Source organism: Rahnella woolbedingensis, assembly GCF_003602095.1.
GTDB classification, from domain to species: domain Bacteria; phylum Pseudomonadota; class Gammaproteobacteria; order Enterobacterales; family Enterobacteriaceae; genus Rahnella; species Rahnella woolbedingensis.
On record NZ_RAHH01000035.1, the window covers coordinates 1 to 47,577 of the forward strand.

Consider the following 47,577-nt stretch of genomic DNA (forward strand, 5'->3'; position numbering starts at 1 on the left):
CGCTTCACTGAACAACCGGGAAGTGGCAGCCTGATCACTCAGGCAAAATACTCTCCAGGAAAACCGGAGCGGTTCAGTCACGGAGGTTATTTAGCGCTAAATTTAATGGACTGAACTATTGCATTGATAACATCAAAATCTTGGTAAAAACCTACCGTATCAAATAATAATTGTGTTTGAGAATTATAAACAATTGCCATGAAACATATTCCTCCCGCAGCATGGAAACCCGTTTCTTCATCACTGATACCGCACGTCTGAGTCGTTTGCATTCCTTTCCAACCGGCCCCCTGAATAATATCAACAGGGCTAGGAGGGTCCATCCCGGCCTCCCGCGTCCAGACTCCATTCTCTTTATAAAAAATCATGCTATCGGTCGCCTGCTCCAGAGAGTCATGCTCAGCACAAATATTTAATGTATATTCTTCATTTTTCAGTCGACTAGGTTTATTAATATTGAGACATTGTTTTTCTTTTTTTATTGTCCAGCCTTTCGGATAATCAAAACTGAATCCACGGCCCTGATACCTGACCATCTGTTGTAACTCAGCCAGTGGGTTCTGTGGTTCTTTCAACGTTTTGTCTGTACGGCAGGCACGGAGAGAACGAGCCGTTGCGTTAGTGAGATTACTCATACGATGAGTGGGCTGATCCGTATCAGCCGTCACGCATGCGCAACCGTAACCGTAATTCCCATTCCCGGTACGCACCCACTGAGTGTCGCCAAATCTGGGCCACTCACCTTCTGCCTGATAACCCCCCTGAGTCGCAATCTCCCAAGTACCATCACGATCTGTGAGTGTGGCATTGGCTGGAGTCGGATTTTCAAACCAACCGCAGCGGCGTTCTGCACTATTGGCTGAGGAGCACCAGATCACAAAACTGATGCAAAGCATGCCTGTCAGATAAAATAATCGCATTTAATATCCTTAATTTTTTGGAGCAACCGGTTTACAGACTGCCGGGTTTAATCCTAAACTTGTCAACACTTGGTTTTATAATTCGCCATGTCAACCACCCGCACGTTATCAGAACCCAGCTTGTGCTTATTGCTACACGTAGCCGGTGCTCGGCACAGGTGACAACCGCTACGGCTCAGATAACGGTGAATTAGCTGCCCGGACACCCTGCTGTTTTTTCTGCACCAGCTGCGTTATCAGTGTATTAAGATGCTGTTCTACCTGCTGCACCTGCGCCGGTTGCAGCGGCTTAGTTGGGGAAGCATCTGTCAGCAATCGCAATTGTTCTTCGACCGGCACCGTTTGCCGGAAACTGTTTGTCATGCTAAATACGGCAGATTTCAGTTCACTGACGGTGATGTATTTGTCTTTCTGCCCATCCAGTGCGTTCAGTTTATCCGTCAGGATCTGGAGTTGCTGCATTCCCTCGTGCCAGCCAGTGAGCACATTTTCAGGCAAAGCATTGATGCTGACCTGCTGCTGCCAGCGAGTTTTCAATGGGATCACCGCCGGATTTTCCGGCCACAGGCTCTGCGCCTGCGCAAACAGCTGATTGCCATGCGCCTGCGCCCAGTCAGGGGGTAACGCAGCAAGGATATCCAACTGAGCAGAAGCCTGCTTTATCCATCCCGCGGCCTGCTGATTGATCCCTGCGGACTGACGCAGCGCCCCTGCCTGCTCAGCCGTTAGCAAAGTAGGCAATGACGTAACAGAGGCCGCCAGGGCCTGTGCCGCATGATCCTCCCGGTGTGTATATTGCCAACCCCAAAGTGTGATACCGCCAATCACTAGCGCGGAGAACGCACCCGCCATAAACGTCGGCCATTTTTTTTGTGGCAACCGCGGCGGGAGAGTTTCATGTACCACATCAACATTGATCTCTGGCTCCGGGCGGATCACATACACCAGTTGGCTGACCGGGTCAGCTGAGGCCGGCGCTGCCAGCGCTTGCGGCGGTAACGCCACTGCGGATATTGCTTGTTCCTGCGGCGAACTATTTTCCAGACGCGTCAGTGCCAGATGAATCTGACGGCTCAACGCATCCAGCTGACAGGCCTGTTTCAGCTCCTGCCGACTGAGTGTGTCATTGAGCGTATTCAGCAGCTTTTCGCTCTGGTATAAATCCGCCAAATCAGCATAATGCAAAGAAAAAGTACGGAATACCTTCTGCAAACGCAGACTCAAGCCACTTAATATTTCCGCCCGTGCATGATTCTGCTGTGGCCACATCAGCGCCCACTGGTGACTGGCCAGCGCATTCAAAATCGCCAAGCCTTCGTTCATCCCAGCGACACTAGCCAGATGGCTGCGAGCCAGGGTGTACCAGGCGGTAGTTTGCAACTCCACGCCGTTGTGTTCGAACAAAGATAAAGCAAGTGATTCAACCTGGCTCCAGCTCATATCCGGGCGTGCCGGGTGTGTCAGCTTCCCCATCTCATCGCGCAGAGCCGCAAAATCGGGAAGTGCCCGTGGGTCGCTACCGGTTCTTATTGGGCGGGGTTTCGCATCGTACATAAAGATTTCATCCCTAAAAAATATAAGAGGATTATCCATCGTGACAGGTTGTTAGCTAGGGCAGTAAATCCACTATCATGTCGAAAAAAACGTCCTCGCAGAACCCTCTGCGCCCCGTGGGTGATCGTGCCGAACTCCAGGTCCAGTTGACGTCCTCACCTGAACGCATAAACAGTCGATACAGTGGGGTCACACTTCCATCAACATAAAGGCTAACTTCCACGCACCCAGTCACGCCCTGTCCGTACATAAACACCGGCGTAAATTTTACTTTTCGGTTTTCATAGCCAAGTACGATCCCCTGGACATTGAATGCTGTTCCGCCTGCCAGCAGCTCAACGACTGAAACCGGTATGCTTTCAATGCTAACTCCTGTGTCCGTGAGCCACGTTGCCATGTCGTCCTGAAGTTGAACTGTCCGACGCTGAAACTCAGCTATATCCGCTGCATATTTCGTGTCGTAGGAGCCACGGTGAGAGGGTTGTTCCTGAAGTTTTTTAAGAAATCGCGCTTTTGCTGACATTATTTTCCTGTTGCTGAACACAGTAACGCTGCGCTTGCAGCGCATTGATACGTTTTACACAAGGTCGCGTGGTTCAAGGAAGTTCTGCTGCCTGAGGTGGCGGATCAATACCCGCCCTTCCGGCATAAAATCGGTGCCATAACGCACCAGTCCGATACCCTTGAGCTCGGCATCGATGGCATAGCGCAACTCCCCGGGAATAGCCTGTTCCTGCATCACCACTTCAATGCTTTTCAGGCGGGGTTCGTATTTGAGTAATACGTCAGACAACGTGCTCATCAACTGGTGTGCGGTGCCGGGTAACCCCTGCAAAATATTGCTCATATCAGGCAGGCCGTAATCGGGTAAATGGCTGAGCGTACCAGCCCGGCAGTTGAGGATGCGCTGCATATTATCCAGAACCGACAGGATGATCTGATTCTGTTCGCTGACCTGATGCAGCTCGAGGCCACCGGTAAAGTGACCGGTGAGCATTTCATAAAGAGAGGGGGTTTTATGCGGCATTACGAGTCCTGTCCCTGGGGGTAATAAAAGCATCTTTCTGAAAGGATCTGGTTTGGGATAATTAATAGAAAACTTAATTAAATACACCCTCTTGGTAATGGCAGATGACAAAAAAAGCTCACTCGAGACCATTACTCAGCTAATGTAAATACACTTCCCTTATCATCCCGCTCTAGCAAAGACCAACACGCACGGTGTTTTTTGCCGTATTTATCCTCAAACTCTGGCAACTTCTGCCCTTCACGCGTCTGGATATATTGGGTCGTGCCTTCGACAATAGAAGCCCAACGTCCGCTGTAGGGCGCAATTTCATCAGTCCAGAGGGTGATACGCACAGGTTCGTAGGATTTACCGATATCGTCCTTATCCAGCAAAGCGCTGGCTTCATCGAAACGGGCAAACCATGCCATTGAAGATTCTTTATCAAATTGCAGGTTTTCGTATTCGGAGTAGAAGTGCAGGCTGTTATGCCCATCTTGTCGAACAGGCTGAATAAGCTGATTGACCTTCACCAACAATGGCGGCAGACCTTCGGTTTTCATCTCCCCCAACGGGGGCGGAAGTTCACCCGCTTTGAGGATCACGCCGTTGTTATAGGCAAGCAGTTTTATTTCAGGGGTGTTGGCTAAACAGTGTTTTACTCTTTCCGTTCCCCCCAGTTTTTCCAGCCACTGAGCACCCAAAATAGTGTACCAGCAGGCACTTTTTAGACCTTCAGTCGAATTGACGCCATCGAGAAAACCTAATGAATCCACTATCACACCGGAAAAGCGTTGAGCCAGTGTAAATTCATAGGGGAACATACGTTCAAATGCATAAGGCAATACGAGCGACAGCCCCGCATGACCGCTGTCCACTGTGAAGCTGTCACACAACCACATAATCCAAGCTTCATAGCGTGTTTTGCCGTCGGGTTCTTTCAGTAGCGACAGTGGGAGTGTTAATTTAATTACTGACCGATTGTTGTCATTGTGGAAGACTCTTTTACCCATAACCGCAATACTGTAATCAGGAGCAAGAAAATCCTTCTCTGCGCTTCCCAGATACCATGAAAAAATCTCTTCGGGTGTTGAGTCGAGGATCTCCTGCCGCTTTTTGGTGTAATTCTTCTCAGTAATACCCACCCAATTTTTGGTGATCGTTTTTTTCAGATGTGGCTTAAATTCTGCATAAAAGCGATCCACACACTCTACCATCTTGCGACGAACTTCCTGCGTATGTCCGTCTTTAAAAAAGACGGTAATAATCAGACCGAGATTGACCGCGGGGTTTCCGTCTTTGTACTTTACTGTGGCTTCCGGTAACCATTTCTCAATATAATTCAGCTCAAAATCCTGTAATTCCATACCTGCTCCTTAATACGCCATGGACTCTACCGCTGCACCGGCACCGAGAATAAGTGCCAGTGTTTCCCAGGCCGTTATCGCCAGACGGACAATAATCAAAAACGCTTCAATAATAGCCGCCGGGATACCCAGATAAACCACCGCCGCTGCAATCACCACCACCACCAGAACGATACCTACTGCTTTCCCGATATTGGTCAGCACCTGTACCCAGTCCACCTGTTTCAGCATGTCGAGCGTCATATCCGTGGCGCGCTGTATTTCTGCCCACGCGGCTTTAATCTGAGCATTGGTCCAGGATTGTACAACTTTCCCTGTTTGACTGACCCACACCCAGGCCTGGCTACCTTGCTGATAAACCCATTCACCGCTGTCATTTAACCAACTTGCCGCCGAACTCAACTTTTGCTGCATTTCTTTGGATAGTGCATTCCAACCTTCAGCAACGCCGTTTATCGCGCCTTCACTCAAGTCTGCGACGGTTTTGCGGGCATAAGTCCAGGGTTCGATCTTCGCTGCAACCGGTGTGGAAGGCGGACGGGGCATAAAAATCGGCGGGTAGAGAAACAGTGGCCAGTATTTCGCCCCGCTGGTCTTCCAGGCTTTCATCGTGACATTCACCACCTGATCAACCCACTGCTGCTCTTCCGGTCGGCAGTCGTGGATCTCCAAAATAGTCATGCGCGACCTATTACTTCCTACGATAAGCAGGTACTCCTCATACTGATCAAGGCCAAGCGTATCCCTCGGAAACTTAACCTCTACTAGTCTGGCCAGATTGTCGCCGTGCATTTGGCCTTCGGTGTCCAGCCCTGCCAGTCCTGGCCAACGATCCTCTTTGTTCTTAACAATAATGATATCCGGGCGGCGATATATACCCTTTCCCGGCACCGGGAACGGATTCAGCGTATGACGGCGGCCTGCACCATTACCCAGCAGTGAACTGCTGAGAAAAGGTCGAGGTGGGGTAGTCCGCATATCAAACGCGACTTCAGCTTTGTAGTACCAATAGTAATCACGGGCAATTTCATCGGCGCGGATAAGCCCACTCATGATCAGCTGCTTTAGGCTCATCTGGTAGGTTTTACCTTTACTGCTAACCGTTGCTGACAATTGCGGAAAACGCATGGCGTATTCCGCCTTGAGATGCATGTACTGGCGGTTTTCGGTGGTGGGCAGACGTGACGGCTTTTCGACCATCTCCACACCCGTCGTGGTGCAGTCCCAGGCTTTATTATTTGCCCCGGTGGGGATATCGGGTGTACCTGTCGGCGTATCGGGCAGTTCCATTATGATTTCACCTCCCTGAGTTCAGTTTCCAGTTGTTGGGTATCGGTTTCACCAATAAACCACATCGTCTCTTCCGGCTGAGGTATTTTGTTCAAAATATGCAGTTCAGCGTCCTCTGCCTGGCGAGTGTAAATAGGTACAGAGTAACCTTTATCGTCGGTAAATCCTGTGGCTGTCTGTCCTGATGGCGTGGTGATTTTGTAGGGCGTATCAACCAGTATCTTGCCGTTTTTATCTTGTAACTGATAAATAGCGGAGTAGATATTTGCTGTGCCCATTTTTGGCATTGTGACCGCCATCGTCGCCTTGCCGGTCGTCGTCGTCCGCTTTATCTTGCGTGTATACGTCCCCGCCGTGCCGTACTCCACTTTTCCGGCGTCGATAATCACGTAGCTGCCGCCGCCTGTCAGGGTAACCTTCTTCTTGCCCGCAAACAGCATATCCGCCGCCGAGACCAGGCTCAGCTTTTGCTCCGCCGATAAGTGCATCGCACCGTTCTGTGCCTGCATGACCACAGGACCTTCACCGGATATCACGCTCAGTTTGCCCGTGCGCGCAAACAGACCCACCTGCTTACCTGCCAGACCGGCAATGTTGCCCATCGCCCCGGCGCTGATATCACCACCGGCGTTTATGGCGACGTTTTCTTTAGCAGACAGTTGCAGGTGTTCGCCGCTGGCCAACGCCACGCCCTGCGGGGCGCAGAGGTGGAGTATCACGTTCAGCGGTTTTAACCGCTGACTGAACATCGCTCTCTGACTGGCGATGTCCGCTTCCAGCGCCTGCGCCTGCTGCGCTGCTGCGGCCAGCTGCTGGAGCTGGTTCTGACAGGCGTCGATTTCTTGTAAGGCGGTGGTCATATCCAGCACCTCGCCCGTGCCTTTGCTCTGACCGTCAGCGGTGATAAACAGCCCTTTGGCGACGCGGATAACGCCATACTCGTCGGTGCGCAGTTCAAAGCCCGTGCCGCGCTGCTTATTCTGGCCGTCAACAATATGCCCCTGACTGAGCTGAGTTTTACCAAACTCGGTATTCAGGACAATATGTTCCTCACCGCGCTTATCCTCCAGCCTGATTTCATTACCCGCCGCCGTGCGCAAAATGTTCTGGCTGCGGTTGTCGCGGTTAACCACGTCAGAATGTTCGGCGTCATGAAATGCATGGCCGATGTAAGGCCTGTCCGGGTCTCCGCCGTCAAACAAGATGCCCACTTCGGTGCCGTCAATCAGCGGCGTGTGCCAGCCGTGTGTTTCTCCGGCATAAGATTTTGCCATCCGCACCCACAGGTAGGCGTAGCCCGGCTCTGCGTCTTCACGGCTGAAATCCAGCTTCACCCGGTAACGGCCCAGCCGGTCCAGATGGGCATACGTGTCGTGCGGCTCGCAGCTTTCAATACGGGCCGGCAGTGAACCGTACATGACGGGACGAGAAATCTCGGGCGGCCTGAAACAGAACTGTTCGCTATACGGCATGCCCCACGCCGACACCTGCAGGCGCGAATCACGTGATGCCCGGTAAGTGGTCAGCGTAATGAGCATCCCCTCTTTGAGCGCCGTCAGTGGGCTGCCCGGCGTTTCCAACACCTGACCGGGGGAAAGGTGTGACGCATTACTGAACAGGTGCAGGCGGACGGACTTATTCAGTTCGCGCTCATGGTGAAGCCGGGCATAGAATGCCCCGCTTTCGGTTTCAGGCTCTGAGGTGGTGTCATCCCCCGCCTCAAGGTACGGGCCGATATAACGGTAATGCTCACCCGTAGTGACGGCGTTATTGCGCGCCGTCACGCGGGAGTCCATCGGCGTGGTGGCGGTGCGGTAGTTATAGTCGCGGGTGCTGACCTGCCCGGTCACCGCGTCGTACCAGGCGCGCACGCTCCAGACCAACTCCGCTGCGCCGTCGAACAATCCGGCGGGCTCCCGGCACGGTAGCGTAACGCCAAACTGATACGCCTGCTGGCTGTCGGCCAACACCACCGCGTCCAGTCCGGTGACGTCATTCATCTCACTGCAATACCAGATACCCACTTCGGCCAACAGGCGTTGCACAAATTCGAGGTCGGTTTCCCGCCACTGGGTGATAAGCTCACGCGGCAGATAGGTCCGCGCCAGTTTAAATTCAAAATCCGACCCTTCCAGCCCGTGTGAGCGCAGTATCTGCTCCACCACTTCCGGCACCGATTTATCCAGATACACCGCGCAGCGACGGGTCAGGGACAGCAGGTGTAGCCGCGAACACAGCGTCACGCTGTAGTGCGACTGGTCAACGGTGGTGGAGAGCCATTCAAAATCAGTGATAATACCGTGCACCACCTTGCCGCTGCGCATCCGCAGGCTGGCGTATTTAAGCAGCAGGTCTGTCGCCGGGATATTCGACAGCGGGCTGGTGAATTCGATACGCCAGAAGAATGGCGTATTAAGCGCATCGCGTCCGCGAAAATTGAGCACGTCCGGCACAACCGGACTGTCGTTTATCTCCAACTGATACCGCGATTGCCCGTCAAACAGGGCTGACCAGTCTTCCATGTGATTACTCCTTTACGGGCACCAGGGTCAGAGAGCCATCACCCAGCTCAATGATTCGGGCCTTATCCGGGTCAAGATCATCGCGGGTCAGCACCAGACGCCAGGTGTTGTTCTTCATGTCCGGGCGATTGAACAGCGCCACCACTGCTACAAATTGGGCATTCTCGTCCATCGGCATATTGAGCGTGACGCTGCCCTTGGGCATTACCAGCAGCGATTTTGAGACCAACACATCGTCTTTGAGCACCGTGTCCGCGTCACGCAACAGTTTTGAATAGTCCGACGCCTCAACGTTTTTACGGTCTTTAAGCTGATAGACCCGCACCATGGTGGCCAACGGTGTCTGAGCCCCATCCGCATTGATGGCTGCCCGCGGCTCGAAATCCAGGTGCAGGGTTTTCACTTTTTTGTAAAAAATGGATTTGGTGACGTTGACCGTCCCGTCGGTCACGGTCTGCGTCAGACCACAGCCTGTCAGCAGACAGCAAAAGGCAAGCATGGCGGTCTGTCGTAAATTAGCGAATGTCATTCAGAGGTTCCTTTCAGAATAAACGCGGTGATCATTCAAAGCGGTAACCGCCATCCTTTGCAGGAGGCAGCGAGGTACAGGTGAGGCCTTCATAGCAACCGAGATTCACCGTCAGGTGACTGCGGTGATTACTGAGTTGTCCATTTCTCAACCCCAACAGGCCGGTGCGCCCAAGCTGAATTCGACGTTTTTGCCCGAGCCGGGGTTCCGGCAAGACGCTGACCGGCACCGTGAGCCGCAGACGCACGTCCGAGCGATAGCCGAGATACACCCGCAGCAACACCATCAGATCGGTGTGCAACTGACCACCCGGCAACCAGCCCTCCGCCTCGGCCCGGTTATCCGTCGCCAGCGTCAGCAGCACCCGGCTACAGGCTTCTTTACCGGTCTTACCCAGCGTTGCCCGCTGTGACAGGGCGACCCGATTATGTTTACCCAGGCCGCTGCGCTGGTCGATGTGGACTTTTACCGGGTCATACGGGGTCACCGTCGCCCGGGTTTCCGGTGCCAACAGGTTGACCAGCGCCTGAATACCCTCGGCATTGCGGGTGGGCAACCGCATGGTCCCCAGGAGCGCCAGAAAACGGGATACCGGCGTGGCCACCTGCTCTGCCGTGCCGGGGATCCCCAATCCGACCAGCCCTAAAAGACACTGCGAGGTGTCGTCCACGCCTCCGGCCTCAAAGGTCACCGGATAGGCGTATTTGCGCCAGATGCGGTAATACTGCGTCGTGATACGGTGGCTGAAGATATCGAGAAAAGACGTGGTCGCTTCGTAACCGTCCCTCCGCTGGGCAATATCATCCAGATACGCCGTGGGCAAGGGGGAATCCACCCCATACATGCCGAGAAACGTGGTACGCACCGTCGGCGGCAACTGCGGACTCTCCTCGTCGGTCTCCACGGCCCGCAGTTCGCTGACGGGAAAGCCCATTCCCGGCCACGGACGAAAGCGAACCGGATCGGTGGAAGGACGGTCAGTGGTGCCGAGTAACGGTGCCTGCGGGTTCTCCTGCTCGAGTAACTGACAGAAGCGGTAAAAATTGACCCGCCAGATGTCCGGCCCCAGCGCCTCGGTTAGCCCGGAACGTGCTGGCTGTGAATTTCTTTCCATTGCAGTCGTTTTCCTGTGGGTTGCAGAACCAGCGTGAGTTGGTTGAAAAGGTGGATATCGGCATACAGGGCGAAGAAACGGTGCAACATCTCACCAAACAGGTTCACATCGCCCTCTCCGGCAAAATTGTCAGCATTGAGCGTGACTTCAATGTTCACCCCGCGCAGCATGAAACCCTTCTCGAAACGGCGGATCAGGGTGTGTTTCACCGCCACAATGGCTTCAAGGCGACGGCGGTTCATCTCATCATCCGTCCAGTCATACAACGCCAGCGTCCCGCGCAACACTTCCGGGTTATCCATCATACTGAGGAAGTTTGACCCCAGGTGACTCATGACCCGCCAATGGAAACGGTCATGGGCGGGCGGATACAGCGGCAGGCTCGGGGCAGTCAGGTTTAGCACTTTCACCGGTACCTTACCGGCCTTCACCACGCGGTCGAGCAAGGTACTCTCCAGCGATTTTCGCGGCAGCTGACCATTGGTGCCGGTAATGCGCATTGAAAGCGATTCCGGCTTTTTGGCCAGTTGTTCTATTTCAAAGGAGCGGCCCCCGAGGATGAGCCAGGTATCATGCATGCCTGACGGACCGCGTTTCACACGGGTGTGAAAGTAACGCTCCGGGGCATCGTGCCGCATCATGCCGCCACGGTGACGAAAGCTGGTAAAAGGCACATACGGGTGTTTGCCGTTTTTTACCGCGCCGTGAAGTGTGTCCACGCTGTAAATCTCGGTATGCCCGTCCTGCACGCGCAATGGCCGCAGCATGTATTCATTTTCCAGCGGATTGAGCGTCAGCGGGTCAGCTTCGAGCGTGAACAGATTGATAACAGGTGCGCAGTGCAGGCGGAAGTTTTCGCTGTCAAACGGCATGTCCGACGGCCAGCCCTCGTCCAGCACCATGTCAATTTCAAACCAGGCAGAACCCAGGGTTAGCCCGATACGCTCCAGGCCACGGAGCTCAACAAACATAAACTTCTGACGGAAACTGAAATATTCCAGCAGGAGCTGGTAACCACTGAAGGACGACTCGCCTTTTGGCCACAGCCGGTCAACGTCATCAAAACCCATGGGCTTACACCAGCCATCAAAATGCACGCGTTCACCTCGTGTGCTGGCATGGCGGGCATACATGGCCTGCACGCGGCGGGTCAGCGCCAGATGCAGCGCACAGGCCACCGGGCTGTCGCCGTTGAGATAAAGGGATACTTTATCAATCCCCGTTTTGCTCCAGTCCACGTTCTCGTTGCAATCAAAGCGCAAGCGTATCGCGGCCCGACCATCGGGTTCAATTTGCAAGCGCGCATCCGCCAGATGCAGTGGATGAAGGGCGATTTCCCGCGTAGTCCTGTACTGGCAGGTGGTTTTCCCGGGTCCTACCGGACGCGACAATATAGAGAAGTTTTCGGGCAGCACTTCCGATTGGCGCAACTGACGCCAGTCCGGCGCAAACTCAACAATGGAAAGCGACGGAATAGTGCGCATGTAATGCGGCCACAACAAACTCACCAGCCCTTCGGTCAGCTCCGGCAAATCGTCATCAAGTTTTTCACGCAGTCGCCCCATCAGGAAGGCAAATCCTTCAAACATGCGTTCGACGTACGGGTCGCGCGCACCGGCTTTATCCAGATTCAGCATGGCTGCCCGGTCCGGGTGAGCGCGGGAGAATTCTTTACCAGCCTCGCGCAAATAGCGCATTTCTGCTTCGTAATAGCGTAGGGTTAAATCATCCATGGGCGAAGGCACTCAAAAAGTAAAGATTCATTGGGTTCCCATTCTTGCTTCAACAGCCTTACGGCGTTCCCATACGGGAGGAATGGTATTCATGTTATTGACAGAAACACGGAGTAACGGTACTCCAGCCATGTCAAACAACTGTTCCAGACGTTTATCGCGGGCAATGCGATCTTCCTGTTCATGACTTTTATCATCAAGCTCGATGATACAAATGATCTTATTGTTCTTACGGGAGACCAGCACATAATCGACGGACATCGCGTTAAACTGAGTGAAAAAGCGGGCCCGCTCTTCATCGCTGAAATTATCCTGCTCAGGAAATTTAAGGAAACGGCCGGGGCTGACCTGACAGGAGATAGCGCAGTAGTGACCAAACCACTCTTCGAGCTTTTTAAGATAATCCCTTTCAGTTGGCGTGGTCAGATATTGTCTGTTTTCCAAAATGACGCCCATATCCATCATTCCCCAGAACAAATCATTTTTATCTTCCCAGCGGGAATGTCGGTATCTCCCTGAAGGTGGTGCTGGAGTTTGGGCAACTGCGGGTATCCGCGCCTGCTTGACCTTGTCATTCGAGGCTTTTCGAACCGGCCCACGCTTCCGACTTGTCTGCTGGGCGCCAACCCAAATACCCGCTCCAAAGCTAACAACCACCCAGAATAAAACATCCATACCGTCGTCCTTCTGGTTAGTTACAAAGTACCACTGCACGTGCAGGGTCAATTGAAATGAGCGCCGCCAGTAAGGACTCCATTTCGGGGATCAGCCGGGTTTTCTCTGATTCGCTGCGGCTGGCTTTCATCCGCAGCAGCTTGAGGCGGCGCGCCTGCACCTCAAACAACAGGGCGGGCTCCCAGTCAGTGAGGGTGAGACGTGGCGCGCTGGCGGTCAGCTCACCCAACAGATGTAACGCCATATCGTTGCGCCCATACTGCTCGGCGACGCGTGCCATCAGTAAACGCAATAACCATCGGCTGCGCCGCGACGCCATGCCGGGGCGGTTTTGCAACCAGGCCAGCGCGGCCTCCGGGCCGTCACTGTCGCCCTTTTCCATCGCTTCAGTTTCCAGGGCCAGTATCTCCTCACCCTGGCTTTCTGCGGCGGCGACCGCCTCTCCCCCAAAGCCTGACATGTCATCATTCACTTTTTCCGCTATCCAGCTCAGCGTCACTTCATCGGCGAAAGGCGAGCCGTCACTCCAGGCCAGCGTTTCCAGCCCCGGCATGCGTTTGAGGAACAGTCGCAAATCGTAAACAATATAATCAGCCCAGGCGTCCCACGGTTGCCCCGCACGGGTCAGCCCTTGCCAAAGGTACCACTGCAAATCAAGCCAGAAGTGGCTTACACCCCGGCAGTACATCTCGCTGGCCTGCTCAACCAACTCTGTCCAGCTCTGGTGCCGGTACAGGCGTTTTAACAGGGCGTGATGGTCAGGCTTGGGGGGCGTTAAACGCGTACGCCCGCTGGCATCGAGCGGAGGGATTTCGCTGACCGTGTCCCAGCGAACGCTCTTCATTAGACGGTGTGAGGCGAGCCACCCCTGCGGCTGTTCCCCTAACCATTGTGCGAGCAGTTTCGACTGATCCAACAGGTCGCGGCCCGACTGGATGGTGGTCAGCTGCGGGGAAAATGGCGCACCGGTGCGTTCCGCCGTTCCCTGTTCGCTGCTGTTTTGCGGCACCATGGCGTCGGTTCCGCCTGACCGCGCCAATCGCGTATCCAGCGCCTGACACAGTCCGGCAAAAGACGGCCTCTCATTGTCCGGCCATCCCGCCACAGCATCTTCCAGCAGACACAGCGCACCGGCCGTCAGTCCGGCATCCTTTTGGGTGACCTCGGGCCACAACGCCAGGCTGTCCAGCACTTTCGCGCCGTTTAACCATTCCAGTGCGGCTTTCCGGGCATTGGGCCGTACGGGATACACTGACTCCCCGTAGCGGGTGATCGCGGCGGCCAATAATAAAATGCCTTCCGCCAGTCCCTTTTCACCCTCAAGGCTAAGGCGGGCTTGCAGATACCAGGTGATCACCCGCAAATCTTTTGCCGTGTGGCAAAGGATTTTCTCCGCCAGCTGGCACAGCGTGTCGGCGTTGGTGCCAGAGAGTTTGTTGATCTCGTCGCGCATCGACTGGAAGTCGTCATCATACGAGGGGTCATCGCCCACGCCGCTGCCTGCGCCTATCGGCCGTAACCAGCTATCCCAGAGGGACGCAGCACTACGTGCCTGCTCGGTCAGCTGCGAGTGCTGCTGCGCACCGCGGGCACACTGGCTTAATAGTTCTCGGGGTGATGTCATTTTTCCTGTCCCTGGTTTGACAACATAGCGTCACCCGAACTCGCCGGGTCGACAGTAAAAATGCTTTCCGGCAGCTGGAAGCCTTGTAGTTTCAACAATGCAAGCGGGCCATCGCCCAGTTCACTGCGCAGAATAAATTTTAACGGGTTGCCATCTGGAGTTATCCACACCAGTTGCGTACGGCTGCTGTCCAGTGGAGTGACCAGCGCTTTATCCAGCAGGCGGATCAGACCCCAGTTACCCTGAGCATTCTCATACAGACGCGTTTCAGTGTTGACGGTGCGCCAGCTCAAATCGACGCCCGGATAATAGGTATTCCCCGGCCAGGTAAAGCTCTGCCAGCTTTCCATCTGGTTGAAATAATCCAGTTGCTGACCATCGACCGTCAGCTGCACACGGGCGACATCGCGCGACGGGCGCGCCATCAGCTCGAAATGCACGCCCGCGTCGCCCTGAGCAAACACCACATCCGAGATATCGGCAAGCTGGTTGATGGCGGCAAGGAATGCCGGGTTAATGGTCATGCCCTGACTTGCGGCGGGATCGACCACCCAGTGGCTGCCTTCCTGATGCAAGATGCCTCCAAGGTTAGTTTTCAGGAACGTGGTAATACGCCCGGAGTCACTGCGTAGGAACTGTGCCAGCAGAGGCAACGAGGCATCACTGCCTGTCGCTTTAAACGGATAACGCCCGGCAAACGCTGTGTTCCACTGTGAGACAATAGTGCTTTGCCAGCGGGCGTTCAGGCTGCCTGCCGCCGGTGCTAACACCTGACGCCACGCAAGATCCAGCGGCTGAACAAACAGTGCCTGGCCAAACCCATTCCACTCCTGACCTAAGCTCGCGGCCACCAGACTGCCGTAGTCGCGGGTGTCGGTCAGGTCAATGGCCTTGCCCTGAAACACGGTTTGCGCCAGCATCTGTGCCATCGCCTGGGGATCCGGCGCGCTGGTGACCTGTTGCAGCTTGAGACGCACTTGTGTCACACGGGCCAGCCACGACTGGAAGCTCAGGTTGCCGTTGTTGCCGGTACCGTCTTTTCCCGTCATCAGGCCGGTCAGTGGTCCAAAGACCCCGTCCAGCGGCCCACGCGGCCCCTGCGCCTGGTCAATAAACTGCTGCGCATTCTTTTTACGGCCGATCAGTTTTTTCGCCGAATCCACCAGCGTATCAGCCAGCGCTTCCTCTTTCGCACCGGTTTTACCCTGCCAGGCCAGGGTGTTCATCAAGGCCACCAACGGTGACTGACGCACATCCGCCAGCAGGTTAAGTTGCGCAATGGCCTCAGAGAGCGAACCCGCTTTCTGCCAGTGAATGCTGTTCACCATATTGAGCCAGGCATTACCGAAATCGGTGAAGTAACGCTCTGTCAGCCGTTGTTTCAGCGCTTCTGGTGAGATATCGCTCTCTGCCTGATGGGTTTTATCGGTCAGCACCCAGTCAATTTCATCGCGACGGGTTTTCACCACGTCATCAATCGCCCCCTGAACCTGCTCTTCCCACGCCTGACGGGAGAACATCCCCGGCACCACTTCTTCAGAACTGAACAGGGTGGACGCATCGGTATCACCAATCATGTCAGTGAGGGTTAAATCCGGCCAGTTGTGGGCAATGTGGTTAAGCATTTCCTGATAGAGCCCGGATTCCGCATTCCGCTGACCAATTTGTTTGAGCAAAATCTGGCGTACCGTGCTGACCAGCTCAGCATCCGGCTTAATCTTCCACTCAGGATGTGACGGCAGGCTCTGCGCGTAAAAGCCCAGCAGTTTAGGTGCCTGAGTTTGCCACGCGGCATCCGGTACGCCGGCGCGTTTCGGCCATGCCTTGAGCATATTGGCCGCCAGCCAGTTAGGGTCAGCTTTATCAGGGCGGGCCAGCATCAGATAACCTTTGAGCAGGCTGTAGGTTGGTTGTGTTTGTTGTATCCGCGTCTCACTGGCCGGCGGCAACTGCACAAAAGCATTCAGCTGCTGGTGAAGCTGCCCTGCCAATGCATCACGCATCAGTAACTGGTTATTGCGGGCATACAGTGGCCAGAGGGCGTTCAGCGTGTCGGTGTCCTGATTGAGCCCAAAGCGGGTGTACCACGGAGCCCCCGTCGCTTCACGGTTTTGCAACCGCGCGATAGCCTGCTGAAGAATAAGCTGGTTGCGCAGGCGCTCCGTTAACGATTGTTGGGTATCGGCCGCCACGCGGGCGGTTTCCTGCGCCCGGTAAATCTGCGCGCGGTTCACCACCAGAGAAAGCAACGTACCCGCGCCCCACAGCAGGACCACCGCGAGCAGCATCAGACGCACGACTTTTTGCCAATGGAAGCCAATCTTGCGGGGATGGGCAAACAGGCTGTCCGCTTCCAGTTCCTGCCAGGCTGGCGGCACCAGACGGGCGTGAGGTACGGTAGCCGCACCCTGCAATACCGGGCTGAACATCATGCCGCGCAGGCGGTACGGTGCCGGACCCTGCATCAGGTTTTTCACGAGCGGCACCAGCTGTTGCCTGAGCTTGCCGCGCAGACTTTCCGACAAACGCAGCAGCCAGTTGTGACGCGTATTGTTTAACAGCTCAGCCGTGCCGCGCTGCCGCAAACGGGCGGAAAGTGCCTTCAGTGACACCATGGCATCATCAGCCACCGCGCCTGACCCAAACAACGCACCTGTGGCCGGAACGCCCTCGCCTTCGAGGGGCCACGCTTCTTCACAGACCCACCACAGCCAGACAGGTGCCTGCCAGCCCAGCAGCGCATCGGACTTCTGACGGCTGCGGATAAGCCTGTCCTGCATGGCCGCATCCGGCAGTGATGCCATATTCATCACCTGTACGATACCGTCCAGCGGACGTTGACTGCGCACCTGATGAAGGGCGCCGATAAATTCACCGTCCAGCACCTCTTCCGGCGCGCCACCGTGGATAAGCACAATGCCGTCGCTTTCCTGCCAGTGGTCACGTCCCAGTCCTGGCACAACGCTTTCGATATTGTCATCCGAGCCCTGCACCAGCAGATGGCGCACTTTTGACTTCCAGCGGCGGCCATAGCGCAGGCGGAGGTGATCGACCAACTCCGCAATACCTGCTTTAGGATCTGCGCTCTGACTATCCAGTTTAAGAGGCTCTTCGCTGGCAGAGTCTGATTGTTGCTTATTCTGAGCAAAAGTGACTCTGACGCCTGATTTTCCTGCACGGTGGAATAACTTTTCCAGCAGCCAACCGGTCAGCGTGACAAGGACAACAATTGCCAAGCTACTCGTCAGTATCTGGGCACGTTCGAGCGGACCAATACCTGTCCACCCGGCCATTTTTTCAGGCAATGCCATAAAGAAATAAGCGAAAATGGCGATCAGAAAGATCAGCGTAAGGATAATACTTCCGATGAGTGTTTTTACTTTCACAATGAGTCCTGAGTTATCCCTGCATTATTTCCGGGCGTCACGCCGGCGATCCAGATTCCATTTGTCGCGGTTTCTACTGCCATAACCTGTGGCTTTCCTGAACGGGCAAATATTGCTGCCAGAGCCACAGCGATCCACGGTGCACAAGAGCCGGTATAACCAATGAAATCATCAATATTCTTATGATCTTGCGTCATGTTTATTGTCAGCCCATTTTCTTCACACGCGGTATTCCACTTTCCGCCCTGAGCCAGTTCCGGCCCTGTTATCCAGCTTCCTGTCACATCTTCCGGTGGCAATGGCCCCCATAGCAAAGCCCGTGAAAGCGTTTTTGTCAGGGAAGCACTTTTATTCTTCTCCGGACGATGCAGCCGCACGGCATCCGGGTACTCCGGGTGTTCCCGGTTCAGCATCAGCGTGAGCGTGAGTGCTTCACCCCCACCTTCATGAGGTTTATCCCGGATCACCGCGCTGATATTCAGCAGTAAGGCTGGTTTTCGCCAGACGTTATCAAGCCAACGGTCCAGCGCGATAAACCCCTTGCCCTGAAGCGGCATAAAGGTGCGGTCCGTATACGATGAGATGATTTCGGCGATTCGACGATCGGCATCTGGCAGGTTTTTTACATTGCAATCCGTCATTAGCCAGCAAGGCATATCCACCGGCATTTTTCCGAGCGGGAGGGTTATCTGGTTAAGCAGTGCTTTAATGGCGCCTTCAAACTCTGCTGGCTCCTGTTGGTCCTGAAACCCCGGCATTCTGGAATGCCGCACGGGTACACCACCCGCTCTCGGCTTCTGCATTTGCAACACTGGTGAGGAAGATGCAATGGCGGACGACAATTTCTCCGCGCTGTTTCCGGCCTGAGTCATCACACCGGAAACAATCACCCAGGCTTTGCGCTGCCCACGTGTAATTTCTTCTTTTAACAGGCGCGCCCGCTCTTCATTCCATGACTCAGCCCAGACTTGATCGGCCTTATAGCTACAACGGCGAAGTCCTGCGCACAACCCCCAAAGACAAAACGGCAACCCTAACGCTGTCAGCCAGAAAACCAGCCCTTCTCTCGAAGAAGTCCATAACCAGAAAGACAATACACAGCCGATCACGATAAAAAACGCCAGGCACCCAAGCCATTTTTTTGTGCCGGGCCGTTTTATTCTGGGCGCTTCATCAGGGACCTCATCCAGATACACCGGCATGATTAACCTACCTTCCCGGCCGTGAATGAACTGATTAACGTGCAACCACAGCCGCATTTATGACCCTGAAAAGCCACAGGGACTCCCTGGTCTAGGTAATTCGGGTTTCCTTCGACAATGGTCGTCGGTCCATGACCGTCTTTAGGGCAGGAGACATTATCTCCTTTCCGGGCAACGCCAACGCCACCAAACTTCATGGTGCCAGATCCCGTTAATACAGAACCGCCATGTGTTGTTTTATCGCCAATGCGGATTATAGGTAACATTTAGGTTCCTTTTAATGTTTGATGAGGAGATTTTCATTAAAAAAATTGACGTTTTGCTTTTAATGAAATTAAATTAATGTAACTTTAATTGAGTTTTAAATAATAATTCTCAGTAGAGGAAACATGACATCTGCAAAAAAAACATACATTTACTGCTGTGATATTCCATTAAAAGTTATGCTTCATGATTTTAAATCACTGTTCTTTATCCAAGTAATGAGTGGAACCCCTTTCTGGTTCACATAACCAACATTGACCCACTGTTTATCGACTGATTTTTGGATCACTTTCACTATATCGCCAGAAATAAGATAAGACTTGGTCTTACTACGCTCGCTTGAATCAGAATATAAGTATGTCTTGTTGTTCAATGAGATCGTCGTTTCTAATCCATTTAAATAATCAACAAGGCCCACTGATATTGAACTTTTCGCTAAAGGGTTTTCTTTCAATAAAGACTGATAACGATTGATGTTCGTTTTGTTGGGTACATCACAACGTAGGAGGTTATTTATTTCATACGCACTCAGAGATGATAAAGAGTCTGTCACTTTATTAATCAATGGCTTCATTGATAAAAAATCAAAGCTGTCAGCAGCTTTATCCTCTGATGCCGACAGCACATCCTGATCTACTTTCCATGAGTAACCACAGGCCTCACCATCCCAGTCGCTCACAACACACCCATTTTTCATATCAACGACACTACAATAAGCTCTGTCTGAATATTTTTTTGTTCCATCAGGCTGTTCAATATAACCTCCTGACACACTATTCATGACTAAATAATTCCCCGATGGGGATGTCTTAGATGTTCCATCTTCAGTATAGTAGCGATCTTTTTGGCTAATGATTGATGGTTTATTATTCTGTAGAAATGTGACTCTCCCCCAAGAATTAGGTTCATGATTCTCACTTTTTATTTCTTGAGAAAATATAACCGAATTGCCATTAGATGACTTGATTATTTCATCAGCATAACTTACTCCAACGTAAGATAAAGTTAAAATTGCAATAATTATTTTATTTAACGAGATCATAGTTTATCCTTTAATGAATTGAATCTTAGAACGGAATTCGTCATTCTTCTGGTTAGTTTATATTCTTCGAGAAGTTTAGTCTCGTAAGTGTCATGATCTGTGCCCCATGCATTAGGGTCTAAACTTACTGTGGGGTTGTGAGTGTGAAAATTATCTATAGCCTTTTTAAAATCCGCACCTACATAACCAGGCCTATTGACAGAATGATCTAAAACAACAGCTCGCCCAAAATTACTTTTAACATAATCACTAATTTTATTCCCATTGGTAGTTACTACTATACTTTCAGCGCTATGAAGCCTTTTGATGAAATCAATAACCTGCAGATCTAAATATTCCGGCAAAGATAGAACTTTAACTAGTGCGGCCAACGGTTTATTATGAACAGAGTGCCCGAAGGTTTGAGCATTACAACCCTGTCTAACTAAAGTTTTCAACGCTGTAGATGTTATTTTTTGTCCATTTGTTAAAGTTACATCACTATAATAAATAACAGCGTTTGAACCACTCCCAGTAACACTCCACCCACAACCTACGGCATATTGTTGGTACAAATCTTGGTGTTTATCACGGAATGTTGCGAACTGTGTTGAAAACTCTCCCTTGCCCTCAAGCCCCACCCCATCTTTTACAGTTTTTTGCATTGCCCCTGCTGTAATGACTTCACTATCATAAGACTGAACTGAATCCATTTTCCCTTCATTTTCAGACATCGCAATCAGGATCGCTTTTTCATTTGTAGATATTTCCCTCGCAGTAATTGAATTATCCCAGCGAGAGTATGAGCTAAGGGAAATGTTCCCCCAATAGACAGGGCCATATTGGGAACCATATCTAGTTGCTTTAAATTTATCAGCATAGAGTTTCTCACAATCACATTTTGGGAAGTCTAAGCTTGATAAAAACACCACTGGATGTATATGCCACGGCTCAGGCCCCATGCCCTCTACCTGTTTCATCCACGCCATTTTCTCAATAAACGACTCGGTATAGGCTTTCCACAACGGTGCATCGGTGGTAAGTGTATCCAGATACCCTTTCCAGAAAGGATCATCCTTGCCGTAATACCACTCACTCGGGTGTTTTACGATTAGGCGATACAGATGAGAACGGTAGGAGGGGTTGTGTATCGCCTGCAAATATTCGTCTTCGGAGTAATGACCGTCTTCATTTTTATCTATCAGTTCCAGTAAACGCTTGTAGTTATACTTGTTCATTGCATGACTGCTGCGCGTTTCGTCCTGTGCTGCTTTATATAGCTGCTCCAGTATGCCCTTCACCACGTTATCCGGATGGTGAATGCCGTCTATCAGGTCAAAACTCTCGGGCTTCTTGTCCAGCGTCACAAATCCCAGCGCAGCCAGGTCATACTGGGAAAGTTGCTTCACGTCACCTTTCGCCAGCCAGCCGCCTTCCGGGCGGACCTGATACTGCTCCGCGCCTTTATTATCCGTCAGCACGTGCCCTTCGGCGTCCACGCCGGGCACTTTCGACCGCGTCAGAATCCCCGGTGCCCGGGTTTTGCGATCTGTGACCGCCATTTTCCCCTGCGCATCCGGCATCATCAGAACGACACCTTCCGGGTAACTGAGGTAAGCAGGGTCATCTCTGCCCACATTGCCCGGATTCGTCAGAAACGTCGGCAGCGTAGTGTCCATGCTCAGGCACTCAATATGCACCTGGTAGCGGGAGAGCTTGCCGTTATCTTGTGGTAATTCATAAAAGCCCAGATGGCCGATGCTGTCACCCGCTGCAATTTTAATCGGGGTCGTCAGGTTGACGACCTGGCCATACGCAGCCTGACCCGCAGAGGAACCAGCACTGTCGGCCACCAGATTGTCATTATCTGACACTACCCACACGCGGTCGCCTTTCTTCTGCGGTGCAACAACTTTTCCCAACGTCACCAGGCTGAAAATTCGTCCATCACTTCTGGTGAACTGAAGGGCTGTATTATTTGCGTCATAAAAGACCGGGAACCCGTTTTTCAGACTGCCAGCCTTCGTATCAGCATGAATCCCCGCCTCCGCATCAGCACTGCTCAGATAATATTTTAGCCCTGCACTGGTTTTGTAAAGGGGGGCGTTAACGTTTCCCGGATGCAAGGCCGGTGAACATTTATTCCACCAGGATGGCACGGCAGCGCCCTGTTCAGAAGGAGGCTTCAGCCATCCCTGGTCGGAGACTGTCCAGACCTTATCTCCGCCCTTTAGCGCACCGGTATCGGTCATTACCGTGACTTCGCTGTACTGGCGATGTTTGCTCTCGCTGTTCACCACCTGCTCACCCAGTCTGACCTGCGTATTTACCGGCAGGGTGCCTGCCGAATGGTTCGACTGAACATCTGCCGACGTCGCGTAATAGTTTTGCCTCTTCGCTGTTTTTCTGAGGTCTCCGTCCGTCTGAACGTATGCAGAGACAGGGGCGAGATTCATATACAGCGTGTAGAAAGTGAGGCCGTGCTCTGCATTTTCATCGGGCTGGATAGCATGCTTCACCAGCAGGAATGACGAAGAGAAGTACAGCTTGTCGTTACCCCATTCAATATAGTCATAGTCCTGACAGGCCCGGTACGCGACTATCTCACCGTCGGCCATGCAACGCACAGCCTGCTCGCCTTTGTAAGGGGTATGCACATACGCCAGTTCTGAGGCGTTTTTTCCCGTCAGCGCACACCAGGGAACCGTCGCGTTGGTGATATGTATGCCGCCATGCCACATCCCCTGGCTGCCCGCCAGATACAGACCCGAACTTTCACCGTTAAGCACATCCAATAACGCATCGCTGCTGCCAAATTCTGTGCCTGTTGCATTGGCCGGAACGGGAAAACTGATTTTAGGTACCGTTGCCATCTCGACTCTCCCTGTTATTCGCTGAGCCATTTGGCGATATTTTTGCTGGTAAGACTGATGTCTGTCTTTTTAAAGTCAGGCGTTTGTACGGGAAGGCTATTCCCTGCGCCGGGCACAAGGTAATTAGGCGTTTTAATAATAAAGTCCCCGTTCGTCCCGTGCTCTATACCGTTTTCACTCAGCCTCAGGTACGAGCCACCGCCGTTCAGGGTCAGCGTCTTCGGCGTGCTGATCACCACCTCATCCTGGCTGCTGGTCACCGTAAACTGCTGCTCGGCGCTCATTTCCAAGGTGTTGTGTTGTGCCCGAATTTCCACATCGCCGTTATTGGCAATCAGTTTTGCACCCGCCTTGTGGGCAAACAGCCCCAGCGCCTGTTCGGCACTGAGGGAGATATTTTTCATCGCCCCAATGTCCAGGTGCTTTCCGGCGTTGATCATCGTGTTCTGCTGGCTGGTGAGCTGGATATGTTCGCCGGAGGTCAGGGCGACGCCCTGCGGTGCGCTGGCCAGCAAAACAGCGGATTGCAGCGCCGACAGCCGGTCTTTCACCAGGTTGTTCTGGCTTTGGATATCACAGGTTAGCGCCTGAGCCTGCTCTGCTGCCCCGTTTAGTGCCTGCATTTCACTGTTGGACTGGTTTATCCGGTTAACCGCCGGCGCCATCTCCAGTACGTCGCCCTCGCCTTTTGGCTGGGCATCGGCGGTCAGGTAAATCCCTTTCGCCGCGCGCACGGCACCGTACTCATCAGTGCGCAGCTCAAAACCGGTACCACGCTTCTCTCTTTGATTGTTAACAATGTGCCCGGCGTTCAGCTGGGTTTTACCAAACTCCGTGGCCACCTTGATGTGCTCTTCCTGACGCTTATCCTCAAGTCTAATTTTGTTATTGGCCGGCGTGCGCCACACGTTGCGCGTGTGGTTGTTGTCGGTGACGTGGTCAGGATGCTCGGAGTCATGCTGGGCGAAAGCAATAAACGGCCTGTCCGGGTCGCCGCCGTCAAACATCACGGACACTTCCGTGCCGTCAAGCAGCGGCGAGTGAAATCCGTAGGTATCTCCCGCATACGGCTTGGCCAGGCGCAGCCACAGGTAGGCGTAGCCCTGCTCACGACTGTTGCGGTCAACGTCGAGCTTCACCCGGTAACGCCCCTTGTTATCAAGCCAGGCATAGGTATCATTTTTTTCGGTACTTTCTACTCGTGCAGGCAATGTGCCAGCGATCACCGGGCGATTTTTCAATGGCGGTCGGTAGCAGACCGTTTCGCTGTAAGGAATACCGGTGAACGTCATCGCAAAACTGCTGCTACGTGAGCCACTGCTGCGCACGCCGGTGATCACAATGCCGTCTTTGAGGTTGTCCGGCAGTGCGCCCTGAGGCTCCAAAACCTCTCCCGGTGCAAGCGTAGGGCTCGAAGAACGCCCTCTGACCGGCTGCTGCGCATTGAGGATCCGCTCATGCCGCAGTTGTGCATAGTGCGCCCCCGTTTCCGGCGTATCAGTAGTGCCTTCACTCAGGAACGGCTCGGCGTAGTGATACACCTCACCGGTGGTCACCCCGTCGGTGCTGCTGACTGAAACGTTGCTGTCCTGCGGCGTTAGGGCCTCACGGTAGTTGTAGTCACGGGTGGCAACGCTGCCGCTGACGACGTTATGCTGTGTGCGGATATCCCAGACGCTGAGTTCCCCGTTATCCAGGGTTTGAGAGGGGGGAACGATCGGCAACGTGACGCCAAACTGGTACTGCTGCGGGCTGTCCTGGAAAATCACCACATCCTGCTCGAGTCGCCCGTCCATCTCAAAGCGCCAGAAAATGCCGACTTCGGCCAGCAGGCGTTGCACAAACTCCAGATCGGTTTCACGCCACTGCGTGATGAGCTCTCGGGCGGGGTATTCCTGCGACAGACGAAACTCAAAGTCAGCGCCTTCCAGCCCGTGCGAGCGCAGCACGTTTTCCACTACCTCCAAAACGGACTGGTTCAGGTAAATCTCACTGCGCCTTGTGTGCTGCATCAGCGCGATACGTGGCACGATAGTCAGCGCGTAGCGAGTTTCATCTGCCGAGGTGGACTGACGCTGAAACGACTGCACCACCCCAAATACGGTGCGCACCGGCGTGGCCGGTGCGCCGGTAAACATCGGCACCTGCAGCGTAAAAGATGCCGGTTTCAATAACAGAGTGTCGCAGGCGATATCATCGGCGGTGCACGTTACCGTGATGTCGTAACGCCAGGGTTTGCTGAGTTCCTCTTCAGCTTTGAATTTAAAAACGTCAAGAAAATGCGGACAATCATGAACATCGACGCGGTAGCGCGACTGCCCGAGAAGCTGCTGCATTTTTTGTCCGACCAGGCTGATAACCGAATCACTCATTATTCATTCCCTTTTTCAGAAGTCTGGCTGAACGCATCAAACGTCAATTCAATCCCTGCCTCATCATCCCAGCCGAGCGTCAGTGAGGTAGGCTTTTGTTTTGCCGCCATGTGTTGAAGCAGTTGCTGACTCAGCACCGGCAGGATTTGCTGATTGAGCAGGCTGTCCACGTTGCGCGCGCCGGTGTCCGGCAGCAGGCAGGCAGAGGTCAGCGCGTCATACAGGCCCTCATTGATATGGGTAGACAGGCCGTAGTGACGCTTGAGGCGATAGCTCACCTGACTCAGTTTCATCTCAACGATGGTGCGCATGGCGGACTCGCTCAGCGGACGGTAAATTACCGTCTGGAAGCGTGCCAGCAGCGCAGGCTGGAAGTGGTCGCGCAGGATGGGACGCAGCAGTTCCTGCAAATCGCCGTCCGTTGTCTCTGGCTGCTCTTCCAGCAGTTGCATGATGTGGTCACTGCCCAGATTGGCGGTCATCAGAATAACGGTGTTACGAAAATCGATTTCACGCCCTTCGCCGTCGCGCATAAAGCCGCGGTCAAACACCTGATAGAACAGGTTCATGACGTCTCGGTGGGCTTTTTCCACTTCATCGAGCAGCACCACGCTGTACGGGCGCTTGCGCACCGCTTCGGTGAGAATACCGCCCTGACCGTAACCGACGTAGCCCGGCGGAGAACCTTTCAACTGGCTGACGGTGTGGGCTTCCTGATACTCGCTGAGGTTAATGGTGATCAGGGATTTTTCACCGCCGTACAGCACGTCGCTCAGTGCCAGCGCGGTTTCTGTTTTCCCCACCCCGCTCGAGCCGACCAGCAGGAACACGCCCTGCGGGCCGTGCTCCGAGGTGAGGCCGGTTTTAGCGGCGCGCAGGCGCTGGGCAATGGCATTCAGAGACGCGCTTTGCCCGACCACACGTTTTTCAAGCTGGTTTTCAAGCGTCAGCAGATCGGTCTGCTCGTCTTTCATCAACGAGGACAGCGGCACGCCGGTCCAGTCAGCAATGACGTTGGCGACGGTACGGGTATCGACATCAATCTGAATTAACGCGGAGTTCTGTTGCAGTTGGCTCAGTTTCTGTTGCAAGGCGTGGATGTCGGCCTGACGGCTAATGTCCTGACGGCAGGCCATCAGCTGATCTGCCACGGCTTTTTCTTCGCTAAAACGCTGCTGCTGTGTCTCGATATCCGCCGCCAGCGCGAGGCGCAGTTTTTCAATCGCAGACAGTCGTTCACCGTGGGTATGGCCGCCGACGGCGATATCTTCCAGCAGGGCCTGCTTTTCCAGTGCCAGCGCGGTCTGCTGCGCGGTAAGGTGGGTAATAATTTCAGGCACAGTATCGAGGCTCATGCGCACGCGGGCAGCAGCGGTATCGAGCAGGTCAACCGCTTTGTCCGGCAGTTGACGGCCGGTAAGGTAACGACGGGACAACGTTATCGCGGCGCGTACCGCGTCGTCGGTAATGTGTACGCCGTGGTGCTCGGCGTAACGTGATTTCAGGCCGCGCAGCATCAGGCAGGCGGTCTCGTCGTCTGGCTCATCCACCTTGACCATCTGGAACCGGCGTTCGAGTGCGGCATCACGTTCAAAATACTGTTTGTACTCGGACCAGGTAGTGGCCGCGATGGTGCGCAGTTCGCCACGCGCCAACGCCGGTTTCAGCAGATTGGCCGCATCTGCGCCACCGGCCTGATTGCCTGTACCAATTATGGTGTGGGCTTCGTCGATAAACAGCAAAATCGGCGTCGGCGACTGCTGTACCGCCTCAATGACGTTTTTCAGACGCTGTTCAAACTCGCCCTTCACCCCAGCCCCGGCCTGGAGCAGACCGAGGTCCAGGGTGCGCAGGCTGACGGTTTTCAGGCTTTCCGGTACGTTGCCCTCAGAAATGCGCAGTGCCAACCCCTCCACCAGCGCGGTTTTACCGACCCCCGGTTCACCGACTAAAATAGGGTTGTTTTTACGGCGGCGGGAGAGAATATCCACCATCTGACGGATTTCATTGTCACGGCCGAACACCGGGTCGATATTGCCGGCTTTGGCTTTGGCGGTCACGTCGAGGGTGAATTTATCCAGCGCATTTTGCAGCGCTGGGGAAAGTTCGCCGTTTGGCGTGGCAGCGAGGCCGTTTTCTGGCTGCACGGTGGTATTGATGGCGTCACTTGCGGTGCGCGCCAGCTCTGCTTCCTGTTGCAGTTCAGGGCGTTCATCAGACTGTGCATCCAGCAGCGGACGCAGGCGTTCAAGCTGGCTTTGTCCCAGCGTCAGCAAAGGCCACAGACCGTCACACCCCAGCAGCCTGGGCGCGTCAATCATCGCCGACAGCAGGTGCGCGCTGCGGATAGTGTCCGCGCCCTCAAGTGAGGCCACCATCCACGCCTGTTTCAGCAGGGCTTGCAGATTATCGGCCAGCTGTGGACGGTTGCGCACCGAGCGCGGTCGATTATCCAGCCAGCCGAGTAAATCCTGCCACATGCCGTCCATGTCCCATTCGTAGCGACGGGCCAGTACCGTCAGGTCACCTTCCCCCTGTTCCAGCAGTTTGAGCAACCAGTGTTCCGGCAAAATTTCGGCATGAGCACGGGTCTGGCACAGGGAAGCCGCGCCTTCTAACGCACGGGCACAATAAGGATTAAGACGACGCAGCAGAATGGCGGGGTTTTCCATGATTTCTCTCTTTAGCTGTTCCTGGGCACGCTACCGCCCCTCGCTGTTCCTTTCGATAAGGAGCCAAAGCGCATAAGGTCAGGCAGATGAAGGGGGTGTTTTCTTTGCTCAATGTCCGGGTTCACACAGGACAGGCACTCAGCAAAAAAAAGCAGACAGGTTGCCCTGTCCGCTGCGGTGTTACGCCGTGGCGCGTTCGTTCCAGGAATCGGAATGAATGATGTTGCCGTCTTTGTAGGTCCAGGTAATTTTTTCGTAACGCAGTTCAATCTGTTCCAGGTGGTTGTGTTTCTCGTAAGCCGGGTCTTTGATGTCGTGCATGACCGGATTCACTTTCACCACTTTCACGTTTTCCAGTTTGGTGTTGAAGTACTCCACTTCCTGGCCTGCGTCGTTGATTTTGTACCACTTAAACTCAGCAGATTTCAGGGTCTGGCCGCTGGTCACAGCCTTGTACAGATACGGGCTGGATGAATCGATTTCCTTGGTGAACAGGAACGGCGTGTGAATACGCGTGCCAGTCAGCTTGCCCGTGTTGTTATCGGTCGGGATGTACAGGTTGTGTTCCTGCTTGACCACTTCAATGCTGCCTTCACGGTCTTTTACGTCCACAGAACCTTTAATGTTCGCGCCGCCGTCGTCTTTCAGCCACAGATATACTGGAATTGCCATGTTAATTACTCTCCATTAATTGTCGGTAACGCCATCATCCTGCGATGACGCTTTTGTCTCGCCCGGTACATGGCAGGCGTCGGCCTGCGGCACCAGACTGATTTCGACACGGCGGTTGAGCGCACGGCCTGCCGCGGTGTCATTCGTGGCCACAGGGCGGCTTGCGCCATAACCCTGCACCGCAAAACAGCTTTCCGGCACATCGCCGGTATCTCTCATCCAGTCACGTACCGCTTCAGCACGTTTGAGGGACAGTGTCTGATTAAGTGAGTCGCTTCCGGTGTTATCGGTATGGCCGCTGACCACAATCAGCCAGCCTGGTTTGGCCTTAATGCCTACCAGAGAATTCACCAGCACCTTAGTCGAGCCGATTTTCAGTTCAGATTTTCCGGAGTCGAACAGCGACATGCTGTCGAGACGGATAATGGTCGGCGCCGGTTTGGGCGCCGGTGGTGGCGGTGGGGGGACGTAGGTGTCAATTGCCTGCTGTACGTTCAGCCACAGCCGCTCGCCCGGGTATAACCCCAGACTATAGCGGTGAGGTTCCCCCTGCCTCTGCCAACGCTCAAGAAGCAACGCATCCTTCTTGAGCGCATTCAGTGCCTGCGCTTTCGGAATAAAATTCCCCATGGGTATCGCAGACCAGCGTTGCAAATCTGCACCCACACGGCGTATCAGGTCACGGTTATTGGCAACCGACAGCAGCAGCGCGGTTATCGCGCACACAAGCAGTATCAGGATCACCCGACGCCCCGTTTTGCCACCCTGTAACGGGGTGCTATACGGACTCAGAAGCGGGATCACCGGATCGGGGAAATACCAGCGGGCTTCACGGGCGTTAAACGACGACGCAGCGTGCAGATAAGAATGGCGGTACAGCCATTGAGGCCAAAGCGCATCCACGTCTTGTAACGCACTCCCGCAGCGCAGCGTCACGGCAAACGGGTGGACAGCGGCACAAAGTCTGTCTGGTCTGGCAAACTCGTCTATGATGACCTGATGCACAAAGCGGAATGCCGCCTTCAGCAGCGGTGTTGTGGTCGTGACATTTGATTGTTGTTGCCACTGTGCCAGTGACAGGGCCGGTTCATTATCCGGACACACCACCGGCGTGGTGCCCCGGATAATGATCCACGGCGTATCCGTGCCCGAAAACGCACAACTCAACACCACCGGTACGACGTATCCGGTCAGCGCCGTGAGCTGCTTAACCTGATGGCGAAGTACTTTGAGTGCAGCACGCAACAACGCCTCATCACGATAAAGGTCAGGCAGACAGTTGAACATCACCACCAGTTGCCCGGCCATGAGCGGGTTATAAGCCAGCAGGGCGTCGGCCATCGGTGTTAACTGACTGGCGTCACCGACCTGCAGATAACACCCTTGTGACGTAACCCGGCGACGGCCGGTAACAAACATCTCATCACAGCCATCGCCGCACACCAGCAACACCGGCCCGGTGTGTTCCGGTGCAGGAAAATAGCTGTCGTCGCCCTTTTGCATCGCGGGACGCTGCCGGCGATATCGGCGAATACTCACCCACACGCCCACCACGACCGCCACCAGCGTCAGCGCCGCTTTCAACAGCGGCTGCAGGGTAAGAAAAACCCATAACAGCCACAGCAGAGCGACCATGGTCACCAGAACCGGAAATACCGCGTTGGCGGCTGCCGATTTACGCATCAGCGCAGCTCCGGCAGTTGTTGCTTAAGCAGATCCTGCAACCACAGGTGTCCGCCTAACCAGACGACCGTCGTAACAACGGCCGATAAGGCTATCCAGAACCAGACCGACCGCAGCAGGTTATAACGTCGATGTCCGGTTTTACGGATCACCAGAGAGATCCCGGTGTCCAGCGGAGCAACACGTTCATTCAACGCGTTCAGGACGCTTTCACGCTGTACCAGTCCGCCGTGCTTGCCGCTGTACTGTCCCTGGAACCCCAGCGCCAGTACGCGCTGGTAGCAGGTCAGCACAGCCGGTATCGGAGAAGGCTGACGCAGCACCTCCGCAATACGGTCATACAGCACTTCACCGGCCTGCAGCGAGCCAAAGTAGCGGGCTTGCAGCGGTGCGGTTTTCCAGGCTTTTATCCCTTCGTCAACGCGCGGTACGGTGCTGTCGCTTTCGCCATCGACGACCAGGGCGGGTTTACGATTCATCACCGACTCATCAAGCAACGCACACTGGGCGTAAGTGATATGCGTAATACTTTCGGCATCAAAACCCGCCCGCTCCAGTGCTTCACGCACGCTGTCCACCTGCTGGCAACAGTGTTTATAAAGAGCGCCGCCGTCCGGTGCCGTCGCCCCATGCTGCAACTGTGCGACCGTCAGCCAGGTATCGGCCATCAGTTCATCAATATCGATATCCTGTCTCATGAGCGCATCACCGCATACAGTTCGAGTTCAAGCTCCCCGAGCAGCGACGGAACATAGAATTCGCAAACACCCTGCTCCAGCATGTCACGCGCCGCCTCACTCTCCATATCCAGTACAAAGTACTGATTTTCCAGACGCACCGGCAATGCCGCCGGGACACGACTCAGGGCAATCAGTGGGATACCCGTTAGCGCTACGCTGGAGATCTCGCTGACATCGCCGGGTGAACCGGCTTTACACAGCGCAGGGAAGCGCTCGGCGATTTGCCAGGCTGGATTGTTCGAACGCACAGACAGGTAGAAGTCGGCCTCTTCCCGCAGGCGAATGTCATGCAGTGAGGCCTTCCAGGTCTGTTCGTCGCTGCGGCTCATGGCCACGGCTATCACGCGCGACGGCAGGCTGGTTTCCAGCAACTCGGTAATGAGATCAAACAGCGGCGGAAAGGTGTTCTCCGGGTTTTGATGGTCATAACCTGGGATAATATCCAGGTCGTGCTCCAGGGAGAACGTCAGCATACTGCCCGCCAGTCGGGCCAGTTCCGCCCATACCTGTTCAGGATGGCGGGCCGGGAACCGCTCAAACTCACTCAACACGCGGGCATGTGAGTTAAGGGCGTTGAGCAACCAGAACAGAGAGACGTCAGCCACGGCAAAATCTGCCATCCGCTCGTTGCTCTCCCGGCGCATCGCCATCAACCGCTGTCGGCGGGAACGTAACTGGCGATTGAGCAGCGTCAGGCGCTCACGCAATGTTTGACTGGCAGAAAACAGCGCCATCGGGGGCACAAAATTCAGGTCCTGACGCCAGCCGCCCTGTCCGTTACGCACTAACCGGGCAACGGCGCAGGTTTGCCAGGCATCATTGCTTTCATGGCTGAAACGAAAGGCAAGATTAAAACGCGCCACCGCCATCGACTCTTCTTCCTGGCCGAAAGCATCAGTCACCGTCACCCACTCTTCCCGATAACGCAAGGGGCGCTCAGCAATCCCCGTTTCTGTCTGAACGTTCACGATCCCCGATTGCATCACCGGCAGTGCCAGATACACCACCACGCTGTCGTGACCGGCGATGGCCTGAGGATCGAGTTCCCGAGGCGCCGGCGGCACGTCGCAGCGCTGCGTGTCAATCAATGTCCCATCCGGTAACCACAGACGCATTGACTGCGCCTGTATCCGTCCGGAGGAAAGTAACGCGTCATCGAGTTCGAGCGTCTCAACGCCCCAGGGAAACGCCGATGCCAGAGCCGAAATTCCGGCTCGGGTGAACGATTCCCACTCGGACTGTTGCTGGAACTGCTGAGGGGACAGCAATGCCCCCTCGTTCCATAATGGACGATAAATCTTCATAGGCCTCCAGCCTTACGACTTCGCCTTCGGCATCTGTGATACCAGAGACAAATTCACGTCCATACCTTCCACCTGGAAGTGCGGTACAGCGTACAGTTTCACGCGGAAGAAGCCTGGGTTGTCTTCGATATCTTCAACGGTGACTTTGGCGTCGCGCAGTGGGTGTGAAGCCTGCAGGTCGTCGCCCGGATCGGTCATTTCGGTGACCAGGGTGCTTACCCAGGTGTTCAGTTCCAGCTCAAGCAGGCGGCGGTCTTTGGTGGTGCCGATATTTTCACGCTGAATAAGTTTCAGATAATGCGCGATGCGAGACAGCAAGAAAATGTACGGCAGGCGCGAATTGACACGGCTATTGGCTGTGGCAACGGCGGTCTCATACAGCGCGGGTTTTTGCGTGGAGTTGGCCGAGAAGAAGCAGGAGTAGTCCCTATTTTTATAATAACTTAGAGGAATAAAACCCAGATTGGCGAATTCAAATTCGCGGGTTTCAGGGATCATCACCTCTGAAGGGATTTTCACCTGATTACCGGTGCCCAGGTCATACAGGTGGATAGGCAGGTCTTTCACCGCCCCGCCCGCCTGCGGACCACGGATTTGAACGCACCAGCCGTTATTGATGAAGCTTTTCACCATGTTGGCCGCAAACGCGAACGAGGCATTCGTCCACAGGTATTTATCGTGATCCGGACCTGTCACTTCTTCGACGTAGTTGAAACTGCGTACCGGCACGGTGTCCGGGCCATACGGCAAACGACCCAGCACGCGTGGCATCACCAGACCGATATAACGCGAGTCGTCGGTGTCGCGGAAAGATTTCCATTTGATGTATTCGGCGCGGTCAAAGTAGTTGCCGATATCTTTAATCGCCGCGACTTCTTCCATGCTGTCTTTGAGGAAGAATTTCGGGCCCGCCGAGCCGATAAAGGGCATATGGGCAGCGGCTGACACTTTTGATATATTACGCAGCAGTGCCACGTCTTGCGCTGACGCATCAAACTCATAGGCAGAAATCAGTGCGGCAACCGGCTCTCCGCCCGGAGTGTCGTATTCATCGATATAGGTGTGTTTGTACAGCCCGCTCTGAATAATCTCCGGCGCATCCTCAAAATCCTGACGCAGTTCGTCTTTGGACAGGTCGAGGATCTCCAGTTTGACGTTTTGGCGGAAGTCGGTTTTATCGACCAGTGATTTGAGGCCACGCCAGACAGATTCTACTTTCTGGAACTCGTCATGGTGCATCACTTCGTCAAGCTGACGGCTTATCTGAAAATCCAGTTCAGCGATATGGCTGTCGAGCAGGGTTTTATCCAGTTTCTCCACTTTTTGTCCGGATTTTTGCAGCACCTGCATAAAGACCTGAACAGCCGCCGTCACGCGGGCATCAGTGGATGTTTCAGCCATAAAGCTGTTGTCCTGAAAACCGTCGATGTCTTTAATTTCAGACACCGGCGTTAAATTTATTTTATCAAACAAAGACGCATATACACCGCCCTGCGGCAGTGTTTTTTCAATTGTGGTACCGCCCGCAGAGGACTGAGTTTCATTATTCACTGACATAAGCATATTCTCTTCGTTATTCCGTTAATGTGGATAGCGCTTATTCCTGGGCTGGAGCGAGTGCATTGAGCTCATTACGCAATTCATCACTGAGGGTCGGGTCTTTAAGAATTTTCTCGAGTTCTTTTCGGAATGTCACATTATCGAGAAGGTTGGATTTTAAATCGCGCAGCAAATTGCGCATAGCCAGCATGGCGCGTAATTGCGGGATTTTACGGGCAATTTGTTCGGGTTCGAAGTCTTTCATATCCTGGAAAGACAGTCTGATATTTTCTTCTGAGTTATCGCCTGCCAGGGTGTTTTTGACGGTGAGATTCACTTGAGGGTTGATATCTGCTAACACGCTGTTAAAATTGTTTTTATTGACGTTAATTTTTTCGCGCTCGGACAGCGTACCTTCAGCTTTGCCGTTACTAAAATCACCCACGGTCAGGAGCTTCAACGGTAATTCAACTTTCTTCTTAGCCCCCCCGGTATGCAGGTCAAGCTGGATATTTACACGGGCCTTTGGAATTTCTGCCTGGAATGAATCTGCCATAATTCGCCTCTGAAAAAATTAAGTTATCGTTACCTGATAATAGACCAGCATAGGTATATAAATGCAGCGGTTTGATTATCATCCTTTGGTGATAAATGTAAATAAAAAAAATCCATAATGAGCGTGCGCGAATGCAGAAAAAAACCATACAGAAATGTATTACTTGCTTTAGATCAAGATTATACTCGACCTCCCACCAAACGCGCTGACAATAATATAAATAACAAATTCGATAAATTTAAAAAGTAACAACGTGCAATGGTCATGCTTATTATTAAGAATTTTCTCTTTTTGTACGAATTATCTTAAATAAAAATCCAGAGCTATACTTAATATTAATGAAATCACTGTTTGTCACTTGAGAGCAATACCTTATTCAAGGTAGCTTACCCTCATGAGAAAAAACGACACTCACTACCGCAATCACCGTTCACCCTGGACGCTGGCGGAACTCCGGTATCTGGAAAAGCACTACGGTCATCTCCCCACCCGCGCAATAGCGACAACGCTTGAAAGAACGGCGGTGGCTGTCAGGCTGATGGCGCAAAAACTCGGCGTGGTTCAACCCCATACGGCGTCCTGGACAGAGGAAGAGAAAAACATCCTCCGCACGCATTATGCCCGCGGTGACGGTATTGGGGCTGTGGGCAAACTGCTGCCAGCCCGTAACCGCCAGACGATTTTCACCATGGCCGCAAAAATGGGGATCCGCAGTGCCCGTACCTGGAGCCGCCATGAAGTGAAAATACTGAAAAAATACTACGCCTTACTGGGTACCAAAGTGGCCAACCAGCTCCCCGGCAGAACAGCCGAAGCGGTGAAGATAAAAGCCAATGAGCTGAGATTACAGTTTGGGGGGAAAGGCAGAGGGAAAATATGGAGTGCTGAGGAGTGGCTCTGTCTGGCACAGCACCAAAATGTCAGCGCCACGAAGCTGGTAGAGCTATTCCCTGGTAGGAGCGTTTTGTCAATAAGAAAGGCTAAAGCGAGGCTAAAGAAACGACAACGGCCAGGGTAAAATGATGTTGTCACTTCTGCCTACGCTGCGCCTGGATGAAACGACTCCGTACTCCGACGACAACATTCTGTTGGGGGCACAGGACGATAATCACGATAAGAATACGGGTGGACGTTTAAGAAATGCCGTGGTGCCATAATACGAAACAGGAAACCTGCAGAATATGATGAACATTGCTACCGTGAAGGAAATATCGGAATGACGTTACCGGTTAACCCCGATCTTAACCACTTGGCTTTTTGCGCTCTTGTCGCGTTAAGTTTTGAAAAACAGACTTCAGGAATAAGCGGCCGCGTGGCAGAAAATTTATTCCTGCTGCGCTGGCTGACGGTAGCCCAAAAACAAAAACGCTTCCCAAAATCATTGGCCAGTGAAATTATCTGGCTGATTAATGAAGCCAGGACTAAGGGCGTGAACGTTAGCCTGAAAGATAAATTTGAAGTGATATGGCGTACCGGCAACGAGGATGTCCAGCCGCACTCAGACCTGTATCGACTGAATGCGGCCATCATCGCTTTGAGGGAGCAGGGATGGAACAATTACCTGCTTTCTCAGGCTGAGTGGTCAAGCCTTACGGAAGGCAATACCACGGAAGCAACTGATACTCTGTATATGACAAAGCCGCACTGGAAGCGGGATTCGATGAACGAGGTTTGCAAACCGGTCAGGTAGAAATGCGCGTTGTCGGTAATGTAGTCACCTTACAGCGTGTGCTCAACACCTACGCGCTTGATACAACGTGTGGGGTGAATACGCTATATCAAGCGGTTTTTCTAAATCCTCCTGGCCATGGAGTGCCTTAATGCGTAAATATCTCACGGGAACTGACAAGAATATTCGATAAGGAAAAAACGGTGCCGCAAAACAGACTGGTTAAAACTAAACCGACGCCAAAATCTAACCTCAGTGATCCGCAACATCAATTCCAGGAACGCTGGAAGAAAATTGAGACGTTGCAACTCAACATCTCGGCGTTAGAACAGCAGCAGCGCTGCCTGCTGCTTCGGTTCCAGCAAGAGATATTACCGATCGAGCATCAATACCTCCAGGCACTCTATGAAAAAACGGTGCGCCTGATATCCTTCGCTGGTAAGAAATCACTGGGTAAATATGACCGCGATGCGCTATTTGGCTGGATAGAGCATGAATTTGATGAGCTGTACCACCACCCCTTCAATGAAAATATCGATCTCGAAGCGCTTAATAAGCAGCTGCTTGCCATAAACAAAGCACAGGATGATGAGCTTCCCACTCAGGGCGAAATAGACCGTCTTCGTCATTTATTGAACGAGACCTATGAATCGGCTCAGGAGCTGACCGATGATGACCTGGCAGAGATGATGATGGATCCTGAAAAACTTCGGGCCACCATGGAACAACTTTTTCAAAATACACCCGACGACTTCATTAATGACGATGAAATGCATGGAACAGAAAACGACAATGCGGCTGACCATTCCCAATCGGCATGGGGTGGTCTGCTTAAGTCGCTGGAAGTGAATAAGATGTACAAAAAAATCGCTACACTGCTTCACCCCGATCGTGAACAGGATCCGGCAAAGAAAGAAGAAAAGCATCAGTTAATGGTGCAATTATCAAAGGCTAAAAAAGAACACGATATATGGACCATATTGGGAATGTACCGGCTATATGTAGACAGTACTTTCCATTTCAGCCACGAAGCAATGCCTGCCATTAATGAGCTGTTGCAAAGCCGTATTGAAGTACTCAACTTTGAACTTTCTCAGCTCAAAAGTCCCCATTCGTTAACCGGCATGGTTTGGGAGCGTTTTGGCGGACGTACAAGCAAGACCATTGATAATAATTTCAGGAAGTACTCTGAACAATTACGCGAAGGTATTGCAACAGAAACCGAAATACGTGAAGACCTCCGGTCACTGACTGTGTTAAAAAAATATCTTGGAATGCGGCGAGATGACTGGGAATGGCTTTAATGACCGAGTGGGAACGACGTTGTAAAATGTGATTCTGAGCTATAACATCCAGCTTGCTCATTCGCTTCTTCTATAGTTCGGCGGGTTCTAAATAACTGCGCTTAATAGTAGATCACTGAAGGGAACTCAATCCGGTTTGAGCGATCTGATCAATCGCCAAACATCACAAACCCTCACAACCGGACTGAGCAATGCCGATCATAGCACCGATACCCCGAAGCGAACGTTGCCAGATGGAGAAAATTGTCCATAAAACAACAGACAAAAATCATTCCAGACGCCTTATTACCATGTTGATGTTACATCGCGGTGAATCACTCACTTATGTCGCTAAAACTCTATGCGCAGCGCGTTCCTCCGTCGGGCGCTGGATTAACTGGTTCACATTATTTGGCATTGACGGTCTGAAAAGCCTTCCGGCTGGACGTCAAAAAAAGTGGCCTGTTGAGGAGATGCTTCGCATGTTGGATTTACTTGTTCAGCGCTCTCCGCAAGATTTCGGGTATCTACGTTCCCGATGGAGTACTGAGATGTTAACGATTGAAATTAATAAGTTATTTAATGCTACATTACATCCTGGTTCGCTTAGGCGTTGGCTACCAGGCGCGGGTATTGTGTGGCGTAGGGCGGCTCCGACATTGCATATTCGCGATCCTTACAAAGAGGAAAAACTGGCAGCGATCAGTGACGCGCTGGAAAAAAACTGTGCCGACCATCCCGTATTTTACGAGGATGAAGTCGATATTGATCTCAACCCTAAGATTGGCGCCGACTGGCAAAAGAAAGGTCAACAGAAGCGCATTCCTACGCCGGGTACGAATCAAAAGCATTACCTTACCGGAGCTCTTCACGCGAGAACCGGCAGAGTGGAGTACGTCAGCGGGACAAGCAAGAACTCAGGCCTGTTCATCAATATGTTACGCAAGTTAAGAAGTACATACCGCAGTGCCAAGACAATCACACTGATCGTTGATAATTACATCATCCATAAAAGCAAAAAGACGTTGAAATGGTTGAAGAATAATCCAAAGTTTATAGTTATTTATCAGCCGGTTTATTCACCGTGGGTAAATAAAATAGAGCTTTTATGGCTGGCGTTGCACGAAACGGTCACACGTAATCATCGCTGCAGAACAATGTGGCAATTATTGAGCAATATCAGACAATTTATGAAAGCCGCTTCACCTTTCCCAAGAAACAAACGTGGGTTAACAAAAGTGGAGCGGTATTAAGCGCAGTTATTTAGGGGTTTGAAGTTCAGTGATATAAAAAACCACGCTAAGTGGTATCAGAAATCGATTTTGATACTACTCGGTATCAAAAAGGAGACTGTAATTAAAATTGTGTAATTGCCTGTTTTTGATATGTTCACTCCAACAACGGAGACGGGCAAATTATGGACGAAAAGAAACTCAAAGCCCTTGCGGCTGAACTGGCTAAAGGCCTTAAAACCGAAGCCGATCTCAATGCGTTTTCTCGTATGCTCACGAAATTTACCGTTGAAACAGCGCTCAATGCAGAGCTGACTGACCACCTCGGACACGAGAATAACGCCCCAAAATCAGGCTCGAATACCCTCAACGGCTATTCATCCAAAACACTGCTGTGCGACGATGGCGAGATCGAACTGAGCACACCTCGCGATCGTGAAAACACCTTTGAGCCTCAGCTCATAAAGAAAAACCAGACGCGTATTACGCAGATGGACAGTCAGATTTTGTCCCTGTACGCCAAAGGTATGACGACCCGTGAAATCGTCGCCACGTTCAGGGAAATGTACGATGCGGACGTGTCTCCCACGCTGATATCTAAAGTCACCGATGCGGTTAAAGAACAGGTAACAGAGTGGCAAAATCGACCTCTGGATGCACTGTATCCCATTGTTTATCTCGACTGTATCGTGGTTAAAGTTCGTCACGGCGGCAGCGTGATTAACAAAGCCGTATTCCTCGCGCTGGGCATTAATACTGAAGGTCAGAAAGAACTGTTGGGCATGTGGCTGGCAGAAAACGAAGGGGCAAAGTTCTGGCTCAGTATGCTGACAGAGCTTAAAAACCGGGGGCTTCAGGATATCCTGATTGCCTGCGTGGACGGGCTGAAGGGCTTCCCGGATGCGATAAACAGCGTTTATCCTCAGACGCACATCCAGTTGTGCATCATCCATATGGTGCGCAACAGCCTGAAATACGTGTCGTGGAAGGATTACAAAGCCGTCACCGGCGGACTGAAAACGGTGTATCAGGCTCCGACAGAGGAAGCCGCGCTGATGGCGCTGGATACGTTCGCGGGTGCCTGGGACGATAAATATCCGCAAATCAGCAAAAGCTGGCGGGCGCACTGGGAAAATCTCAATACGTTCTTCGGCTATCCGCCTGACATTCGCAAGGCAATCTACACCACGAATGCCATCGAGTCGCTGAACAGCGTTATCCGTGTAGCTATCAAAAAGCGAAAGGTGTTCCCGACAGACGACTCGGTGCGAAAAGTGATTTACCTGGCGATCAGGGATGCTTCAAAGAAATGGAGTATGCCGATCCAAAACTGGCGGCTGGCGATGAGTCGCTTTATTATCGAGTTCGGCGACCGCCTGAGCGATCACCTTTAATACGATGGCAGTTACACAGAATTATTTACAGGGTCAAAATTACTGCGGCCTGTGTCCACGTTGAGGAGACGGTCTGTTTACATCATCGTAGAACAGTTCGATTTTATCAGGTGCAAATTGTCCGGAACTTTTGTTATGCAGTTCATCCTCATATCCGGCTTTAAATTTCTGCTGTGGGTCACTAAGCGGTAGTCTCGAACCGCTCTCCTCATTAAACCACGGAACAATTTCCGTAGCAGTCTGTACAAATGCGGCATGTCCTTCAAACACCATTTCTTCCCCGGACTTAGATTGAGCCAGCACCAATGAAGTAATCACATGCTGACCTTCCAGTTCGCCTGCACGGGCAATTTCCAGTCGCTCACCTTTATCCTGAATCTGAACCTGACCACCTTGATAATATTGCACCGTACCATCGCGGTTAATAACCGTGTCATACCCTTCAATAGTCATTGGCTTGCTGTCATCGGAAACACCAAAGCGGATACTATTTTCCGAGACGTTGGCCGTTCTGGCATTGCGTTTAAGACGATAAGACCAACCACGTAGCTGGGAAATGGCCGCTTGATCATGTTGCTCAGCCTGCTGTTCTACCCATGCACGATAGGACAGACGTTGATTAGAAGGATCTGCTTTAAAGGCCGTTCTTTCTGCCTTCACTTCCATCCGAAGCGCAGCCATTGCCTTCATCCTTTCAACTTCGATAATGTGATAAGTCAGTTTACGTAACAGTGGATCATTGATAGCAACTCGGGCACGAGCCTTCTGCCAGGCAAACTTTTTAGATGCATTCTGGTAACGCTTTTTAATCTCATCGCTGTTTAGCTTTGGACGTACCCAGGAGGATTTATAAGCACGATATCTCGCCTTCAAATCTTCCCGGGCATCCGCTCTGGCCACACGCCTTTCAGTTCTAGCCAGAAGATCACGCGCATGGAATTTTGGCTCATATGCAAACTCTGGTTGTACCTGAATTGCGCTTTCTTGCGTACTAATGTCGCTCTTAACCAATGGTGGTTGAACCTGAACGAAATCTCCGATGTGTGGTTCTAAACAATTCAGCGTCAGGTCAGGATGAAGACTGCTGGCCTTGATAGGTACCAACGTTTCATCCATTAAAGAATACACAGCAAGACCTTCACCTTTACGCTTCAAGATAAGGCCAGCGCGGGTCATTTCATTCTGTATGTCTTGCCAGTTAAGTCTCTCGGTGTCTTCCATAATGTCACCAATATTGTCGCGACACTCACTGACGGCATAGCTAAAGAGGCTTTCAGAATCGGCGTAATACTCAAGCTGTTTTGCTTTCCGAGGAATAGACTTAAAGTCATTTTTATTACGCACAATCTGCTGATCATCACTTATCTTCCATGCACCATTATCCGGTGTGAATCCATGCTTCAGTTCAAGATGGCGGCAAGCTTTATGCAATGTATCAACGTCGTTGTACATGTTGGTTGCGCAATATGAAATTGGATTAATACGGTTAGCGGCAATATGACAATGCACATTATCGGTATCTCGATGAATTGCAAAGATGTACTGATGATCAGACATACCCAGTTGAGAAATACAGTGACGAGCACTATCAAAAATTTGCTGGTCAGTCGGAGTATCCTCTTCTCGCCAGGAAAGGATGCAGTGATATACAGGATCAAGACAACGGGTATTCTGTAAGGCTACGGCATTCATTTCTGCTGACGCAGTTTCTAGGCTGAAGCAGTTGGTTTCAACCACAACATTGCCGCTTAATACCTGCTGTGTGCCATCGTCAAAAGTGGCAAGAACAGCCTGGTCCTCAACCGATGCATTGCGATCAAGGTATTCGACCAGGCGGTTGAAAATAGCTTCTTTAGAACGAGAAGGTCGAACATAAGGATTCTCAGGAGAAATCGGCATATCAGATTTTTGTTCTTCACGCAGAGTCAGATAGCTGACCAGTTGAATGAAACTGGAACGTCCATCTTTGCGCTTTTCAGGAACGATCGGAATCATGATTTAGTCCGCTGTTCTGCAAAACCATCAATGCCCATGTCGATACTTATGATTGCCTTTTTGATAGCAACAAGAATCTCCGAATACTCCTTACTGAATACCTCACTAACATTACCTCGACCTTCATTAAAAAGGTGCTTTTGTAACCCTCCTAAACGCTGCAACTCCATCATCAGTTTTGTGTCTGTCTTTGGTGTGATGCGACGCCCAAGAGCACATCGACGAAGGTATTCACCCACGCTTAAGCCTGCGGCCTGAGCGCTTTGGAGTATTTCCAGTTTCTCTTCTGGAAAACAACGAATACTTGGAAGCAGAGCTGTTCTGTTCCTACTTTCGCTTTTACTCATGGTGAATAGAGTCCTTTTAGTCTCGCTGGATAATAGTCTCGGGGTGTCGGGGCTTTGCCCTGACCAGGTCGTTTTGTTGGACCGACTGCGTGCAGGCGGTGCTACAAAACATATCCTGTCCCGGATTTGAAACCTAATATTGAGATATTGCCAGATATGGCCTGGAATGTCACTACACCGGTCATGACTATTAGATATGTTTATGGGATGAGATGTTTTTGCTATGATATGAGCGTATTTTTCATAACAAACAAATAGGTACACTCTCATGGCAGCAAACAGCTACTACACGATAGAACAGCTTGAATTGGCAAAAATGCAGCTCGCTGAATTGCCTGATTTGAATGCATCGAGAATGACAGGGAAAGATGTGTTAGAAAATCTTCGGGAACAACTTGTTGAGCTTTCTGTGAAGAAAGGATATACCGCTGTTGAGATAAAATCGGCTCTTGATTCAGCAGGGATTGTTGTCAGCGTGAAAGCGATAAAAGACGCAATTGATAAAAATGAAGTGACAAAAAAGAAACGCGCTTCACGAAGCATAAAATCTTCAGATACGAAAAATAATTCTGTAGCAACTCAATAAAAAATTAATCACCCGTGTCAAAGCAACATTACGTGATCCATGAGGGGGTCAACCCCCTGAATGGATCATAGCGTAGTAAAAAAGACTCATCACTCACCAAATGCTATCGAGACAAATCCGTGTCTCTCCTCTCGATGAGGGGAGACACGGAACGCGAGCTACCAGTCAAAAAACTTTTCACCTAAGATCACGTCTGCATCACGGTCAAATTCAATCATTGAAACTCTATGTTGACGCACCATTCGATAAATAAATTTCCTAAATTCGTTTGAAATCCCTAACTTCTTTAATGACTTTAAAAGCTTAGGCCGAGCATCTAGAAGAAGGATAAATCCATATTCTGTGTTGAAAATTTTACGGAGAGTCTTGTGTGAATGCTCTTGAAAAATCTTCATATCCTCTAACATCATGTGACCAGTACTACATACGAGACAACTCTTAATTTCTGGATATTCATTTCTCATGTTTTCGTTTCCTAATGATGGCGGTGGTTCGTTCACCGCCATCAAAAAATCATTAATCGATTGCTCGATAAATAGCAGAATGTTCAGAAATTGTTTCGGCATAATCCTTCAACTTTTCTGATTGCTGGTAAAGATGATTTAATAATTCTTGCCGGTCACTGTCCGCAGAATCCCACATCAGCATATTTAGGGCATAAAGCGTTACAACAATCCCTGCTGCATCAGCGGAAACTTCTTCATGAAATCCATTTCCCGCAATAGATAGTTCGATTTTTTCCATATCTGGACGAAGATAAAAACCACCATTCGACAAACTAATGAAATCCCAGTACCCACCTGTATAGCCAGCGCAAATGTTTCTCATGTAACCTGTTATAAGATTTTCCCCACGCATAAATGCACTGCCAAAGAGCGCAGGCAGAACATCCATGCGTTGATTCTCTGACACAACTTCAGCGGTGATTGTTGTGTTACTTGCTGATATTCCTGATTGATTCATGATAATCCTCCTGTGGCTTTCTTTCCGGTGTCACCTTTTTAGGTTTCACGTATGCGGGGAGTCTTGCTCCGTGGAAAAAGACCGGGACGGGGTATTAGCTGACCAAACAAGGGCAGCGTCGAAGCCGCAGCGCAAACGAGAGAGGAACGAACGAGTGCGAACGGGTGAGTAAGCTGGCGAAGCGCATCCTTGTTTGGGCTGCGCACCGTGCCAGCGTCTTCCACGGAGGAAGAAAACCCGCAGCGAACACCAGGTTAAAAGCGACACCGGAAAGACCGGCTCGCCGGGCATTAGTGGACACGACAGTGGCCAGTTAAAGCGGCGCGGTCGAAAGACCGCTGCAAGCGCGCCGTTTATTTGTCTGTTCTCCGCTCAATGCGGAGAACAGACAATCCGCGGGAGAATTCTGGAGTAACAACGTTAAACATCCTTAAAACAAAATTGCCCCTTCCCTATCGGCAGGAAAGGAGCGGGGTTTAGGCTATGAACATTATTTTTTTACGGTATGGTTACGTTGTTCATGCGAAAATTAACGTTATCGAGCCACACCAGCCAGTCATTTTCCATTCAGGTTCTCGTTATCTATTTCGCGATACCTTTCCACTTTTAGAAGCGTATATTCCACGATCGGATCGCCTCATTAAAAACCTCTGCATGAATCGTTTTCATCGTAACTGTATCAACGATCTGCTCCTCATCTGCAGCAGCAACGACTGCACCCTGTGCTGTACAAAGTGAACACTCAACCCAGTAACATGCCGTACCTGTATTCTCGACCTGCATCAGATCAGAACCACAAAACGGGCAGGGTTTTAACGGCATATCAATGCCATCTTCATAGATACCGTAAGCGTTATACCCATCAATTTTTATTTTCATATTGTCAGTCCTTAAACCCCATCATGCGCAACCAGCTGTTTAGGAGAGCACGCGTTTTAAAATTTGTTTTTTGCATAGGCATATTGCTTGAACCGTCCATCCAGACTCGGGCACCGGCTGCGAACTGGCGAACCTCTGCGCTATATCCGCGCCGGATGTAATACTGTTTCCCCGTGTAGCCATCCGTGTAGACTGTGGCATTTGGCATAACAAGCGGCGCTGGATGTTTCATACATGATCCCTTCTTAGGTTACTGGTAGCCTTTCGGCTTTTTTACGGTGTATCCCCTTTGTTGTGATGAAGGCGGGGATCCTGTTGCTGTGACAAAAGAACGACATGGGGAATGAGTGAGCGTTACCGGGGCGACGCCGCAGGCCGCAGCGTAAAGACGGGAGGAACGACCGGATGCGAACGGGTGAAGACGGCGGGTGAAACCTTTACCCTGGTAACGTGAACGCCCCGTGTCAGTGTCTGTCCCTGCAAAAGGGAAACCACCAATTACGAAGGGAAGGACATACCGGGCAGCATGGCCAACCTCCACAGCGGCCACGCAGGTGGCCAGTGAAAGCAGTACACCCGGCGGGTGCTGCAAGCTGGCTGTCGCGCTTCGTCGCCCGGGATGGGCTCAAAGCCCGTTCAGGGCGAACGCGCATGAAAAAGCCGCTTCGAAAAGCGGCTCAGAAAGTGCAATAATTACACTTTTTTTGTTTTTAAAGGGTGCGAAGTGCGTCTATAACAGCGGGGTCACGCTCAATCATCATCAACAGTTTCAAAGATGAACCTGATGGAATACGACGATGCTGTTCCCAGCTCTGGAGTAGTGACGCAGAAACCCCAACGACATCAGCAAATTCATTTTGCTTAAGGCCGCTCGCTTCTCGCATTGATTTTACGTCTGGTAACCGATGGCGATGGATGTTTTCAGCCGGAACAGACAATGTACCTTTCTCGATAGCAACCATCTGTTGCATACTTTCAACGAGATCATTAAACAGTTCAGTTTTCATTATTCCCCCTCTCAGGTAGATAATGCCCCGCAGTGCGGGGGCTTGTTATTCGATTTGCTGACTTATCGATTTCAGGACAGCTTTTTCGGCTTCCGTCAGATCTTCTTTTTCATTCTTGGGGTAAACGAGTAGCAGATAAAGGCGCCCCGATTTAGTGATGACATAATAAATAACTCTTACTCCCCCTCGCTTCCCCATGCCTTCACGACTCCAGCGGATTTTTTTACATCCACCTGTTTTACTGATTGTGTCGCCAAGTTCATGGTTTTTTAGAAGATGCTCCTGTAAAGCTCTGAAGTCATCATCTGGCAGGAGTTCGGCTCTTCGCCTGCTAAATACGGGGGTCTCAATGAATTCTAGATACTCCATTAACGCTCGTCCCTTGCTGACCGTGAAATTATTATATTCGTACTGAGTACGAATTACAATGTTTATTCGTACTCAGTACGAATAAACATAGATGTATCATCGTAAAATAAAAATATATAATAGTGCAATAATTGCACCTTTAGAGATGATTATGACGGGTTATGAACTGCGTTTGTGGCGAAAAGGCATGGGTTGGGATCAGGATCGCGCTGCGGAAGAACTGGGGAAATGCCTGCGAACGTATAAAGCCTATGAGAAATCACCGGCTATCGACCGCGTTGTCGAACTCGCCACCCGATCGCTGACACTTACCTCATTGCTTCCCGCGCTGTCTGATAAGAACAGCGCGGAAATCTGTAGGGTTCTCGGCACACTGGTGGACAGGCAGTCCGCTACGATGCCATTAAAAATCCGTCAAAATTGAATACGTCATTGACGGCGACCGGCCATCCTTCTGCGACCCACACCATCACCCAACTTTCAGATTCCTGACAGCGATACAGCATGCCCAACGCACCGGCGGGCAAATCTGAGGGTTCAAAATGGTTACGCCGGTTTCCGTTACGCACGATGTAACTCAATAAATCCTCAAGTTGCGCCGACGTCAGAGCGGTTTCCGCAACAATGCCCTGAGCAGATACGTTCTTAGGTGCCTGCCCTTTTCCCTTGCCATAGTATTGATATGTGGCGTCCAGCGGGTGATTGGACGACATAAACGGTGTGGTATCAATACGGCTAAGGTCTCTTTTTTCCGCAATACTGTTAACCACTTCAAAAGGCTGCTGACCGGTGGCTTCGCACACTTCCAGTTCCTTCGGGTCGATACCGTCGTCAAGTGTGATCCCATAATGTCGCATCAGCAACATCCCTACCTTCTCTGCGTATATCATGCGACCTTCCCGACAGGAGCGAGGTCTAAGAGGATCTGAGTTTTTGTGACTTGAATTTGCAAATCATGCTGACCTTCAAGCAATGCGGTTATAACCACTGGGGTCAGTGGCAACGTTTCTGCAAAATCATCCCCTCCTACCGCAGCGACGCAGGCGTCATGTAACTCCCCCCCATCTGCAAAAATGTCAGGATCGTAACCTTCGGCATAGACAACCGTGCGTTTACCACCGTCTTTGACCTTCTCGACTGAAGACATGACATAAATCCGGCTCTGTCGCATTAAGCGGCTTATCAGGTAACATGCTGTTTTTTTTGTGATGTTACCTGCCCATGTCTCTGATCCG

At 51.9% G+C, this 47,577-nt stretch carries 43 protein-coding genes; 8 read left to right on the plus strand and 35 right to left on the minus strand.

Annotated elements, in window-relative coordinates; translation table 11 throughout:
- Nucleotides 1-86 precede the first annotated feature (86 nt).
- From D6C13_RS22095 to tssB, 25 genes are all read right to left on the minus strand, one after another.
- Nucleotides 87-920, minus strand: a complete 834-nt coding sequence (locus tag D6C13_RS22095) for a DUF4087 domain-containing protein (protein WP_120134833.1) — start codon at nt 918-920, stop codon at nt 87-89.
- A gap of 168 nt (nt 921-1,088) precedes the next feature.
- The gene (locus D6C13_RS22100; protein ID WP_120134834.1) at nt 1,089-2,474 is read right to left on the minus strand and encodes a VasL domain-containing protein; all 1,386 of its coding nucleotides are present in this window, start codon (nt 2,472-2,474) and stop codon (nt 1,089-1,091) included.
- Nucleotides 2,475-2,529: 55 nt separating this feature from the next.
- Nucleotides 2,530-2,997 carry a hypothetical protein gene (locus D6C13_RS22105; protein ID WP_120134835.1) on the minus strand — a complete coding sequence of 156 codons (468 nt, stop codon included), beginning with the start codon at nt 2,995-2,997 and terminating at the stop codon, nt 2,530-2,532.
- Between the two features lie 54 nt (nt 2,998-3,051).
- A complete protein-coding gene (gene tssE, locus D6C13_RS22110) occupies nt 3,052-3,501 on the minus strand; it encodes a type VI secretion system baseplate subunit TssE (protein ID WP_120134836.1) in 450 nt (149 codons plus the stop codon).
- 131 nt (nt 3,502-3,632) lie between these two features.
- Nucleotides 3,633-4,847, minus strand: coding sequence for a DUF3396 domain-containing protein (locus tag D6C13_RS22115; RefSeq protein WP_120134837.1), 1,215 nt, complete (start codon nt 4,845-4,847; stop codon nt 3,633-3,635).
- Between the two features lie 9 nt (nt 4,848-4,856).
- A complete protein-coding gene (locus D6C13_RS22120) occupies nt 4,857-6,137 on the minus strand; it encodes a VRR-NUC domain-containing protein (protein WP_120134838.1) in 1,281 nt (426 codons plus the stop codon).
- Entirely contained in the window at nt 6,137-8,659 is a 2,523-nt protein-coding gene (locus D6C13_RS22125) for a type VI secretion system Vgr family protein (protein WP_120134839.1), read from the minus strand. The genes D6C13_RS22120 and D6C13_RS22125 overlap by 1 nt, the downstream gene beginning before the upstream one ends.
- Before the next feature lie 4 nt (nt 8,660-8,663).
- On the minus strand, nt 8,664-9,188 hold the full coding sequence (gene tssJ, locus D6C13_RS22130) for a type VI secretion system lipoprotein TssJ (RefSeq protein ID WP_120134840.1): 525 nt from the start codon (nt 9,186-9,188) through the stop codon (nt 8,664-8,666).
- Nucleotides 9,189-9,219: 31 nt separating this feature from the next.
- On the minus strand, nt 9,220-10,302 hold the full coding sequence (gene tssG, locus D6C13_RS22135) for a type VI secretion system baseplate subunit TssG (protein ID WP_120134841.1): 1,083 nt from the start codon (nt 10,300-10,302) through the stop codon (nt 9,220-9,222).
- Nucleotides 10,266-12,035, minus strand: a complete 1,770-nt coding sequence (tssF, locus tag D6C13_RS22140; protein ID WP_120134842.1) for a type VI secretion system baseplate subunit TssF — start codon at nt 12,033-12,035, stop codon at nt 10,266-10,268. Before tssF ends, tssG begins: the two co-directional genes overlap by 37 nt.
- 27 nt (nt 12,036-12,062) lie before the next feature.
- A complete protein-coding gene (locus D6C13_RS22145) occupies nt 12,063-12,710 on the minus strand; it encodes a DUF2726 domain-containing protein (RefSeq protein ID WP_244212741.1) in 648 nt (215 codons plus the stop codon).
- A gap of 16 nt (nt 12,711-12,726) precedes the next feature.
- Nucleotides 12,727-14,334 carry a type VI secretion system protein TssA gene (tssA, locus tag D6C13_RS22150; protein WP_120134843.1) on the minus strand — a complete coding sequence of 536 codons (1,608 nt, stop codon included), beginning with the start codon at nt 14,332-14,334 and terminating at the stop codon, nt 12,727-12,729.
- A complete protein-coding gene (locus D6C13_RS22155; RefSeq protein WP_244212742.1) occupies nt 14,331-17,720 on the minus strand; it encodes an ImcF-related family protein in 3,390 nt (1,129 codons plus the stop codon). The genes tssA and D6C13_RS22155 overlap by 4 nt, the downstream gene beginning before the upstream one ends.
- Nucleotides 17,717-18,922 carry a hypothetical protein gene (locus D6C13_RS22160; RefSeq protein WP_120134844.1) on the minus strand — a complete coding sequence of 402 codons (1,206 nt, stop codon included), beginning with the start codon at nt 18,920-18,922 and terminating at the stop codon, nt 17,717-17,719. Before D6C13_RS22160 ends, D6C13_RS22155 begins: the two co-directional genes overlap by 4 nt.
- Nucleotides 18,923-18,924: 2 nt before the next feature.
- On the minus strand, nt 18,925-19,188 hold the full coding sequence (locus D6C13_RS22165) for a PAAR domain-containing protein (protein WP_120134845.1): 264 nt from the start codon (nt 19,186-19,188) through the stop codon (nt 18,925-18,927).
- A 182-nt stretch (nt 19,189-19,370) separates the two neighbouring features.
- Nucleotides 19,371-20,228: a hypothetical protein gene (locus D6C13_RS22170; RefSeq protein ID WP_120134846.1), complete on the minus strand. Its 858-nt coding sequence runs from the start codon at nt 20,226-20,228 to the stop codon at nt 19,371-19,373.
- Nucleotides 20,225-23,080: a hypothetical protein gene (locus D6C13_RS22175; protein ID WP_120134847.1), complete on the minus strand. Its 2,856-nt coding sequence runs from the start codon at nt 23,078-23,080 to the stop codon at nt 20,225-20,227. Before D6C13_RS22175 ends, D6C13_RS22170 begins: the two co-directional genes overlap by 4 nt.
- Before the next feature lie 14 nt (nt 23,081-23,094).
- Nucleotides 23,095-25,452, minus strand: a complete 2,358-nt coding sequence (locus D6C13_RS22180) for a type VI secretion system Vgr family protein (RefSeq protein ID WP_120134848.1) — start codon at nt 25,450-25,452, stop codon at nt 23,095-23,097.
- On the minus strand, nt 25,452-28,124 hold the full coding sequence (tssH, locus tag D6C13_RS22185) for a type VI secretion system ATPase TssH (RefSeq protein ID WP_120134849.1): 2,673 nt from the start codon (nt 28,122-28,124) through the stop codon (nt 25,452-25,454). Before tssH ends, D6C13_RS22180 begins: the two co-directional genes overlap by 1 nt.
- A 180-nt stretch (nt 28,125-28,304) precedes the next feature.
- The gene (gene hcp / locus D6C13_RS22190) at nt 28,305-28,796 is read right to left on the minus strand and encodes a type VI secretion system effector Hcp (RefSeq protein ID WP_120134850.1); all 492 of its coding nucleotides are present in this window, start codon (nt 28,794-28,796) and stop codon (nt 28,305-28,307) included.
- A gap of 15 nt (nt 28,797-28,811) precedes the next feature.
- Nucleotides 28,812-30,479, minus strand: coding sequence for an OmpA family protein (locus D6C13_RS22195; RefSeq protein WP_120134851.1), 1,668 nt, complete (start codon nt 30,477-30,479; stop codon nt 28,812-28,814).
- Nucleotides 30,479-31,177 carry a type VI secretion system protein TssL, short form gene (gene tssL, locus D6C13_RS22200; protein ID WP_120134852.1) on the minus strand — a complete coding sequence of 233 codons (699 nt, stop codon included), beginning with the start codon at nt 31,175-31,177 and terminating at the stop codon, nt 30,479-30,481. Before tssL ends, D6C13_RS22195 begins: the two co-directional genes overlap by 1 nt.
- Nucleotides 31,174-32,523, minus strand: coding sequence for a type VI secretion system baseplate subunit TssK (gene tssK / locus D6C13_RS22205; RefSeq protein ID WP_120134853.1), 1,350 nt, complete (start codon nt 32,521-32,523; stop codon nt 31,174-31,176). The genes tssL and tssK overlap by 4 nt, the downstream gene beginning before the upstream one ends.
- Nucleotides 32,524-32,535: 12 nt before the next feature.
- Nucleotides 32,536-34,086: a type VI secretion system contractile sheath large subunit gene (gene tssC, locus D6C13_RS22210; protein WP_120134854.1), complete on the minus strand. Its 1,551-nt coding sequence runs from the start codon at nt 34,084-34,086 to the stop codon at nt 32,536-32,538.
- Nucleotides 34,087-34,120: 34 nt separating this feature from the next.
- Nucleotides 34,121-34,618: a type VI secretion system contractile sheath small subunit gene (gene tssB / locus D6C13_RS22215; protein ID WP_120134855.1), complete on the minus strand. Its 498-nt coding sequence runs from the start codon at nt 34,616-34,618 to the stop codon at nt 34,121-34,123.
- Nucleotides 34,619-35,012: 394 nt separating this feature from the next.
- On the opposite strand from tssB, the gene D6C13_RS22220 reads away from it, so the two are divergent.
- The 6 genes from D6C13_RS22220 to D6C13_RS22240 all read left to right on the plus strand — a co-directional run bounded on the left by D6C13_RS22220 (nt 35,013) and on the right by D6C13_RS22240 (nt 40,196).
- Nucleotides 35,013-35,636, plus strand: a complete 624-nt coding sequence (locus D6C13_RS22220) for an SANT/Myb-like DNA-binding domain-containing protein (protein WP_208642931.1) — start codon at nt 35,013-35,015, stop codon at nt 35,634-35,636.
- 1 nt (nt 35,637) lies between these two features.
- Complete coding sequence (locus D6C13_RS25690; protein WP_167458063.1) at nt 35,638-35,775, plus strand: hypothetical protein; 138 nt, start codon at nt 35,638-35,640, stop codon at nt 35,773-35,775.
- Between the two features lie 59 nt (nt 35,776-35,834).
- A complete protein-coding gene (locus D6C13_RS22225) occupies nt 35,835-36,308 on the plus strand; it encodes a DUF2913 family protein (RefSeq protein WP_120134856.1) in 474 nt (157 codons plus the stop codon).
- Between the two features lie 182 nt (nt 36,309-36,490).
- On the plus strand, nt 36,491-37,591 hold the full coding sequence (locus D6C13_RS22230) for a hypothetical protein (protein ID WP_120134857.1): 1,101 nt from the start codon (nt 36,491-36,493) through the stop codon (nt 37,589-37,591).
- 191 nt (nt 37,592-37,782) lie between these two features.
- On the plus strand, nt 37,783-38,823 hold the full coding sequence (locus D6C13_RS22235; RefSeq protein ID WP_120134858.1) for an IS630 family transposase: 1,041 nt from the start codon (nt 37,783-37,785) through the stop codon (nt 38,821-38,823).
- Between the two features lie 164 nt (nt 38,824-38,987).
- Nucleotides 38,988-40,196, plus strand: a complete 1,209-nt coding sequence (locus tag D6C13_RS22240) for an IS256 family transposase (protein ID WP_120134859.1) — start codon at nt 38,988-38,990, stop codon at nt 40,194-40,196.
- A gap of 39 nt (nt 40,197-40,235) precedes the next feature.
- Here D6C13_RS22240 and traI read toward each other — a convergent pair whose 3' ends face one another.
- Nucleotides 40,236-42,191, minus strand: coding sequence for a TraI/MobA(P) family conjugative relaxase (gene traI, locus D6C13_RS22245; protein ID WP_120134860.1), 1,956 nt, complete (start codon nt 42,189-42,191; stop codon nt 40,236-40,238).
- A complete protein-coding gene (gene mobA, locus D6C13_RS22250) occupies nt 42,188-42,538 on the minus strand; it encodes a plasmid mobilization protein MobA (RefSeq protein WP_120134861.1) in 351 nt (116 codons plus the stop codon). Before mobA ends, traI begins: the two co-directional genes overlap by 4 nt.
- 268 nt (nt 42,539-42,806) lie before the next feature.
- Between mobA and D6C13_RS22255 the strand changes: the two genes are divergently transcribed.
- Complete coding sequence (locus D6C13_RS22255) at nt 42,807-43,124, plus strand: molybdopterin-guanine dinucleotide biosynthesis protein MobC (RefSeq protein ID WP_120134862.1); 318 nt, start codon at nt 42,807-42,809, stop codon at nt 43,122-43,124.
- 158 nt (nt 43,125-43,282) lie between these two features.
- Here the strand turns inward: D6C13_RS22255 and D6C13_RS25500 are convergent, their stop codons facing one another.
- From D6C13_RS25500 to D6C13_RS22285, 6 genes are all read right to left on the minus strand, one after another.
- Nucleotides 43,283-43,690 carry a DUF5983 family protein gene (locus D6C13_RS25500; protein WP_147408193.1) on the minus strand — a complete coding sequence of 136 codons (408 nt, stop codon included), beginning with the start codon at nt 43,688-43,690 and terminating at the stop codon, nt 43,283-43,285.
- Nucleotides 43,641-44,087, minus strand: coding sequence for an antirestriction protein (locus D6C13_RS22265; RefSeq protein ID WP_120134864.1), 447 nt, complete (start codon nt 44,085-44,087; stop codon nt 43,641-43,643). Before D6C13_RS22265 ends, D6C13_RS25500 begins: the two co-directional genes overlap by 50 nt.
- A gap of 606 nt (nt 44,088-44,693) precedes the next feature.
- On the minus strand, nt 44,694-44,966 hold the full coding sequence (locus tag D6C13_RS22270) for a Lar family restriction alleviation protein (RefSeq protein WP_120134865.1): 273 nt from the start codon (nt 44,964-44,966) through the stop codon (nt 44,694-44,696).
- Nucleotides 44,967-44,970: 4 nt separating this feature from the next.
- Entirely contained in the window at nt 44,971-45,198 is a 228-nt protein-coding gene (locus D6C13_RS22275; RefSeq protein WP_244212744.1) for a hypothetical protein, read from the minus strand.
- Nucleotides 45,199-45,676: 478 nt separating this feature from the next.
- Nucleotides 45,677-45,973, minus strand: a complete 297-nt coding sequence (gene nadS / locus D6C13_RS22280) for a NadS family protein (RefSeq protein WP_004720859.1) — start codon at nt 45,971-45,973, stop codon at nt 45,677-45,679.
- A gap of 45 nt (nt 45,974-46,018) precedes the next feature.
- Nucleotides 46,019-46,342, minus strand: coding sequence for a type II toxin-antitoxin system RelE/ParE family toxin (locus tag D6C13_RS22285; protein ID WP_120134866.1), 324 nt, complete (start codon nt 46,340-46,342; stop codon nt 46,019-46,021).
- 151 nt (nt 46,343-46,493) lie between these two features.
- Here D6C13_RS22285 and D6C13_RS22290 point away from each other — a divergent pair, with 151 nt between their 5' ends.
- Nucleotides 46,494-46,766, plus strand: a complete 273-nt coding sequence (locus D6C13_RS22290; RefSeq protein WP_244212745.1) for a hypothetical protein — start codon at nt 46,494-46,496, stop codon at nt 46,764-46,766.
- Here the strand turns inward: D6C13_RS22290 and D6C13_RS22295 are convergent.
- Together D6C13_RS22295 and D6C13_RS22300 are read right to left on the minus strand one after the other, a co-directional pair.
- Nucleotides 46,735-47,232 (minus strand): hypothetical protein, encoded by a 498-nt coding sequence (locus tag D6C13_RS22295; protein ID WP_147408194.1) that lies wholly within the window; start codon nt 47,230-47,232, stop codon nt 46,735-46,737. The genes D6C13_RS22290 and D6C13_RS22295 overlap by 32 nt on opposite strands.
- A partial coding sequence (locus D6C13_RS22300) for a DUF3085 domain-containing protein (RefSeq protein WP_147408195.1) occupies nt 47,229-47,577 on the minus strand: 349 nt, incomplete at its 5' end. The genes D6C13_RS22295 and D6C13_RS22300, both read right to left, overlap by 4 nt.

Bases quoted from the DNA above. Each gene is read 5' to 3' on its own strand.
- D6C13_RS22095 (WP_120134833.1), bottom strand. From the start codon at position 920: ATGCGATTATTTTATCTGACAGGCATGCTTTGCATCAGTTTTGTGATC.
- D6C13_RS22100 (WP_120134834.1), bottom strand. From the start codon at position 2,474: ATGTACGATGCGAAACCCCGCCCAATAAGAACCGGTAGCGACCCACGG.
- D6C13_RS22105 (WP_120134835.1), bottom strand. From the start codon at position 2,997: ATGTCAGCAAAAGCGCGATTTCTTAAAAAACTTCAGGAACAACCCTCT.
- tssE (WP_120134836.1), bottom strand. From the start codon at position 3,501: ATGCCGCATAAAACCCCCTCTCTTTATGAAATGCTCACCGGTCACTTT.
- D6C13_RS22115 (WP_120134837.1), bottom strand. From the start codon at position 4,847: ATGGAATTACAGGATTTTGAGCTGAATTATATTGAGAAATGGTTACCG.
- D6C13_RS22120 (WP_120134838.1), bottom strand. From the start codon at position 6,137: ATGGAACTGCCCGATACGCCGACAGGTACACCCGATATCCCCACCGGG.
- D6C13_RS22125 (WP_120134839.1), bottom strand. From the start codon at position 8,659: ATGGAAGACTGGTCAGCCCTGTTTGACGGGCAATCGCGGTATCAGTTG.
- tssJ (WP_120134840.1), bottom strand. From the start codon at position 9,188: ATGACATTCGCTAATTTACGACAGACCGCCATGCTTGCCTTTTGCTGT.
- tssG (WP_120134841.1), bottom strand. From the start codon at position 10,302: ATGGAAAGAAATTCACAGCCAGCACGTTCCGGGCTAACCGAGGCGCTG.
- tssF (WP_120134842.1), bottom strand. From the start codon at position 12,035: ATGGATGATTTAACCCTACGCTATTACGAAGCAGAAATGCGCTATTTG.
- D6C13_RS22145 (WP_244212741.1), bottom strand. From the start codon at position 12,710: ATGGATGTTTTATTCTGGGTGGTTGTTAGCTTTGGAGCGGGTATTTGG.
- tssA (WP_120134843.1), bottom strand. From the start codon at position 14,334: ATGACATCACCCCGAGAACTATTAAGCCAGTGTGCCCGCGGTGCGCAG.
- D6C13_RS22160 (WP_120134844.1), bottom strand. From the start codon at position 18,922: ATGCCGGTGTATCTGGATGAGGTCCCTGATGAAGCGCCCAGAATAAAA.
- D6C13_RS22165 (WP_120134845.1), bottom strand. From the start codon at position 19,188: ATGTTACCTATAATCCGCATTGGCGATAAAACAACACATGGCGGTTCT.
- D6C13_RS22170 (WP_120134846.1), bottom strand. From the start codon at position 20,228: ATGATCTCGTTAAATAAAATAATTATTGCAATTTTAACTTTATCTTAC.
- D6C13_RS22175 (WP_120134847.1), bottom strand. From the start codon at position 23,080: ATGGCAACGGTACCTAAAATCAGTTTTCCCGTTCCGGCCAATGCAACA.
- D6C13_RS22180 (WP_120134848.1), bottom strand. From the start codon at position 25,452: ATGAGTGATTCGGTTATCAGCCTGGTCGGACAAAAAATGCAGCAGCTT.
- tssH (WP_120134849.1), bottom strand. From the start codon at position 28,124: ATGGAAAACCCCGCCATTCTGCTGCGTCGTCTTAATCCTTATTGTGCC.
- hcp (WP_120134850.1), bottom strand. From the start codon at position 28,796: ATGGCAATTCCAGTATATCTGTGGCTGAAAGACGACGGCGGCGCGAAC.
- D6C13_RS22195 (WP_120134851.1), bottom strand. From the start codon at position 30,479: ATGCGTAAATCGGCAGCCGCCAACGCGGTATTTCCGGTTCTGGTGACC.
- tssL (WP_120134852.1), bottom strand. From the start codon at position 31,177: ATGAGACAGGATATCGATATTGATGAACTGATGGCCGATACCTGGCTG.
- tssK (WP_120134853.1), bottom strand. From the start codon at position 32,523: ATGAAGATTTATCGTCCATTATGGAACGAGGGGGCATTGCTGTCCCCT.
- tssC (WP_120134854.1), bottom strand. From the start codon at position 34,086: ATGCTTATGTCAGTGAATAATGAAACTCAGTCCTCTGCGGGCGGTACC.
- tssB (WP_120134855.1), bottom strand. From the start codon at position 34,618: ATGGCAGATTCATTCCAGGCAGAAATTCCAAAGGCCCGTGTAAATATC.
- D6C13_RS22220 (WP_208642931.1), top strand. From the start codon at position 35,013: ATGAGAAAAAACGACACTCACTACCGCAATCACCGTTCACCCTGGACG.
- D6C13_RS25690 (WP_167458063.1), top strand. From the start codon at position 35,638: ATGATGTTGTCACTTCTGCCTACGCTGCGCCTGGATGAAACGACTCCG.
- D6C13_RS22225 (WP_120134856.1), top strand. From the start codon at position 35,835: ATGACGTTACCGGTTAACCCCGATCTTAACCACTTGGCTTTTTGCGCT.
- D6C13_RS22235 (WP_120134858.1), top strand. From the start codon at position 37,783: ATGCCGATCATAGCACCGATACCCCGAAGCGAACGTTGCCAGATGGAG.
- D6C13_RS22240 (WP_120134859.1), top strand. From the start codon at position 38,988: ATGGACGAAAAGAAACTCAAAGCCCTTGCGGCTGAACTGGCTAAAGGC.
- traI (WP_120134860.1), bottom strand. From the start codon at position 42,191: ATGATTCCGATCGTTCCTGAAAAGCGCAAAGATGGACGTTCCAGTTTC.
- mobA (WP_120134861.1), bottom strand. From the start codon at position 42,538: ATGAGTAAAAGCGAAAGTAGGAACAGAACAGCTCTGCTTCCAAGTATT.
- D6C13_RS22255 (WP_120134862.1), top strand. From the start codon at position 42,807: ATGGCAGCAAACAGCTACTACACGATAGAACAGCTTGAATTGGCAAAA.
- D6C13_RS25500 (WP_147408193.1), bottom strand. From the start codon at position 43,690: ATGCCGAAACAATTTCTGAACATTCTGCTATTTATCGAGCAATCGATT.
- D6C13_RS22265 (WP_120134864.1), bottom strand. From the start codon at position 44,087: ATGAATCAATCAGGAATATCAGCAAGTAACACAACAATCACCGCTGAA.
- D6C13_RS22270 (WP_120134865.1), bottom strand. From the start codon at position 44,966: ATGAAAATAAAAATTGATGGGTATAACGCTTACGGTATCTATGAAGAT.
- D6C13_RS22275 (WP_244212744.1), bottom strand. From the start codon at position 45,198: ATGAAACATCCAGCGCCGCTTGTTATGCCAAATGCCACAGTCTACACG.
- nadS (WP_004720859.1), bottom strand. From the start codon at position 45,973: ATGAAAACTGAACTGTTTAATGATCTCGTTGAAAGTATGCAACAGATG.
- D6C13_RS22285 (WP_120134866.1), bottom strand. From the start codon at position 46,342: ATGGAGTATCTAGAATTCATTGAGACCCCCGTATTTAGCAGGCGAAGA.
- D6C13_RS22290 (WP_244212745.1), top strand. From the start codon at position 46,494: ATGACGGGTTATGAACTGCGTTTGTGGCGAAAAGGCATGGGTTGGGAT.
- D6C13_RS22295 (WP_147408194.1), bottom strand. From the start codon at position 47,232: ATGATATACGCAGAGAAGGTAGGGATGTTGCTGATGCGACATTATGGG.